The organism is Coxiella endosymbiont of Ornithodoros amblus, assembly GCF_019425495.1.
GTDB lineage: Bacteria > Pseudomonadota > Gammaproteobacteria > Coxiellales > Coxiellaceae > Coxiella.
Map to the genome: position 1 here is coordinate 1 of NZ_VFIV01000099.1, position 53062 is coordinate 53062.

Here is a 53062-nt window from a genome sequence, read left to right on the forward strand (position 1 = left end):
TTTAATATCTTTCATCACCTGCTCTTTATTTAAAATAGAAATTCTGTGTTGGCGCATTATAACGCCCCCTTTAAAGAGCGCACTTTTCATTGGGTTGTTTGTTGAAAATCTATACATAATCGTATCCGAATTAAACTTTAGACTTGCTCTATCGCTAATTAGTATGATATACATCTAAAAATAACTAAGTAGTGTAGTAGTGCACAATTTGGCCATGGTGGGACACAAAAATGTGAGGTGACTTGTGACAGGATTATTACTTCACCCGAAATTCTAAGAGGAAAAAGAACTATGATGTCCAAGCTGATCATTTCTGCGTTGGGTCTATGCATTTCTGGCGCGTTAAGCACGACTCTAGCTAGTACCCCTACTACCACGAACCAACAAATCACCAAACGTATCGATTACCTTCAGGCTCAAATTAATAAGTTGCGTACTCAACAGAAGAAAGAGCGACAGAAGAAATCCTATAAATACCGCTTGTCGCCCTTAAGCATTGGTCCTTACTTGCACAAAACACCCGCTTTTGATGGCTCTGATTTAGTTATTAACATTCCTAGCGTCCGTGAAGATGTTCGTTTGCTTTTATTACAGCACCAATTGGAAAAAGAATGTCGCGCATTAGGGGTGCCGCCCCTTCCAAAAATGCCCCGCGTCGTTTTTAGCGGAAAGTTAGAAGGCCAAACTTCATATGGAAGTACTTACGCAGGTTCAAGAAATGCCAATATTAATTTTAGTGGTGCTGAGTTTGATACTTATGTCCAAGCCAATCCTTGGGTATCAGGTTATATGGCTCTCGATTATGATCCCGATGAGCTTTTAAATGGTTCCCGTGTTTTTATGAATCGGGCTTTCATCATGATTGGAAATTTAAGCCAATTTCCATTTTATCTCAGCGTCGGCCAAGTGTATGTTCCTTTTGGTCGCTATAGCAGTATGATGATCACTATACCAATGACTCAAGCGCTTGGTCGAACACGTGCCCGGGCGATAACGTTAGGCTATCAACAAACCGGCAACAATGCGTTACACGCGGAGTTGTATGGTTATCAAAGCCTCACAAATAATTTTTACCACAGTAATCACAATAATCAATGGGGAACTGATGTCGGGTATGAGTTTAGTAATGGCGATCGCGTTAGTGGTGAAATAGGCGCTAGCTTTATCTCTAACTTAGCAGATTCGCAAGGAATGCAGGCAATGGCATTTTTAGACGATGAAACATTACGACACAGAGTACCGGCGATGGGTGTTTATGGATCATTAGCTATCAAACCAGTGGTATTTATTGTAGAATACGTTAATGCTCTAAAGATATTTGATATCCATGATGTCAATTTTGCAAACCGAGGTGCTCGTCCATCCGCCTTTCATGCTGAAGCAAATTACATGTTTAAAACCGGCCCAAAGCCCAGCTCTATCGGCATTGCTTACGGTCACACTACCCAAGCATTAGCCGTAGCTCTACCGCAGGATCGTTACAGTGTTTTCTACAATGTTAATATTTGGAAGGATACTAACTTTGCATTGGAATATCGTCACGACGTGAATTATACGCGCAATGCGATTTCCACAATAACCAATCCAACCACAGACAAGATTGTTGCTGGTTTGGGTAAAAGCGAAAACGTGGTAACGGCACAGTTCGATCTTTATTTTTAAAAAAAGCCTACTGCTATCCCTCGGCCCCGTCGTCATCTTGCACCTCGTCCGCGGGATTCAGGTGATAATCGCACAAAGCCTAAATCCCAAATCCGATAACCCAGGCTCTTCCCCCGCCTTTCAAATTTGGTCATCAGGCGATGCTCATTCTGAAACAAAAACTTCCCTGGTCCCGCTTTATTTTTCAAACTATCGAAGTGACTCAACACATTTATCATTTGCAAAGCGTAATTTTCCCAATCAGTTGCTAAATACAATCCCCCACCCGGCTTTAATTTTTTCACCATCAAAGCCACAAAATCAGCTTGAATCAAACGCCGTTTATGATGACGCTTTTTGGGCCAAGGGTCAGGAAAGAAAATATGAATGCCAGCTAATGAATCCTCTGGGATACTGTATTTTAATACCGAAACAGCGTCTTCCTGGAAAATACGAAGGTTGCTAAGACTCTCTTTTTCCAGACCCAACAAAAGCGAAGCAATGCCGGGACGGTAAATCTCAACGCCCAAATAATTAAGATTTGAATGCGATTTCGCCATTGCAAGTAACGACGACCCATTACCAAAACCAATTTCTAAGATGACATTGAAAGAATTTCTAAAAATTTCTTCAAAAACAATTTTCTTTTCAGTAAATATTATCCCATACTTCATCCATAAAGTTTCTAACGCTCGTTTTTGTGAGGTTGTTAATCGCCCTTCCCTGCATACAAAACTTCTGATTGATCGCTTTTTAATCAACTTCTCATTCATTCTAACTAGATTCTCCACTCTGAATTAGGTAGTATTCTATGAATTTTTGCGGGTGTAGTTCAATGGTAGAACATAAGCTTCCCAAGCTTAGAACGTGGGTTCGGCTCCCATCACCCGCTTAATCGATTGACTGAAGGGCCCTTTTATGCGTTCTTTTATCAAGATTCTAGTCACTGTGGTTGCAGCCTTATTTCTGGTATCCGCTATCTCAGTTATAGCCTTGACCAAGCTTCTAAACTCCAAGGACTATAAAGACCGTATTGACTACTATGTATATAACCCCAAACGGGTCGCCATTTCATTTAATGTTGAAAGGCAACGTTGGATGGTCTTTCATCCCCTGGTTAGGTGTTGACTTTAAGCAAGTTGAATTGAGCAATCCCGTCGATTTTCAAGGCGAAAATTTAGCGAATATTGGAGAAATTAAAATTAAAGTACACTTCTGGCCTCTCTTAATCGGCCGCGTTGAATTTGATAAAATTACTCTGGATAAAGCCACGATTAACTTGATTAAACATAAAAGCGGGAAAAGATGATGCCTCCGGTTACCGAATTAAAAATCGCTGGTATTAATATTAGTAATACAACCATTAACTTAATTGATCAAAAATCATCCTCGATAACTTCTTTAAAAGGAATAAATTTAACAACTGGCCATATTGGAAATGCTGTTAATTTCCCTGTGTCAATGCAATTTACTTTAGCTTCAAATCAATCCAAAAACACATTCAATGCTATTCTTACTGGTACTGGTGATGCTAATTTAAATTTTCAGCAGTCTAATTACAGTCTCTCTAACATAAAGTTTAATGGTACTCTCCTGCGACCCAGCTTACTACCAGTGCCTGTCAATATTGTTACCAACTTAGCCGTGAATCTCAATCAACAAAATATCTCTATCTCTCCGCTCAATTCAAAATTAGCGAATATGCAGTTAAATGGAAAAACAGAAATTAATCAACTACAAACGACTCCTAGGCTATCTATTAAATTAGGAACCGTAAACACCGATTTAAAACAACTGCTTACCGCGTTGCGAGGAAAGTCTCCTTTAGCAGGTCAACTCTCTTTTGATACGGTATTAATTACTTCAGGTAACTCTAAAGAAGAGTTTTTAAGTCATTTAAATGGAAGCGGTAAATTTGCCGTTCAGAATGAGACTATTTTGGGTATTAATATTAATGGGTTCCTTGCACAAGCCAACACGTTGTTAACTCATCGATCAGCGCCTCAATTAAAAATTCTAAGCCAGCTGACTTTTCAAATTTGACAGGAACTTATATGGTTAAAAATGGGATTCTAAATAACAACGATCTCAAAATGAATGCGGCCCCAATTACCGCGAAGGGGCTTGGCACGATAAATTTGATGGACAACCGTATCAATTACACGCTAACCGCAGCGTACACAAAATTGGGCGCCCCTACTTCAGTTCGAAGTGCCTATTCTCATCCATGGGACGGTTAATTCGCCGACTATTCGGCCCGATTTTTCAGACCTGGCTAGTAAAATATTAACTAATGAACTTGAGAAAAAAGTAAAGCAATACACCGGCGGAATTAAAAAATTGAATTTAAAAAATTACTTTCTCTAATTAGAATGGATCCTAAACAATTTGCACAAGAGGTGTTACGCTGGTTTGACCGCTATGGCCGTCATGACCTTCCTTGGCAAAAAAAACTGACCCCCTATTGCGTATGGGTGTCTGAAATCATGTTGCAGCAAACGCAGGTTTCAACAGTCATCCTTTATTTTGAGCGGTTTATTAAACGATTTCCCACCGTAGAAGCTCTTGCGTTAGCCCCGCTTGATGAAGTTCTCGCCCATTGGTCAGGCTTGGGCTATTATGCCCGTGCGCACAACTTGCATCGCACGGCTCAAATTATTCATATGGCTTATCATGGCCGCTTTCCTTCAACCCTAGAAACCTTATCAGGCCTACCAGGCATTGGCCGCTCAACTGCCGGCGCTGTTTTATCCTTAGGAATGCATCAGTACGCTGTTATTTTAGATGGTAACGTCAAGCGAATTCTTGCACGTTACAATGCTCTTGATATTCCAATTAATCAACAGATTGGAATTAATATCTTATGGAACTTAGCTGAAAAATATACCCCACAAAACCGCTGTTGGGATTACAATCAAGCCATGATGGATATCGGTGCAATGATTTGTACACGAACGAAGCCCAAGTGTTCGTTGTGTCCGTTAAAATCGAGTTGCAAAGCTCATCGTCTCTCACAACAAATGAATTTTCCTATTAAAAAAGCTAAAACTGCACGGGCGCAAAAAGCGGCTTATTTATTATTGCTTCGAAGCTCCCGGGGAGAAATTTTACTTGAAAAGCGCCCCCCCACCGGCATTTGGGGGGGGTTATGGAGCTTTCCGGAGTGCTCCATTGAAGAGGATATTGAAAAATGGTGCCAAACCAAACTCGGTTTTGAAGCCGTTATCTGCGAACGATGGAATTCTATTTTCCATCAGTTCAGCCACTTCGAATTCGAAATCAAACCTGTTTTATTACAAATTAAAATAAGACAGCCTCGAGTGATGGAATGTCCTCCCCAGATTTGGTATAAAGAACATTCAGCGCTACCGGGCGGTATTGCCGCTCCAGTAGCCCGTCTATTGAAACAATTAACCCAACGACTGCTTGTGTTATGACTCGACGTATTATTTGTCAAAAATTAGGTAAAGAAGCCGATGCTCTTAACTATTCCCCCTACCCCGGCGAACTGGGTGAGCGCATTTATAACCATATTTCTGAACAGGCCTGGCAAGCCTGGTTGTCACACCAAACTATGCTTATTAACGAGTATCGCCTAAGCCTCATTGACCCTAAAGCCCGTCAATTCCTCGAACAGGAAATGATAAACTTCCTTTTTGGCACCGGAAGCGAAAAGCCAGCCGGCTACACCTCTGAAAAGGAATAATCTACATCAGATTGATAAGTCTCTGCGCCACTGTCTTTTTGGCGCACGCGAAAGTGGTGCTGACAGCAAAATTGCTCATCTACTAATGAGGCACAGCGATTTGGGCTCATTTTGAAAAGCAACTGATTGCAGGTCTCCTGATCTTTGAAGATACCGCCCTTCGGACAATTTGGAGCTTGTACCAGCGGCACGCAAGAAATGTTATCAAAATTTAAACAATAAGTCTCTCTTGCCAATACTCCATCATAAGGCATACACAAACACCATTGATATTCTCATCTTCATCAGGAGCGCACAAAGGAAGTATTTTCCCTGGTCGTAGCTGAGGATCATCATAAAAAAAATAGAGAAAAAAGAAACAAAGACCTCAAAGTTTATTTTGAAGGAGTTTAGCGAGTAAATAGGAAGAACCAATACCATAGTTATGTCTCTATTTACTGGGAACAGAAAAATATACCAAAATATTCTTATCTTTTAGTTTAAGTTCAAGGAGGATTATTATGAATTCATCTTTAACCAAAGATCCACAAAAGGCAAAAGAATTTTTTGAGAAAAAATGACTTTTACCACGAGGCCTGTAGAAAGCTCCAGGATGCTTAATAAAGAATGCAAAGATTCAAAGTACTGGATGTCCACGCCCCCCCGGAGGAGGACTATAAAAAGGGCCACGTCCCCAGCGCTATTAATTTACCCTGGTAACGAATGGGAAAAAGCCGCTGAAAAATTAGACAAAGAAAAAACGAATATTATTGTATTATGATTATGCTATTCATAAGTCTAGCACCTCGCTGCCAAAGCCGCGGCAAGGTTTGCTGAACCAAAGCTTCCCTGTCATGAAAATGGAAGGCGGATTCAAAACCTGGACCGAGCACAAACTTGAAACCGAGAAATGATATTGACTTAACCCCCCAACTTCAAGCACTATAAGCCCCCTGGGCGGCCAGATAGCTCAGTCGGTAGAGCAGAGGACTGAAAATCCTCGTGTCGGCAGTTCGATTCTGCCTCTGGCCACCATGAAATTAATACGTTATAAAAAATATCGATGGGTGTTAATTTTTTGAGGATCTGCAAAGGGCGCGCTTGGATTGCAAAATCACTTACGCTATCCAACACCGTAATACTTAATTTTTCATCCAATTATTGTAGTTTGAACTCAACGACGTTGGACTCAACCAGTTACCATCAACTTCTATTAGCAATTATATTTTTTAGTTTTAAACAGAAGGCAGTTGTATGAATCTTCTGTTTCTCAACACAGTATCTTACAATTGGTTATAGAAGCTCCCTACTTGGGGTATTGAATAGATAAAATAACTCATGTTGTGGCTCGTATTTTGCTATATCCAGAATTGCCTCCATGTCCATGTAATTAAGTTATTAGAAGGAGATAGCATACGAAAAAGTTTGAAAATAGATAATATTATTAAGGATAGCGATAGATGAAAAACAAAGTTGACATACTCTCTTTAATTAAAGGGATAAACTTCTTTTTGTCATTGCCAGAAACTGAAGTAGCAACTCTGGCCAAGTGTGTTAAGGAGATCACTTTACAAGCAAGCGAGACTTTAATTCTATCAAGATGAGGAGTCCCTCTATGTTTCTCAAGCATTCGATAACAATGAGAATTTACCGTTTTTTCCGTAATATGTAATTGTTTTCCAATCGCTTCGGCGTTTATTCCTTTGGCCAATAATAGCACAACACCTCCATTTGTCGATTGCTTAACTGGTCAAAGGGCGATTTATCCGTCCTCGTCTTACTCAACGCTAACCGGCTGGCTATTGCAGAACCAATATAGCGTTGGCCGCTGTGCACCGCACGAATGGCTCGCTAATTTCTTCGCAGAATCACTGCTTTTTGTGATAAAACTGCGAACACCGAGTTCCAATAAGCGCATGGCTAACAACTCCCCATTCATGGCTGCCAGCACAAGATTTTTACTTCTGGATCACGCCGAAAAAGCTTGCGAACCAGCTCAAGTCCGTTCGTATCTGGTAACTGAAAATCAAGAACCACGACGTCAGGTTCTTTTTCTCGGTGCAATGCCAGCCCTTCTCTACCAGTGCCTGCTTCACCCACGATACGAATTCCTTTGATTTGCTCCAATATTAAACACACACCGCGGCGAATCAACACATAATTTCAATTAAAAGGACACTTATTAAGCGTTATTTCCTCATCCTTAGCTCACTCACTCCAATTCTACTCCACTTAACCAGGAAGTTGCAATCAAAATTGTGGTGGGTCAATTTGCACAGACGTTTTCTAATTACCTATAAAATCAGGATTTTACAAGGTCAATTAACCTTTAAAACGCACGTTTAGATTAAATTTTACTTCTATTCTGGACGTCCCTATAACGAAAAGCCTCAAAAATTTTCCGGGCCAGCGCTTGGGTTTTATCATTTATCAAGCAATCGCCATGTTATTGGAAACCAGTTAGAGCAATTAACTAAATCTTTATTACCGATTGGCGTTTATAATTTGACTTGTAACAGAGCGTAATGTAGGTTCTGGGGCAATAAACCTTATCACCGCGCGCCTCTTCCCAAGCGCCGCGGATTATAAAATATCTGTTCCCCAACATACATAACATTTCCCGTTGGATCTTCCAGCATCATAACTGCACGTGCTCATCTGCTTAGAAACTAAGATAACCATGCTGTCCAAAAATCTTTAATAGCTATATGCATCTTCATCTATCACTTCGTCGACGAGAAAAATTGGATAAATACGTGCATAATGGTGACTAAGGATTTCTAATATGTGTAGTAAAGCCTTACCTTTATCCCAATCTATATGGGGAACCAATTCAAAAACTTTCTTTCCCTGATTCTTTTTTAATTTCGGGTGCAGCAATGATGAGCACATCTTCAGCTTTTACTAAACTATAATGGATTGATTAAGAATAAGGTTTTATGCTCAATAATGATACCCTGGATATTTTACAGTAATTGGTGTAATAAATTATTGGTGTAATAAATTATACGCATTCGATATGGTTTCTTTATATTTTGTAGTGATGATAATAGTGCTTTTAGAAAGCGGATTAAAAATTTCAAAACCCTTATTCTCCGCACAGAATAAGAATTCTAATCCAATTAATTTCTGTAAACACGACCATCTTTTTGCAGGCAGATTGTTCAGAAATGCAGGGTACACATTCCAATGCATTCGACAGAGAATTCAGCATTTTTCAACTCATTGATTAACGGTAATAGCGTCAAAATCATCGAGCACCCAATCAGAACCCATTTATTTTAATGGCTCGCACACACCCCGTTGACGAGCCATACCAACAACTCTGCCAAAAATAACCCCACGCGCTCATCCTTGCACATCAGAAAGTGCGTCTTCAAATATCACACAGTTTAAAGGTACTATTTGCAACCGAGCCGCGGCTTCTAAAAATATATCTGGATGAGATTTTCCATTCAATCCGAATTTCTGAAGCACATTGTCTATCGATACGAGCAGCAAATAAATCGTTAAGCTGAGCACGTTTCCCAAGCCATAAATCATATTTTTATCATGCTTATCTTCAGCGGTTCCTAGAGGAAGCTCCACTCCCAAAGAATTTAAAAAGCTTTTAATTCCTTTAAAGAATTACGCTGTTTATTTTCAACAACGTCCCTAGCGCCGAACTTAAACTAGGCAATTTCAAACGCTGATCCAATGCTTGTCTTGCTTTTTCATCTAATACATCGAACTCGTGCGGCGTAAGCAATTGCTTTTTTTCTGCTGCCAATTCAAAAGTGAATTAAAAGCTTTTTATCCTTGTATCAACCGTCAACCTACCGACATGCTGCAAGATACTGTTTCAAAAGCTCAAACCCAATCCAACGATTAGCATCGGTAATCAAAATCCTTTTCATTACAGTCTTCCTACAACTTCAGCGACGTGACCGTCTACCTTAACTTTAGGCCAAATAGCCGAAATCACCCCTTCTTCATCAATAATAAAAGTCGTGCGTTCAATACCTTTGTACTTCTTTCCAAATCGATTTTTATCAACCACCACACCGTATTGTTCGCAAACAGTATTATCTTTATCGGATAGCAGCGTAAATGGCAAATTATATTTCTGTTTGAATGTTTGATGAGCTTTAACGCTGTCTTTTGAAATACCTAAAACAACAGCTCCGGTCTTCGATAATTGGGACCAGAGATCGCGAAACCCACACGCTTCTTTGGTACACCCTGGCGTATCGTCTTTAGGATAAAAATACAAAATAACCTTTTTTCCTTTTAAATCATCCAGCGAGAGTATTTCGCTTTCATCTGTAGGCAGTGTAAAAATAGGTGCCTTCTGACCAACTTCAATGGACATAGTGTTTCTCCTGATTAGGAATTGAGAGAATGTAGAATCAAATTTACAATAGTGGATGAAGATATATCAAGCAAGGATTTTATTATGTCTTAGATCATTTCTTATGATATTATGGCTTCCAATCCTTCTAAAACAAAAGAAGTGCAACCAGAAATGATTGAATAATTACAAAAAGGAAAAGTCATTTATTTTCCAAAGTTAATTTTTCTGATTAATCTCGATCAAGGGGTTTTTTCAAACCCGAACTATTTGGCAAAAGGACAAAAAACCCTCTAAAGCCCAAAGTTTTAAAGAACTCAATCCACAAAAACAAAATTTTTGCCATTAAAAGAAATAATTAAAGATTTCTCAACAGGGGCAACCCAATTAATAACCACGCTCTTTTCTTATTATTACAGTAAATTCCGAATAGGACGGGCCAGCTTTTGCTCCACCGAAATTACAGGAAGAGGAACCTCTGAACCTCTTACCGCAAGAATGACACGCTATTACAGGTTGGTACTTTTCCTTGCCCATGCAAGAAGAACGCATGTTACGCTTATTTTGCAATATTAATCCCCATAATCAGCCAAGACAGTGATACCTTAGCAAATCCTTCGACCAAATTATCAAACAATCGGCCCACACTTTATTAAATTTATTGGGCATTACCAAAACTAAACGCAGCTTTTACAATCATTGCATTCTTAAAATTCAGAATACCATGAAAAGCGATTAAGAACACCAGAAAAAGGCTATACAAGAAAAAATAGCTTTCCTCACCAATACCACCCGAGTAGTTTTCATCGACCTTGTTTCCCACGCGGCGTTATCGGGTCAACATTTACTCGAACAAACATTTTATATTCCACCCACCGCCTAATTTTTCCTGAATATTCCCCACTAAAAAATTAGAAACTCTCTTAAGACACAATTTCTTAAAGTGAAAATTTAAAATAAATTAAGTAAAGCACGGCCCTCGAAGTCGTGGCGCTTTTATGCGGACATGCTGTGAATCTGTCCTTGGATGCTTGGGCAACACATCGAGCAATTTATCAAAGTTGTTGTTTCTTCTCAAGAGCGGCAGAGTGTTTAGTTTCTATGGCAGCATTTACTTCACTCCGACACGAAATCACTATCGTGATTACCCTTAAATTATTTGTGCTTGCTTTATAACTTTGGTATTTTCGTTTTTCTGATCCCGTATCCAAGCAGTTAACCTCGCGCCTCATGCAGCAACATGTTTTAAATTATCCCAACAACAAGGAGTAGTCATTCATGGCCGGTTATGAAACGATTCTTTATATACCGCTGGCAATTTGTTATTACTCCATGTATCACTTTATCTTTGTTCTCTTAACTCTTAGTTATCAGCTTTTTTATATAGGAATCATGGAAACCATCTACATCATGACAGATCAAGAAATTTGGAGGAAAATGACGAAATATTAGGGCATTTTATTCGGTATTAACTTTGCCATGGGCGTCTCCACCGGCATCATCATGGAATTTCAATTCGGCATCAATTGGACTCATTTTTCACAATACGTAGGTGTTTTTGGGTCTCTCGTTAATCTAGAAGTTCTAATGGGGGTTTTTCATGGAAACCATATTTGTGGGGTTATTTTTTGGGTGGGAGCGTTTAACCTAAAGTCGGCCATTTAATCGTCACGGGGTTGGTCGCTATTGGTTCCAGCTTCTCGAAATTCTAGATCTTAGTCGCAAAGGCTTGTGAATGGAAATCAGCAGTTTCAAAGCGCTTCTTTTTAATCCCGTCGCCCAAGCGAAATTCGTTCTTCATATAATCAATATAGGGTACGTGAATAGGGTACGTGATGGGAGCAATATTTATTCTGGTAATCAGCGCTTTTTACTTATTGCGCAACCCTAATATCGAATTTTATAAACGCTCGATGACAACGTCTATGTCGCTAACAAAATGCAAAAAATGAGAATTGCTGCGATTGACGGGATGTGGGAAGCTGAGTCTGCCCCGCTTCCTTTAACCTCTTTGGTATTCTCATTCAAAGAAAACACATTACTCGTGAATTCCCTACATCTTAGGACTGATGACCACCCATTCTTTTCATCAAGCATTTCCATGCATTAACGAGCTTGTTCAACAAAATAAAGTCCGCATACGTAACGGCATAAAAGCTTATTCCGCATTAACCACTTTAGAAAAAACCCTAACAATGTTGTGGAACAGCGCGTTTTTGAAAAATATAAAGATGGGTTGGGATATAGTTTATTACTTACAATGACTTATCAATGACCCAACAAAAGCAACCCCGGCCGAAATTGATAAAACAGCGTTATCTGCCAACGTTGCTATTTTATTTTAGGCGTTCCGCATCATGGTAAACGTAGGTAGGATTCTTTTTTATTATTTTATTTGCTATCGGATTTTATTTCTCCACCGTTCGACAGTTCGACAGAAAATGCTTCCTTCACCTTTTGTTACTCAGCTTACTGTTACCCTAGATCACCGCGAAGCTGAGCTGCTTTTTTGCTGAAAATGGAAGGCAGCCCTGGGTAGTTGAAGGCATGTTACTAACTTTCCTCGGCAGCTCTACCTTAACTGCTGGCAATTTGATTACCTCTCTGGCTGAATTTGCTTTTTTATTTTACACCGCATTAGCCGTGGTAAAAATTTACTTAATGCTCAAGTACATCAATCAGACCTCGATAAAAAAGCGGAATCTACAACATGATTGAATACGCTACCTTACGTATCATTTGTTTGAGGATTACCGGTTTTCTGATAAGCGACTTTGCAATCATGGATGGATTCGATCTTGGCACTGCCAGTCTATTACCTTTTTTAGGACGAACCAATACTGAACGTCGGATTATTCTCAATATCACAGGACCCGTCTGGGAGGGCAACCAAGTTTGATTTATTTTAGGCAGCGGGGTTTTATTAGCCCCGCGCCCTTTTCTGTACGCCGTTGCTTTTTCCAGTTTTTATTTCGCCGTACCACTTATTTACTGACGCTTATTTTGCCGACCAATAGGTTTTAAATACGGAAGCAAAATTCAAAATAATGTAATCCAAGGGGTATCTTTTTATTTCACGACCGAATTACGGTCAATTTATACGGGTACTTTCGGAGGGGGCATTGCTTAATCCTTTCGCGCTTCTCTGTGGCTTATTAGCCCTCGCGATGATGATGCAAAAAGCTGCTTTCTTAGCATCAAAACGAAAAAAGAATTACAGCACCGTGCATTGATTACGGCGTGGATCATGGCGCTTTTAGTTGTTCTTTGATTTGCTATCAGCAGTGTGTAGGTTATCTATGGAGTTAAAGGTTATGTAGTCACTTCGGGAATTAACCCTGCAGAATTTTTAAATTCATTAATGAAAGTGCTCGAAGTACAAAAAGGAGCGCGACTCACTAACTTTATTAACTATCCTATTTCATGGTTGGCACCTTTGTTAGAATTTTCTGGCACATTTTTCGTGTTTGTTTTTATACGCCACTTCCCAAAGTTATACTTTGTAGGCAGCAGCCTCAGTATTTTTGGCATTATTAGCATTGTTGGATTAGCAATATTTCCGTCCTTGCTTCCCTCTTCCAGTCATCCTCAATCTAGTTTATTGGTCTAGGACACATCTGCCAGCCAATTATCGCTCCAAGTTATTCTAAATATTAATTTTTACGCCGATTATTTTATACAACCGTTGTCTATCGCATATTATTTGACAAAGTAACCGCCGCCACGTATATTGAAAGCAATAAAGACGCTTAACGCATTATGCTTTGAATTAGAGTACTATAAAGACAAAAGCTAGGGCCTGCTTATAGTTCACTATGCTGGCTAGAATTCATCGATTTTCGAGCAGCGCAGCGTACATAGAAGTTCGTGAGCAGCGGAGCGCAGGAAATCGATGAATTCTAGCCAGCATAGTGAACTATAAGCAGGCCCTAATATTTTTTTAATATATTTAGAGGTTTTTTGGCGGCGATGCCAATTAACAAGATATCGGTGAGCCAATGTTTACTGTGAATGATTAACATATTTTCGGCCTTATAATGTTTGGTAGACACCGTGTATTAAACGACCCCGTTTCGACGACTGCTTTATCAACAATCATTATCTTGCCATACACGTATTCCATTGCGGATTAAGTACCTCGCCGAAGAATAATATTTTCCTGCAAACTGACTTTTATCTAAAATCACCAACACTTTAACTCCACGTTTCTTTGCTCAAACTCATGCATTCGCAATAGGATCGGAGCTAAATGAATAATCTTGTACATAAATACTTTGCCTCACCTGACTAATCATTTTCACAATTTTCCCAGTGCAATTTTGATACGCCGTGAAACAAACCTCGTAATAACTTCCCCCTTGCAAAACTGAAGCCTGTGCACGCGCTACAAAAACAAAAAATAAACAATTAGGGAACAGACATTTTTTTCATGACATTCCTTAAAGGTAAATTAATTCTTCCAACTTTATCTTTTTTATACTAAAATTAAATTGCTCTCACAAATAAAAATGATTATCATTCTTGTTAAGCAATTGTCAGGAGTTGGTTGTCTTATGGATAATATGAATAAAAAAATTTCTCTTTTTCTCAGCTTATCCATGGCGCTCACATCCAGTTTGACCTTCTATAGCGCAGCAGCCGAGGAAACATTGGATGTAAAATTTTTAATACTAGCAATAGTCGTATTATTTTCAGAGTTTTTGAAATAAAAGACCACCTAGAGCATACTCATGATCACCACGATCCAGCCCATGAACCTCTTTTACCCTCACCAGGAATCGATTCACCTAACAATTACAGTTCAACAAATCACTCACAAACAACTAATGCCTTGTTAAACCGAACCTCCACAACGTTAACTTTATATCCACGATTTTCCTGTGGGGCCGCTATGCGCTCATACCGGTCTCTCACACGATAAGAAATATTTGGAGTCAGGAGGCAGTCAAAAAATTTACGGTAAGAGTTACCCATACAGATGAACGCAAAGGCTTTATCCAAAACAAAGCCGTATTATTTTTTACTTTTCTTGGTTTAAGCGGGACACATCTTCCTGAAAGTTTCTACTTTCAAATAAAACTAAAGGGTGGAAAGAAATTTTAAGTATTTTAGGACTTTCAATCCCTCGAGCCGTTGCTCATCTCGATCACGTCCGTATACTCCCTCAAACGCTTAAAGAAGTCTGGTAAAAAATAAAAAAGGAAAATTAGCCTTACTATGCTTCGCCGCTTCTGGTGCGGGCTTAATCCATGCCTCCCCAGCGTTATTAAGCACTTTTTACTATTATAAGCACTTTATTACTATTAGGATAAAACAGAATTAGCATAGAAACGCTGAACCGGTGCAGGAGAGTTCTTACAACATGGCGGACAACACGCCTTAGAATTTTTCACGCCAAAGGCAATTGACAATCAAAATGTTAATGCAGAAAATGAAGATGTAGAGCCTGCTGTTACCCCTAATGTTAGTGACGCCAGTTAGATACGTTTAATTTATTCCCTCTCTCGTCTGGTGAGAGAGAGTCAAAAATTCCAAGATATTCTTTATAATTTCAGGCCCTTCATAAATCAAACCCGTGTAAAGCTGAACCAAGCGGGCTCCCGCGTTTATTAGAGTCTGTGCATTTTCACCTGAAAAAATACCCCCGACAGCAACGATGGGAATCTCATCGCCAAGAAAAGAATGCAACAGTTTAACCACCTGCAAAGTCATTGGAAAAAGCGGCTTACCACTAAGCCCCCCCTCTTCATTTGCATTCGGTAATTTTTCAACACCTTGGTGAGAGTTTGAAGTATTTGTGGCCACAATGCCCTCTATTCGATGCTGTAATGCTAGCGTGGCAATCGTTTGAATTTCTTCAGGAGTTAAATCCGGCGCGATCTTTAAAAGGAGCGGCATACGTTTATAATATTGATCTTCCAAGCGACGTTGATCCTCTTTCAATCGAGTCAACAAATTAGCCAGATAACGTTCGGATTGCAATTGACGTAATTTTGGTGTGTTAGGAGAAGATATATTTATTGTAACATAATCAACATAACTATATAATTTTTCAAAACAATTTTGATAGTCTTCATGTGCTTTCTCCAAAGGCGTTGTCAAATTTTTACTGATATTAACGCCGACAATTCCTTTAACTTTTCTCCTTTTTAATTGCTCCACTAAATAATCCACTCCCAAGTTATTAAAACCCATTCGGTTAATTAGAGCTCGGGCTTGAGGTAAACGAAAGATTCGCGGTTTAGAATTACCCGCTTGTGGCTTGGGTGTAACAGCTCCAACCTCAATAAAACCAAAGCCTAATCCTAATAGCTCATCCATGTATTCGCCATTTTTATCCAACCCGGCAGCCAATCCCACTGGATTTGGAAATTCAATCCCAAATACAACGATTGGCTTTCGAGGAAAACGTTTCAAACGTCGATTAATCAACCGATAGCAATAAAACCATTTCAAATAATTTAAGGTGAGTGCATGCACCATTTCTGGTTCTAATTTAAATAACCAAGGACGCAAATACCGATAAATCATAAAATGCACTCTCTCAGCCATAACCATAACATGGCGTTATTCCTTCTTTGTAATTTATAGTGGACCGCGTTACTTCAATTCCATAATTTTTCTCTTGTAAAGTAAAGATAAGCGGTCCTAATGTGTCCGATACCTTGCCCTACTCATCCAACAACGGAAAAATGCGTACCTCAATCGCTAATTGCGGTGAGTCCGTTTCATTCCAAAATACCGAGTCTGCACACAAAACTAACTAAAACTGAAAATCAGCAAAAGGCAAATGCGGTAAATGAGCGACTTGATAAGGATTTTCAATTCGCCCTTGCGAATAATCCGTCACAAAAATTTGGACATACTGATTCAAAAGGGTCAGAATGTCTTCTAATGTTTTTCCCCTTGCGTATGAATACGATTCGCGTAGTGATTAGAGTTGCATCGTTAAACGTTGGATGACATTATCCACATGTCCATCGGCTCTAAATCGTAATGCGGATCAGCGCTAATAACCTTATCGTGTCCTGCTTTCAGCATTAAAGCTCGATACACTAGCAGGGTAATCTAAAATTTTACGATCAAAAACTCTATAATCTGTTAAATCGAACATCGCCTGATAATCTTCAAAGCTATGAACCAAGCTTGATATTAAGGGAATCTTAGTCGTTGTTATCATTGTTATCTTCCATGCTCAATGGTTAAAATAAACATCTTTTAAATAATTAATTCTCTTTCAAAAGAGAGGATTGTAACTAAGGGTAATCATAACATGATTCACGGCCCCTCCTTCCAGTTTGAAGAAACCATTGAGATGTTGCGCAAAGCTGTACAACAATTTGCCAGCGAAGAAATTGCCCCCCGCGCTGTCCTCATCGATACCAACAATCAATTTCCTCGTGATCTATGGCCAAAACTAGGAGATTTAGGGGTTCTTGGTATTACTGTAAATGAAGAATACGGTGGTTCCCAAATGGGATACCTTGCTCACGTCATCGCTATGGAAGAAATCAGCCGCACTTCCGGTTCTGTAGGTTTAAGTTACGGGGCTCACTCTAACTTATGTGTTAACCAAATTAACCGCTTCGGCACTGAGAGCCAAAAAAAACGCTATTTGCCTAAACTTATCAATGGCGAACACGTCGGCGCCTTAGCGATGAGTGAAACCGAGGCCGGGTCGGATGTGGTGGGTATGCGGCTTCGCGCCGAACAAAAAGGCGATGTATTCATTTTGAATGGCACAAAAATGTGGATAACCAATGGCCTCGAAGCTGATGTTGTCATCGTCTATGCAAAAAGCGATCCCGGAGCGGGTTCCCGCGGTATTACTGCTTTTTTAATTGAAAAAGAGTTCCCCGGTTATCGAACCGCTCAAAAGCTTCATAAATTGGGTATGCGAGGATCAGGTACCTGCGAGCTGGTATTCGATCATTGCAAAGTACCTAAAGAAAATGTTTTAGGAGAATTAAATAAAGGTATTTCCGTACTCATGAGCGGCCTAGATTACGAACGTTTAGTTTTAGGGGGCGGACCACTGGGATTAATGCAGGCTTGTCTTGATACGGTTTTACCTTACGTTCATGAGCGAAAACAATTTAAAAAACCAATCGGCGAATTTCAATTAATTCAAGCGAAAATAGCTGATATATACACCGCTCTTAACGCAAGCCGCGCGTATTTATACGCCATCGCAAAAAGCGCCGATGCGGGGAAAATTCATTCCAAAGACGCTGCCAGCGCTCTCATGTTTGCTTCGGAAAATGCGACTCAAGTTGCCCTTCAGGCGATTCAATGCCTCGGTGGCAATGGATACATTACAGAATTCCTTGTTGAACGCTTTTTACGAGACGCTAAATTATACGAAATCGGCGCCGGTACTTCGGAAATTCGTCGAATCGTTGTTGGGCGGGAATTATTTCGAGAAGGAAAACATTAATGGAGGAAAACCCCATTGTTATTGCAAGTGCAGCACGAACGCTCATGGGTCATTACGGCGGTTATTTTAAAGAGATGTCGGCACCAGAATTAGGGACCGCAGTTATTAAAGCGGTAGTTGAGCATGCTGCCTTACAAGCCGCGGAAATTGATGAAGTTATCATGGGCTGCGTTTTACACGCCGGCCAAGGTCAGCCTCCGGCGAGACAAGCCGCACTCAAAGCGGTTTTTCCCGTGAGCACCCCTTGCATTGCCATCAATAAAATGTGTGGTTCAGGAATGAAGGCGATTATGCTAGCACGCGATGAAATACTCGCCAGCTCCTACCCACATATTATCGCGGCCGGAACAGAAAATATGTCTCGTGCGCCCTATTTAGTGATGAAAGCGTGGTTCGGTTACCGTTTGAGACACGATCAAATTTACGATTATTATGATGCTTGATGAATTGGAAGATGCGTACGACAAGGGAAAAGCGATGGGGATCTTTGCCGAAAAATGCGTGGATAAATATCAAATTACTCGTGAAGCATTAGATAAATTTACAATTGAATCATTGATTCGTGCTAAAAAAGCTAACGAAAATGGCAGCTTCACTCCAGAAATAGTGCCGATAACAATCAGTCATCAACGAGAAACCTTGACTGCGGATCATGATAAAAATGCCATGAAAGCCAATCCAGAAAAAATTTCTCGATTAAAACCTGTTCTTAAAACCGATGGCGCTGTAACCGCTGCTAACTCCAGTTCCATTTCCGATGGCACCGCTGTCGTTACATTAATGCGTCTATCAGAAGCAAAAAAATTAAATATTCAGCCACTGGTAAAAATCATCGAGCATTTTACTTACGCAGAAAATCCTAGTTGGTTGACCAGTGCTTCGATCGGCTCTATTCCCAGATTATTAAAAAAATTCTTGGAAAAAAGAATCGCTTTCTGCTATCAGTATGTCCGCAGTGAAAGAAATCGGCCTTGCCAATAATAGGGTCAACATCCACAGCGGCGGCGAAACAACAGGGATTCCTGTTCAGAGGACAGAACTGAGGACAAAAGTATGCCAAAAATTGTTTCCAAAATAAAAACGGTTAGCGAAGAATTTGAAGCTAACAAAGCTGCCATGATATCTCAAATAAATGCGCTGGAAAATTTGCTCGCTAAAATCAAAAACGGCGGGCCTGAAAAATACCGACAGCGTCAACGTGAACAAGGTAAATTATTGGCACGCGAACGGATCGATCATCTACTCGATCCTGGTTCTCCCTTTTTGGAGCTATCCTCGCTCGCCGGGTATCAGCTTTATAAAGACGAAGCCCCCGCCGGCGGTGTCGTCACCGGTATCGGACAAATCACCGGTCAAGAATGCCTGATTGTGGCTAATGACGCGACCGTTAAAGGAGGCACTTATTATCCTATCAGCGTAAAAAAACATTTACGCGCTCAACACATTGCTGAAGAAAATCATTTGCCCTGCGTTTATTTAGTTGACTCCGGCGGCGCTTATTTGCCAAAGCAAGATGAAGTGTTTCCTGACCGAGATCATTTTGGCCGGATTTTTTATAATCAAGCGCGATTGTCCGCTAAAAATATCCCTCAAATTGCACTTGTCATGGGGTCTTGTACCGCTGGTGGCGCCTACGTCCCTGCGATGGCTGACGAAGCCGTCATGGTTAAAAACCAAGCGACTATTTTTCTTGGTGGCCCTCCCTTAGTCAAAGCAGCTATCGGTGAAACCGTGACCGCCGAAGAGTTGGGCGGCGCCGATGTTCACTGCCAGCATTCTGGGGTCGCTGATTATTTTGCTGAAAATGATGAGCACGCTCTAAAAATAGCACGACAGATCGTCAGCCATTTAAATCGGAAAAAATACTTTTCTCTCTCAATCCAACCCGTGGAAGAACCCGCTTACGATCCTGAAGAAATATTGGGCATTATCAACGCTGATCTGCGCAAACCTTACGATGTCCGCGAAATTATTGCACGCTTAGTTGATGGTTCTCGGTTTGAAGAATTTAAAGCGTTATATGGCACTACACTGGTTTGTGGTTTCGCACATATTCACGGTTATCCTGTGGGGATTATTGCTAATAATGGCATTTTATTTTCAGAATCAGCCCTAAAAGGCACTCATTTTATTGAATTATGTAGTCAACGCAAGATTCCCCTCGTTTTTCTTCAAAATGTTACAGGCTTTATGATTGGTAAAAAATATGAAAATACCGGCATTACCAAACACGGTGCAAAAATGGTTAATGCGGTGGCTTGCAGCGAGGTACCAAAGTTTACAGTTATTATTGGTAACAGTTACGGCGCTGGCAATTATGCTATGTGCGGTCGCGGTTATGGTCCGCGATTCTTATTTATGTGGCCAAACGCGCGAATTGCCGTGATGGGAGGGGAACAAGCAGCAAATGTACTCGCTCAAGTGAAGCGAGATCAAATAGAGCGCCAGGGTGAAAAATGGGCTACGCACGAAGAAAAGCAATTCAGAGATAATATTCGCACAAACTACGAAGCCCAAGCGCATCCCTATTATTCCAGTGCTCGCTTATGGGACGATGGCGTTATTGATCCGTTGGATACTCGGCGTGTATTGGGATTATGTATTTCTGCAAGTTTAAATGCGCCCATTTCTAAAACGCATTTTGGGGTTTTTCGTATGTAACTGAAGAGAGGATGAATGAATGACTCAATTTGATTTTATTCAGAAAGATACCAAAAGCAGTGTATCTACGCTCACTTTGAATCGTCCTGATAAACACAATACTTTTAACGAGCAAGTGATTTTCGAATTAAAATGTGCTTTGCAGCAAGCCGACGAAGAAGAAAGTAGCCGGGTTATAATAATTAAAGCCGAGGGTTCCAATTTCTGTGCGGGCGCTGATTTAAATTGGATAAAGCGCATGGCTGAATTCACGCGTGAAGAAAATGAAGCCGATGCGCTCGCCTTCGCCGACTTGTTACAGCTATTAAGTCGCTTATCCAAACCAACAATTGCTTTAATTCAAGGTTGTGTCATGGGCGGCGGTATAGGATTGGTTGCTTGTTGCGATATTACCATTGCAGTTAAAGACTCACAATTTTGCTTTTCTGAAGTTAAATTAGGTTTAGTTCCCGCCACTATTGCTCCTTATGTTATTCGTTCTATCGGATATAGCTCCGCCCGCCGATATTTTTTAACGGCTGAAGTATTTAACGCAGTTGCGGCAAAAAAAATAGGTCTTATTCATCAAGTCATCGATGAAAAAACTGAATTACTTTCAATCGGGCATCGTATGGCTCAATTAATTATAAAAAATGGTCCGCACGCTTTGTGTGTAGCTAAACAATTACTCAACGATTTATGTCCAATCACAGAAAATATTGTCTCACAAACGGCTGTACTGCTGACTGACATTCTCACTTCCTCAGAAGCCCGCGAAGGTATTCAAAAATTTTTGAAAGGAAAAATTTAAAATGTTTCGAAAGTTAATCATCGCTAATCGGGGGGAAATCACTTGTCGGATTATTAAAACCGCTAAAAAATGGAATATTAGAACTGTTGCACTTTATTCCACAATCGATAAAAGCGCATTGCACGTCCGCTTAGCCGATGAAAGTTATTTAATCGGTCCCCCGCCGGCAGCAAAAAGTTATTTAAACCGAGAAAAAATAATCAATATTGCAATGCAAACAAACGCGGATGCGATCCATCCTGGTTACGGATTTTTAGCGGAAGATGAAAAATTCGCGGCCCTTTGCCACCAAAAAGGACTTACGTTTATCGGCCCACCTCCTGCTGTTATTGCTGCGATGGGAGATAAACGAGAGGCAAAATGTTTAATGAAAAAAGCAAGCGTTCCCGTTGTACCTGGCTATCAAGAAAAACAACAAGACCTTAAAACGCTAACCGAACAGGCTAAAAAAATAGGTTTTCCTCTTCTTATCAAAGCCTCCGCTGGCGGTGGCGGAAAAGGAATGCGCTTAGTAACGATTGCCAACGAACTCGAACAAGCTTTGCAATCGGCTAAGCGTGAGGCTAAATCCAGTTTTGATGACGATTCAGTTTTTCTTGAAAAGTACATCAATCCGGCTCGGCATATAGAAGTGCAAATTTTTATCGATCAAAAGGGAAACGGCGCGTATTTGTTTGACCGTGATTGTTCAATTCAACGGCGTCACCAAAAAATTATTGAGGAAGCCCCCGCACCGAGCTTAAGTGACCTGACTCGAAAAAAAATGGGTGAAACGGCTCTGAAAGCTGCTAAAGCTGTTAATTACGTCGGAGCAGGAACGGTCGAATTTCTCGTTGATAAAATGGAAAATTTTTATTTCATGGAAATGAATACTCGTTTACAAGTTGAACATCCCGTCACCGAAATGATTACCGGATTAGATTTAGTCGAATGGCAACTAAAGATTGCTCAAGGCGAAATACTTCCCCTTTCACAAAAACAAATTAAAGCCAAAGGTCATGCTTTTGAAGCTCGACTTTATTCTGAAGACCCCGCCAATAATTTCTCTCCCTCCAGCGGTAAAATTGTTTTTTTCTCTTCACCGAAAGAAAATAAAAATGTGCGATTGGATACAGGCGTTGTTCAAGGCGATACGATCAGTCCTTACTATGATCCCCTGATGGCGAAACTGATTGTCCATGATGAGAATCGCTCCACCGCTCTGAAAAGGCTAAAAACCTCACTGGAAAATACCTTTATTGTTGGAGTTAATACTAATATTTCTTTTTTACATCAAATTTGTACAAATCGTGATTTTAAAAAAGCTAATATCTACACAACCCTAATCGAGGAAACATCATTAAATAAACTTGAAAAAATAATTCCAAACGAAGTTTTATTTTTTTCAGCTTTAGCTGAATTACAACAGCAAAAAAAACAAGCCAAAGAATTTGCCGCTCAATCCGACGATCTATTTTCACCGTGGTTTGCTCGCGATGGTTGGCGGTTATCCATATGTCCATCCCAAACTTTACGCTTTTGGGATACAGAAAAAACATTTGATATTAAAATAACTCCTTCTCTCGAGGGCTGCAATCTGCTGCTAAATAATGAAGAAATTTCTCTTTCTCAATTTCAACAAACCGATCATTTAGTTGAATTTACTTACAACAATCAAAATTACAAAGCGTTCGTTATTAATGATCCAGATAACTGGCATATTTTTTATAAAGGAAATCATTTCACCATTGCTCGCTACAATCCTAAAACACACTCTACCGATAGCTCAACAATTGAAAACCAATTCATTGCTTCTATACCTGGAACCGTGATTGAAATTTTCGTAACAGCGAAACAAAACGTTAAAAAAGGCGACCACCTTCTTATTTTAGAGACGATGAAAATGGAACACACAATAACTGCACCGAAGGATGGCGTTGTAAAATCTGTATTTTGCCGCCCTGGTGACATAGTGAGCGAAGGCACTGAATTATTAAGTTTTTTTTAATAATAAAATGTTAGACTGAACACCTATTATCGTATTTTTTTGGAGCTGTACTTCTTTCAGAAATTACCAGCAGTCCAGGAAAAATATAGCGACAAAGCTAATTAAAAAACCACCGTTATCGACGTTTGTTCAGTAAAGCGTTATCCGGTAGAAATAATAGAGCCCCATTTACCCCCTTGGACACCCCTTATTTTGTCCTGACTCACTCGAAAAAGCGCAATTAAAATGATAATGCCCCTTCTCGCGATACGCACGATTACTATGAATTCTAGAAAAATTATTTTTCTTCTAAAAAATAAAAATCTTAAAAATGACACCTGATCAACACGACCGCTTTATCTCTAGATCGCAAAGCATTACTCATTTTATCGGCCAAACGTTAGAGGTAATGGTTTCTAAATCGACCGAAATGGATGCTATTGATATTACAAAAATTTATTACCCGTTATGGAACAAACTTGAAATGAAAAATGGTTTATTCTTGAGGTTAAAACAATTCAACCTTTATTCACCTCAAACGATCGCTGAATTTATCGAAAAAAGTATCTACTTGCAACAAGCGAAGAAACGCTATAGAAATTTTATTCTCAAGGTAAACGCTATGATTTTAACCTATGCTAAAATACTAATTAACGATTGGCAGAACTTACACGATAAGATTGTTGAAAATGCCACTTAAATATACAAAGAGAGAAAAAAGTTAACGAAACGGTGTATATGTTGATTTCTGATCAGCAACTGGAAGATGCATTGGAAGGCCTTCTCAAAGGCTTTTTTCGACAAAAATTAACCGCCTATGCCCACTATTTTAAAAATGCGTCTACTATTAGTAATTACGAAAGATGAAATTTTAAAGAAAAATCCGCGTGAGAGCGTTCCACCTAAAGCCATTTTAGAAAAAATTACCTCTGCTGAATTAAATAAAATATAACAAAAACTCAACGAACTTACCAAATCCCATTATCAGCAATGGTAAGAGAAACACCAAAGTTGGAATAAACTTCTCATTATGGCGCTGACCGCCAACGGCGTCACACTTTCTGAAATTGAAATCAAAGAATTACAAAGATAAAGAACCCCTATCAGAATTAAAAAAAAATCGATTTATCGACTTTAATATTCCTTTCCCTTCAAAAAAATCCATGAATTTTGAACACTATTTACGTACTAAAGTTCACTTAGCCACTCACAATTCACAAAGAAGAAACGGAACTAATCAAAGCACAACAGGACCAAACACAAGAACCATTAAAACCTCTTCCTTCTAAGATAGAAACAAGTGGTAAAGGCTAAAAAAACTTAAAGCCTATCATCCTTCGCGCAGGCGCGCCTGCGCGAAGGATTAAAATTGAAATGGCTGTCGTGACTTGTAGGTAAATGATGATATGCCCCTCTCGTTAGTTAAGAGGGCGAAGGGGCTTCCCGCTGCCGCTGAGCCTCGTACAAACAAATCCCACAAGCTACAGAAACATTTAAATTTTCAACACTCCCACACAGCGGAATTTGCGCTAGAAAATCACACTGCTCTTTTGTCAATCGACGCAGCCCCGCGCCTTCACTACCTAACACAATAGCAATATCTCCAGTCAAATCAATTTCTTGAATTAGAGTTTCTGCCTCGACCGCCGTTCCTACAATCCAAACGCCTTCTTTTTGTAACCAATCGATGGTACGCGATAAATTAGTCACGCGAATAAAGGGTGTCATTTCGGCCGCTCCACAAGCCACTTTACGAACTACCAGCGTCATACCAACGGCACGATCTTTAGGCGCAATAACAGCTCGAACACCGAATGCGTTGGCACTGCGAAGACAGGCCCCTAAATTATGGGGATCTTTAACACCATCAAGGATTAATAACAAAGCTGGCGTTTCGTGCTTTTTTAATAAACTTAAAAGAGCACTTTCATCTAAATTTTCCACTTCTTCGCACTCAGCAACAATGCCTTGGTGTTTGTCATTACTTAATGTATTTAATTCAGTCCGAGAAAGAGGAATAACTTTCACGCCTAGACCCTTGGCTTTCTCTACTAACGACTTCAAACGCTGATCGTCTCGATTTTCTTGCACGTACAGCTTAACAATCCGTTGAGTCGCTACATCTAGTACAGCGCTTACCGCATGAATTCCATAAACTGATTTAATTTTGCTCATAATTTTGCCGTTACTCTTTGTTTGTGTTGAAACTATCCAATTAATCCATTGCAACTCATTTAAATTTAGCTGGGGTCTGTTTACAATTGTACTATGCTCGCCATAATTCATCGATTTCCTGTTTTCGCTGCTCACGTACTTCTATGCACGCTGCGGTGCAGTCCATGAATTCTGGCTCAGCTTAGCGAATTGTAAACAGACCCTAAAAAATATTAATAAATAAAAAATGGATCCTATCATGAAAAAAATTCTATTATCTGCCGCATTAATTATTTTTTTATCAGGATGTGCTTCTCATATCAAAGATGGACCGCCGCACTTTTATGTGAATGTCGATAAAATTTCCAATCCAAAACCCCGACCTTTACCGCGAAGTAAATATGGAAACCCCTTGTCTTATACCGTCAACGGCAAACATTATCACGTTTTAAAAACAGCCCATGGATACCAACGACGCGGCATTGCTTCTTGGTACGGCACTAAATTCGATGGTCAATTAATGTCCACCCGTGAACCTTACAATATGCTAGCGATGACTGGCGCAAGTCCGGTTTTACCCATTCCCTGTTTCGTGCGCGTTACTAATCTAAGGAATGGCCGATCGGTGGTCGTAAAAATCAACGATCGTGGTCCTTTTGTCCCGCACCGTATTTTAGATTTGTCCTACACCGCTGCTAAGAAACTCGGCTATGTTAATCGAGGAACGGCCCTCGTTGAAGTTAAAGCCATTGATTTTACTCATCCATATTCGCCCAAAAAATCAGTAACGTTTGCAAAAGCGAGGTTACGATCGCACTTATTCATACAACTCGGTGCTTTTCGCGAACGCACACACGCTGAAAATTTAAAAAGAGAACTGCGTGCTTACATTAAAAAACCCATTTTTGTTCTAAGAAGTATTTACAACCGATTACCTCTCTATCGCGTCCAAATTGGACCTTTATCCAATACAAATGAATCGAATTATTTACATGACGAGCTTAAAAAGTTAGGCTTTGGAGAAATTATCACAATGAAAGAGTGATCAATGACAACAATAGCTAAAACAAAAACTTGGCAGACGGTTCTGGGCGAAGAAAAACAAGAACCCTATTTTCAAGAGATCCTTGATTTCCTCAAAAAAAAACGTAAAGCAGGAAAAATTATTTACCCGCCGCAAAAAGATATTTTTAATGCGTTGAAATTAACCCCTTATGAAGCAGTTAAAGTCGTTATTTTGGGTCAAGACCCCTACCACGCCCCAAACCAGGCTCACGGATTAGCTTTTTCCGTTCGTCCAGGCGTCCCAGCCCCGCCTTCGTTACAAAATATTTTTAAAGAACTGCACGAAGACCTGGATGTTACAATCCCGTCCCACGGTTTCCTAGAAAAATGGGCCAAACAAGGCGTGTTGCTGCTTAACGCCGCTTTGACCGTCGAAGCTGGCAAACCCCAATCCAACGCTAACATTGGGTGGCACCGTTTTACTGACAAAGTGATCGAAAGTTTAAATGATCACCCCGAGGGTATTGTATTTTTGCTCTGGGGGTCCTGTGCCAAAAAAAAATCTCAATTGATCAATAACATGCATCACCGAATATTAAAAGCCCCCCATCCTTCACCACTTTCCGCCGCCCGCGGTTTCCTCGGTTGTCGACATTTTTCAAAAGCGAACCAATTATTGCACGAGATGGGGAGAATGGAAATTGATTGGTCGTTAGATTGACTTTCCAGATAAAGGTTTTTCTTCGTCCAACGACTAAAAAGCAACAAGCATCGAAAATTTTAGCCAGCTTTCCGTTCTTCAGTACAGAATAATCTTTTGATATTGCTTTTAAAAATTCAACACTCGTCAACTCTCGTTTTTTAACCCCTTTCAGCCGGTTAGCAGCTGCTATTTTTCTTTTATGAAATAGTTCCTAAATTAAGAAAAAGGCGTTGAGTAAATGACATCTTGCATTTCGTTGGATTCCATTCTTTTTATATACCTATACCTCTCTAAATAATATATCTACTATAAAAGAAAGCCAAGGAGGATTCGAACCTCCTTTGAAAGAGTGGATAGAAAGATACCGTAATAGCGTTTTTAAATACCACTGAATCTATTAATTGAATATTATCAACGTTACGGTATAAATTAGCGAGTTTATTAAATATAGATCGAATTAATTTTGAGCTTCCTCTCTCTGGCATTCTGAAGGTAATAACGCTAAATTGTCCGTTTCAAAGTATTTAAAGAGAATTTCATTCCTTTCTTATAATCCAAATAAAATTTCATTCAATACAGGTTGAAAAAATACATAAAAATACATAATTAATAAGTAAAAGTAATAAGCTCATTATCAAAACTTAAATTCTACCGGCTACAAGCACATCGAAAAAGACATCTAAAAATTTCTGCTTAACCTCTTACAAATATAAAGATTAGACAATTTCATCAGGGACACTTCTTTTACAAGTTCTTCCCTCACAATAGTTATTAACTCAGGGGGAAAAAGAAGGGTCCGTGAAAGACCTCATACTATCACTTATTCAACTATTAAAACTTAACGTGCATTACTCAATGTCCTCTGTAAGTTTACTCACTAACGTGACCATCAGAGGACAAAGGATGACTGTTTAAACGGCGGTAAATAATTTTTAATTTATGGATTAAACGTTCTTTATTAAATTAAGCAAAAGTAGAACTTTTACCAATATGCTTATCAAAACACTCCTCCGTTCCAGGTCCGCATATCTGGATTAAGCAGGCCAAACCAGTCTTCAAGAGCCTACCCTAACTGTGATAAGTCAATGTTCGGCGGGAAAGTAGACGCGAAAGTTTTTTCAATGAGTGCTGAGGCAAAGTGATAACACATAAAAACTTCAATACTGTAACTGTATGCTAAAGTTTAGCTCTTTAATCTTAAAAAAGCTAATTAGTAGTAGGGTGGAATTTGACATTTCTAACCCCCAAGGCTAGAGTTTCTACGCCATGCCGAGGTGGTGGAATTGGTAGACACGCAAGTTTCAGGTACTTGTGGGGGAAGCCCGTGGAGGTTCGAGTCCTCTCCTCGGCAGATTAAGATTCCAATTTTAAGCACATTACATGTTCAAGATCTTACAATACCCTGATCCCCGCTTAAAAGCCACTGCGCAACGCGTTGAAAAATTTGACGATGCCTTACAGAAAATGATCGATGAGATGTTTGAAACGCATTATAAAGCGACTAATTGCGCCGCGTTGGCGGCTACCCAGTTGGATATGGAAAATCCAAAGCACATTACAGTCATAGACTTTTCTCCCAATAGGGATCAGCCTTTGTGCTTGGTGAACGCTGAGATTATTGAACGCAGTGGGGAGCATACGGAGCAAGAAGGGTGTATGTCTGTCGGTGGGGGGACGTTTGAAAAGGTCACCCGGGCGGCGAAAATTAAGGTGCGGGCGCGGGATCGTCATGGCCAGCCGCTGGAATTTGAAACGACTGGGTTTATGGCAAAGTGCATCCAGCATGAATTGGATCATTTGAATGGTATTATTTTTCTTGATCGATTATCGGCGCTCAAGCGAGGGCGCATTGATAAGCGGCTTGAGAAGCTGCGTAGGCAAGGAAAGGTCTAAGAATAACCCCCTTTTCCTAGCCCTCTCCCCGAATGGCATACCATTTTCTACCAGTTACAGCCATTTCAATTTAGGCTTTGTCATTCACGCAGGGGGAATCTAGCGCGCCTTCAAGGCGGCTGCGCACGGGGCCCCCACGCGCCGTGCGCTGGGTCCCCGCGCCTGCGCGTGGGGGGCCGACAGGTTTTACGTTTTTTCGCCTTGTAAAATTACTCAGATATGTTTTAATGACACCGCAGAAAATACCTAATTCTGAATTCAAAAATATGTCATCCCACTAAATAAAGGTAGGAATCTAGAAGTGAATACTTTCCGCTGACTTACTACGGGATGACGACGTACAGTGGAGATAGACACTATGTTATCGCTGTCTCGCGGCATATTCGAATTACACATGATTATTTTTTATATTTTCATCGCTGTGAGTATTCTTACCTTTGGAGCAATGATCTCTATTCTCTATAAATTTCGCAAATCTAGACGTGCCGTTCCTGCCAATTTTCATGAACGTATCAGCGTTGAAATTTTCTGGACCGTTATTCCTTTTATCATACTTGTCATTATGGTGTTTCCAGCAACCATGATACTTTACCAAAAACATAACAACGTCACTCAGGTGAAGAAATGAGAACGCGAACTGAAATCGTATCGACAACACAGACAAGCGCAACCTGGTGGGATTATTTTCAGCTCTGCAAACCCCGCATTGTTTTATTAATGTTATTAACGGCCATTGTCGGGATGTGTTTAGCCAGCCCAGGCATTGTATCGTGGCGCGTTTTTTTATTTGGTAACTTAGGAATTGTGCTTGCCGCTTCTTCTGCCGCAGCAATTAACCACTTGCTCGAACATCACCTCGATAAATTAATGCGACGAACTTATCGGCGCCCCATTGTGCAAGGGAAAATCAACCGAAAAAACGCCGCTATTTTCGCAGCCATCCTTTGTATTTTATCGATGATTATTTTAATCGGTTTTGTAAATCTACTGACCGCCTTACTCACTTTTATTACCTTGATCGGTTACGCTGGCTTTTATACACTTTATTTAAAACATGCCACTCCGCAAAATATCGTCATCGGCGGTTTAGCAGGCGCCGCGCCGCCACTTTTAGGATGGGTAGCCGTAACTGGTCACATCGATCCACCTGCTTTAATTTTATTACTTATCATTTTTCTGTGGACACCCCCCCATTTTTGGGCGCTGGCTATTCACCAGATTGATGATTACGCTAAAGTCAATATTCCCATGTTGCCAAATACGCATGGGATCACTTATACCAAAATTAATATCCTACTCTATACGCTATTATTAACAGCGATTAGTTTTTTACCTTTTGTGATCATGACATCTGGATGGATTTATTTTTTAAGCGTCTGTCTATTAAATTTAGGCTTTGTTTATTTGGCTATTCTTTTGTTGACTAGCGAGCGCAAGGAAATACCTATACGGACATTCCAATACAGTATTTGGTATTTGATGTTTCTATTTACTGCGCTGCTTGTCGATCATTATGTGTATCTAATGGTAACCATTTAATTAAAGAGGAAATTTGATAAAACGTTTTCTAATTATTTTGTTGGCTTTTTTATTTCTCATTGGCTGTTCGCCAGACCATTAGCGAAAATCGCTATCGCCAAGTAGCCCGTATAAAGCGAAGCGGAATACGGGAACCCCTATCTATTCTTTTGCAGTAATGACTTTGTGAAAAACCGCCTGGCGAATGATTGTATGCTTACGATCAGGGCCAGTGGAAATAATGGTGATCGGGACTTCCAAGAGTTCTTCGAGTCGTGAAATATAATTGCGCGCTTCTTTTGGCATTTTTCTGTAATAGGTTAGGCCGTAAGTAGCTGTTTTCCAACCCGACATTTCTTCATATACAGGTTCGCACGATTCTAATAACGATTGATCGAAAAACGGTTCATTCACTACCTTTCCATCACAACGATAGGCCGTGCATAAGTAGATCTTAGCAAATTCATCTAATACGTCAAGTTTAGTTAATACAATGCCCGTTAAACTATTTATTTGAATCGTTCGACGCATGCTAATTACGTCGAACCATCCGCACCGGCGGGGACGACCTGTTACTGAACCGAATTCATTACCACGCTTCGCCATTTCTTTCCCTTCCTCATTGGTTAATTCGGTAGGAAATGGCCCTGCGCCAACACGAGTGACATAAGCCTTCGTAATACCCAGCACACGATCGAAATACAATGGCCCAAAGCCGCTACCTGTCGCGGCACTGCCTGCAGTGGTATTTGAAGAAGTCACATAAGGGTACGTACCCAAATCAATATCTAACAAGGAACCCTGCGCCCCTTCAAAAATAATATGTTTATTTTGCCTTCGCAGATTACCCAAAAGTGCTGAAACATCACCGATCATCGGTTTTATTTTTTCACGAAATTCCATTAATTGATTATAAATACTCTGATAATCCAGTGGCGTTTGATGATAATAATGTTCTAATTGAACATTATGATAAGTCATAGCTTTTTTAATTTTTTCCAATAACTGACCGGGATGCAATAAATCCATCGCGCGAATGCCTCGTCGCGCTACTTTATCTTCATAAGCAGGACCAATACCTCGACCCGTCGTGCCAATCGCTTTGCTGCCTAACTCAGCTTCACGCGCTTTATCCAGCGCCACATGATAAGGCAATAATAAATTACAAGCCGAGCTAATTCTCAGCCGCTCTGTCACAGGTATTCCTTTTGCGTTTAGCTCTTCAATTTCTTCCATTAACGCAGGGGGAGACAAAACAACCCCATTACCAATCAAACATAAAACGCCTTCTCTCAAAATCCCAGAAGGAATTAAACGCAATATAGTTTTTTTACCATCGATAATTAACGTATGACCTGCATTGTGTCCCCCTTGAAAACGCACGACTGCAGCCACATCTGCAGTCAGCATATCAACAATTTTGCCTTTACCTTCATCACCCCATTGTGTTCCTAAAATAACGACGTTCATTTACTACTCCTTCTTCACTTAAATAAAGACCTTAAAGTCTTGTTAGCCCGCGGCTCGAGCGCGGGAGCTTGAAGGGCGTTGCGCGCGTCTTTTGGCTATCTTCACGGCAAACCAAAAGTCGAGCATGATATTCAAAGAGACGTTGATAATCTTTTCATTGAATTCAAGCACCAATTGCAGTGACCTTCAGGATCAATTTTTTCGGTTTTAATGACACCCATTTTACATAACGTCGAACGTAATTTACTTTTTTTGCTTCGAGTGTCACGTAACAAGCCAGAATGGCGTCCGTCAATAATTCGACAATTGCTTAATTCAACAAATTGATTCCTTCTCCAGTCAAGGCCGATAGCCACCACACCCGACGGAATTTTCCTTTTTCATCATAATTCACTCGTGGTTTTCTCGATTAACGTGGGTTTGCTTCTAACTTGGTTTTCCTCGGCCCACATAAACCAATCCTACCCCGTTGTCGCTCTAAGTGGCCCCACCCTCGTACCAGTCGAGTGCTGAGGTGTTTTAATTGAGCCAGTTCGACTTGTAATTTACCTTCAAAAGTATGCGCACGTTGAGCAAAAATATCGATAATTAATCCTATTCGATCTAAAACGCAGTATTGAAATAATTTTCCAAATTACGCTCTTGGGAGAGAGATAATTCATGGTTAAATAAAATTAAATCTGCATTGAAATCATAAACCGTTTGCTGAATTCCTTCTGCCTTCCTTCTTCCTGCAAAATATTTAAATTCCGGTTGATTTCTTTTTCTTTTCACTATAGTTAAACATCACCCCCTGATGAATGCGTTCGCCGCCTTTCATGCCGGTCAATGAAATAACGACGTATTTGCCTCAATGATTTCTCTCTGACTCTGACTGAAGTCGTCCCTGGTCTAATAGAAATACATGGTCCATCTTGTCAGAAAATTCACGATTATGCGTCACAATAATAAAACTAATATTTAACGAACGATTTAATTGTAAGGTTAAATCAGCTACCTGTTCTGCTGTTTTTTGATCGAGGTTACCGGTTGGCTCATCTGCCAAAACACAAGATGGCTCAGTTACTAAAGCACGCGCTAAAGCGATGCGCTGCTTTTCTCCACCAGATAACTCACCAACACGATGTTTTTTGCGATGACTTAAGCCAACCTTTTCAAGGTAGGCCGATGCTTTTTGTCTTGCCTGTTTAGGTTTGATCCCGCTGCGCACTAATAAGGGTATACATACATTTTCTAATGCGTTAAATTCTGGCAACAAATAATGGAATTGATAAACAAACCCCAAATGTTGATTACGTAATAACCCTTTTTCTCGTTCAGATAGTTGATTGATATCTTTTCCATTCACCCATATTTTTCCACTGGAAGGCTTATCCAACCCACCCAATAATTGTAAAAAAGTCGATTTGCCAGCACCAGAGGCGCCGATGATAGCAATACGTTCGCCTGGAGCTACGGAAAATTCAACTTCATGCAATACCGGCACACGCAATTTTGCTTCGACATAGGTTTTACTTAATTTTTCGCAATGAATGACTGGCTCACTATTCATATCTCAATGCCTCCGCCGGCTCGGTTCGAAAAGCGATAAACGCCGGATAAATTGTTGCAATCAAACTTAAGGTGAATGTAATAAAGGAAACATTGAGAACATCAACCCATTGTAAACGCGATGGTAGAAAGTTCACAAAGTAAATCGAACTCTTTAAAAACTGCACATGAAAAATTTGTTGAATACCATTGACAATCGCAGTTGCATTTAACGCCAAAATAACGCCGGCAATAATCCCAATCAGCGTCCCAATAATTCCCACAACAGCGCCTTGGATAACAAATATAGACATAATCGTACGAGGAGTAGCGCCCAACGTGCGTAAAATTGCTATATCTGCACGCTTGGCATTAACGACCATCACCAACGTAGATACCAAATTAAAAATAGCCACGCCGACAATCAATAATAAAATGACAAACATAATCGTTTTTTCCATGGCAATAGCTCTAAAAAAAGAACCAAATTGTTCTGTCCAATTCGTTACGAGAAACTCTCCGGGCAGTAGTTTTTTCAACTGCTGAGTGACCGATTGTGCCTGATAAAGATTTTTTATTTTAACATGTAGCCCACTTGTACCTTTCGAAAACAACCTAAAACCATCTTGCATATTGATATAAGCAATCCCGACATCAAAGTCAAAACCGCTTTTAGTACTGAAAATGCCGCTAATAGTGAAACGGCGAAATTGAGGGAAAATCCCCAGAGGGGTTGTCGTTGTTTGCGGGGTGAACAGACTAACTTTATCACCAATGGAAAGCCCCAATTGATCCGCCAGTTTGCGTCCGAGAATGATGTTATAGCTCCCGGAATTCAAACTGCTTAACCTTCCCCCCACTAATTTCTCCTCAAGTTGGGATACTTTTTTCTCTTGCGAGGGCAGCACGCCCAAGACAGTAGCTCCACTAACGATTCCTTTGTTACTTAGTGAAGCCATCCCCGTGACAAACGGGGCTGATGCGACTATCTCGGAATTGGAAGCGATGGTTTTCTGTAATTCAGGCCAGATTTTTTCGATATTTTGTCCTGTCATGACCGTTACTTGGGGCGCAAGGGCAAAGAAATGCGTTCGAATCTGATAATCAAAGCCATTCATCACCGACAAGACCGTAATTAACACGGCCACCCCCAACGCGATCCCCAATATCGATACCAGAGATATGAAGGAAATAAAGTGGTTACGGCATTTTGCTCGCGTATAACGCAAACCCACATACAGAGCCAAAGATCTTATCATAAGGGGTCAACTATACTAAAAAAACGCTTTATAGTGTACCATTTAGCGCTGTAGAAAAATAGAAGTAACCCGTATAAAGCGAAGCGAAATAGGGGTTATTTTACAAAGATCTGGTTTCCAAACCATGAAAAATTTTCAAAATCATCTCGCTCAAATCGTAGGGCTTCTCAATGACAGGCACTTCCATCCCGGAACCACCATCGGCCAGGCACTGAATATCAGCCGAACGGCGGTGTGGAAAACCGTTCAAAAACTTAAAAAATATGAGATTCCCATCACCACCGATAAAAGCAAGGGGTATTGTTTAAAGCAGCCCTTGCTGTTACTCGACCCAAAAAAAATTAAAAATGGAGTTCAAGCAGAACCGGTTCGGATTGATTTATTCGAGCAAATTAATTCTACCAACGAATATTTAAAAGGGGTGAAACGCCCTCAACAACTAAACATTTGTTTGACTGAAATGCAAACTCAAGGTAAAGGCCGTTTCCAACGCGCCTGGCACTCGCCTTTTGGGAAAAATATTTATTTATCCTTAAAATATCCATTCAATAAAGATGTCAGCGAGCTCACCGCTTTAAGTCTAGTTTGCGGGTTAGCCGTTTGTAATGCCATTGAAAAAAGCTGCCCATTGACAAAACCCGTTTTCGTTAAATGGCCAAACGATATAATTTGTGAGGATAAAAAATTAGCCGGTATTCTAATTGAAATTGAAGCGGAAAAACATGGCTTTTATTCAGCAATTATTGGAATTGGTCTTAATGTAAACATGGAAAAAAAACAGGATAAAATCGATCAACCCTGGACTTCCATTAAAAATTTAACTGCCACCGACCAAGATCGAAATCAGCTTTGTGCTGCATTAATTAGTGAATTGGTTAGCTGCATTGATTGTTTTGAAAATAAAGGTTTTAACGAATTTTTACCCTCATGGAAAACCAAAGACTATTTAATTACTAGGCAAATTCAATTAAAATCCGGCCGCCAAGAGCTCCAAGGCAAAAGCTTAGGAATTAACTCAAGGGGTTATTTAACCGTCCAACTCTCAGATGGTTCTCAACGAATATTCTCTTCTGGTGACACGACTTTACTAAAATAATTCAACAACGGCTGAATAAAAAGTTTTCCAGTAGCAGAACCACCATAAGGAATCACTCCTAAGCAAGGAGCTTTTATTCTCTTTCTTAATGTTTGAATATTTTCAGCCATAGCAAGGACATCCGGCTCGATGCAATTAGCGACCCAGCCAACCAATGGTATTTTTTCCCACAGCATGGCCTTCACCGTTAAAAAAGCATGATTTAAACAACCTAATTTAATGCCAATAACTAAAACGACAGGTATTTTAAGTAATTTTACTAGGTCTGATAGGAATTCCTCTTCATTTAATGGAACAAACCATCCACCTACCCCCTCCACAATAAACACATCGGCGGGGAGGTTAAAAATTTGATTAATAATTCTTGCTAGATTGTTTTTTGATAAAATATGATTATTTAATTTCGCGGCGATATGTGGCGCGACGGGGGATTCTAACGAAATCAGATTAACGTGCTCGTAAGTCGTTTTAATGGATGCAGCTTTTTGCAACGCAAGTGCATCATCATTGTAAAGCTTATTGTTGATCCTACAGCAACCTGAAGCAATAGGCTTGATACCAAAAGTTGAAAAACTCTTGTTATTAAATTGATGTAGCAACAAAGTACTAACGTATGTTTTTCCTACCCCTGTATCGGTTCCTGTAATAAAGAACTTCATTGTATTATCTTTTTCGCAATAAAAAATCCAATGTGATAAGTGAGTTTCGTATTGGTATTATACTTTTCTATTGGCATCGGTGACAAACCTTTTTTTCTTTTTGGGTAAAGCAAACAGTTCGCACCAATGGATTTAATTGATCGAATAGCATCTAATATCGATTCAAATGAATCAGTAAAAATTTTTTCATCGGTAGCAAGCAGTTCAAAACCTACATCCTTTAATAAGTGAACAATTGATTGCACGGTTAAAAAGGGATTTCGACAGTCATTCCTTAATTCACAGAAAGTCCCTATCAATGGGACTGAAAAAGCAAGCACACCAAGCGCCTTTAACTGCGAAAATAATATAAAAAAAGTCTGTTTTAGATCCAAAGCCCATTGAAACCCCATATTACAAAAGATAAGATCTAATGAATTGTAAAAGAACACATTATTTTCAAAATCTGCTAATATAAACTCAACGTTAGATTCTTTTAACTTACTTTTAGCTTGCATCAAAAGCTTCTCACAAAAGTCAATTGCATAAAGATTTTTATAAGGAAAAGAATTGGCAACAGCTTTAGTACTGATACCCGTTCCACAAGCAAAATCTGCAATAATTTTTGTTTGAATACGCATCTCTTTCAATAGTGTCAGTAATTGCTTGCAAATTTTTTGTTGAATCAAAGCATAATCATCGTAAGTGTCAAACGCTTTATTGAACGAACGCTGAATACGCTTTTTTAACGAATTAATCATCATTAACGAACCGCATTAGTCGATCATAAAACTCCCGAGCATGAGTCAGAAAAGGAAGATGTCCTGCTTTAGGGAGTGAATAAATTTTAGATTGTTTATTTAAACTGGAAAGCGCTTTTGAATCCACTTTATAAATTGCATCCTTTTCTCCGAATAGATGGAATAAAGGAATTTTAAGACGGCTATATTCTGCACGAAGATCTATTTCAAATAAAATTGAAAGATAATTTCTCAAACAATTTTTATCTCTTTTAAAATCAACGGCATTTCTGATTAATTGATTTCTAAAAGCTGAGTTTTTATTTGGATAATTAACCAAAAATAAAAAACAATTAAACAAATTATTAAAATTTTTTTTAGCTAAAATAAGAAATCGATCGGCATACTTTTTATCAATTCCAGGCCAATTAGCGTCAGCGACAAAGCGTGGTGAACTTGAAATTAAAGCAAGTTTTTTTACTTTTCCCGGAAATTGGGAAGCTAATTTAATTCCGATTAATCCACCCAATGACCACCCTAAAATAATTGATTCATCGGGAATTTGAGACAATAAACAATTTACCACAGATTCAAGCGTCAATTCTGTCAACCAGGGTAAATCAATTAAAGTAATTTTTCTTTCAAGATATGTATTTTCTTTTAATAAAGAAGCATGAACCCCCCAACCAGAAATAAAAACAATCGGTTCCCTTAACATAACAACGAAGCTAGTCGATCAAGCAGTTGCATGATTTCAGTTTCTGTATGAAAAAAACTAAGAGAAATCCGAATTCTCGCACTACCCGCAGGTACGGTCGGCGGTCGTATGCAGGAGACAAAAAAACCAAAATCAATCAGTTTCTCTTGAATAATTTGCGTTTTTTGATTATCACAAATTTGTAAGCATTTAATTGGCGTCGGGCCATCCGATATTAATTTTAGACCATTCTTTTTAGAATACTGGATAAACGTTTGAGAAAGTGCGGTGAGCTTCTCACGACGCCAAGTCTCTTTTTGAATAATTTCAAGCGATTCCGAAACCGCTAATGCTAGCGCTGGCGGTAAAGCAGTAGTATTACGATAGCTTCGTGAAAATTGCAATACCGCCTCAACAAGGTCACTACGACCCGAAACAAGAGCACCAGCACAACCAAACGCTTTTCCCAAAGGAGTTATTAAACAAGGGAGCTCCGTTTGAGTCAAATTCCAATATTCAGAAATTCCACCACCATTTTTACCTAAAACACCAATCCCATGAGCATCATCAACAATAAGCAAAATATCCTGGCCTGAAATCAAATCAATTATTGAAGGCAACGGTGTGATATCGCCTTCCATACTAAAAATACCTTCCGTCACTAAAAAATGAGCTTTTTTGAAAGATATTAAAAATTTAAGTCGCTCGAAATTTTGATGTGGATAACGATAATGTTTTGCTCTTGAAAGTTGTATCGCATCCAATAACGAGGCATGGCACAATTTATCAGAAAGAATAATTTGCTTTCGATCAGCCAATGAAGTTATCACCCCTAAATTTGCTAAATATCCTGAATTAAAAAATATAGCGCAATCTCGATTCAAAAATGCAGCAAATTTTTCTTCTAGCATTTTTTGGGGCTTAAAATAACCTGAAATCAAAGCTGAAGAACCGCTACCCGCCCCATATTGTTGAACGCCGCGAATAAAAGCCGCCTTCACACCTGGATGATTCGCTAATCCTAAATAATCGTTGCTACAGAAATTGATACAATCTCTGCCATTTATATTGACCCACGCTTCTTTACGTTCTGCAACGACAATTCGCTTACGTAAAAGAGCAGATTGGGCATAGCATTGAATCTTATTTTTAATATCAGTAGCAAGCATGTTCTTCAGTTAAAATGGGTACTTTTAATCCTAACTTTTTTAACAAATTGACATCGCGATTTTGACAGGGGTTTTTAGAAGTCAATAGCTTATCACCATAAAAAATGGAATTCGCCCCAGCCATAAAACACCAAGCTTGCAACTCATCGCTCATTGCTTCACGCCCAGCGGATAATCGTATTACCGAAGTAGGAAAAAGAAGACGAGTGGTCGCTATCGTTTTTATAAACTCAAAAGGATCAATCGCTTTTGTATTTTCCAATGGAGTTCCTTTAATTGGAATTAATTGATTGATTGGTATACTATTTGGTGGCTCTGGCAATTGATAAAGTTCTAATAACAGTTGAATCCGATCTTCTCGAGATTCACCCATTCCTAAAATTCCGCCACAGCAAACATTAATGCCTGCATTTCTGACGTTTTTCAGCGTTTCAATCCGATCTTGATACGTGCGTGTGGTAATGATTTTTTTATAAAATTTAGGCGAAGTGTCTAGATTATGATTATAAAAATCGAGACCAGCTTCTTTTAATTGGAGCGCTTGCTCCTGATCTAACATTCCCAAGGTTACGCATGTTTCCAACCCCAGTGCTTTGACCGATTTGATCATTTCAAACACTTTAGATAATTCGCGCTTCGGTGGACTTCGCCACGCAGCCCCCATACAAAAACGCCGGGCGCCATTTTCCTTTGCTACTTTAGCTTGCTCTAAAACAGCTTCAAGTTTAATTAATTTTTCCCTTTCAACATCAGTTTTATAATGACCGCTTTGAGGACAATAAGCGCAATTTTCAGGGCACGTTCCTGTTTTAATACTGGAAAGCGTACACAGTTCCATATCCCGCACATCAAAACGCGATCGGTGTGTTTCATAAGCTTTGTAAAGCAATTCAAAAAAAGGTAATTCAAATAATTTAGCAACGGATGCTTGATTCCAATTACTTCCCTTCACTTCTCCTTCTCCCAAAATTAATAAAATACAAAAACAATTCTGCTTGATTAACCACAGCAATTGAGCTCACATCATTTCTCATCAATCACAGCCATTTCAATTTTAGGTCTTGTGATCAAAGTTTGACCCCGTTATCCCCGCCTGAACGGGGATAACGGGCTTTAAGTTTTTTAATCTTTACCAGTTATAGTAATAATTGGTTGCTTTTTAACCATCAATCATAGAAATAATCACCCAATTTGCACTAAAAAAAGTTTATGTTACTCTTTTCAATGAGTCAACTTAAAAATTCAAAAAGGTTAACCAAATGTTAGAAAACGATATACAGCGGTTAGACAGTCAACATGTTTGGCACCCCTGCTCCCAAATGAAAGACTACGAGCAATTTAAGCCACTTATTATTAAAAAAGCCTATGGTAGCTATATTGAACTCAGTAATGGCCAAAAGATAATTGATGCGATCTCCAGTTGGTGGTGTAAATCATTAGGCCATAACCACCCTAAATTAAAAGAAACTTTAAAACAGCAATTAGAAAAGTTTGAACATATTATTTTTGCTAATACCACTAACGAAATTATTGTAGCGCTCTCGCAACAATTGGCCACTCTTTTACCTGGTTTAAATAAAGTATTTTACGCAGGCGATGGCTCTTGTGCAGTCGAAATTGCAATGAAAATGAGTTTACATTCAAGAATCATTCAAGGCCATAAAAAGCGAAAGAAATTTATTGCTTTAAAAAATAGCTATCATGGTGAAACTGTCGGTGCTTTAAGTGTCAGTGACATTGGACTTTATCGAGCGCCTTATTCAACGATGCTATTTAAACCTTATTTTATCGAATCAATTCCTTATGTGCTGAATACGCAAGCCCAAGAATGGAACGACTGTTCAGTACACTGGGAGGAGATTGAACGTTTTCTCAAACCCCACGCAGAAACAGCAACCGCTATTTTGGTAGAACCGATTATCCAAGGTGCCGGCGGCATGAAAATTTATAGTCAGGATTTTCTAGCACGATTGTTTCAGTGGGCTAAAAATAATCACATTTATTTTATTGCCGATGAAATTATGACAGGCATAGGCCGCACGGGAAAAATGCTCGCGTGCGAACATGCTGGAATTATTCCCGATTTTATCTGTCTTTCAAAAGGGTTAACCTCTGGTTTCTTGCCTTTCAGCGCTGTGCTAACCTCAGACGAAATCTATCAGCTTTTCTATGACGATTATCAAACAGGAAAAGCTTTTTTGCATTCCCATACTTATTCTGGAAATACATTAGCCGCCGCTGTGGCACTAGCTACATTAAAAGTTTTTTCTGAAGAAAAAATATGTGCACGAGCTCATAAATTAGGCAAGTTCATGTTAAAAAAGATGACTCAAGTTGCACAAGAAACAGGCCAATTAGAAAATGTAAGGGGTATTGGCGCTATTGTTGCTGCTGATTTAATTCCGAAAGCAGGTCGCCCCCGTTTAGGATATGAAGTGTATCAAGAGGCTATAAAACAAGGGGTATTACTACGCCCAATCGGGAATACGATCTATTGGCTGCCGCCGCTTAATATTGATTTTGATCTCATTGAAGTATTACAAAAGGTAACGAAAAATACTATAAAAATTCTATGCTCTACCACGCGCAGCGCTGTTTGTTCTTGAATCAATTTGAAAAACCTATAAAAATTCCTTTAAGCTTTGCTTTCTTCCAATCAAAATAAATATTCTATCATTAAAGTTTTGAATAAATATGCTACTGATTTTTTAGGATGCGGATCCAGCGGCGTGCACGTTATTGAGTATCGAACTTGATATATCTTCTTAATGGGTAGACAATTTTCTATAGTGGCGTTAATCGTTAGCATTACCGGCTCATTACTTGTGCGAATATTATTTATTTTTATTCTAGAGATATTGAGTGGAAATATTCAACTATGACGCTCTACATCGGACTCAGCTTCTAACGATAACATTGGTCAAAAATATTTTGAGATTGATTAGAATAGTTGAATCCGTGATATAAACTGGTCTTTTATTTATTATGATTTTTTCCAAAAATTAATCAAAGAGAGCTTTTCTAATAAAAAAGACCGTCCACTACGCAATTTGCCAGATTGTGTTTATGCTACAGAGTGATCTTTTATTTCAGATAATAATTTACTTAAAATGGCTAACAAACATATTTCTTTTCTTTTATAAAAAACAAATATGCAATTTTAATAAAAAATTACATGAAATTCATTCTCAGTTTCCGGTCTATTATTTAGAATTCAAAAAAATCAGCTCTTAATTAAAAAATTCACATACTAATTAATTAATTAATTCAAATACATGAGCTACTAGACTGGAAACTCAGCACTACCTTAATTTAAATACCGAAATTATTGATAGCTATGAATATAAATTCTATATCTAACTATTATAGCTATCTACAAGATCTGGCCACAAAAGAATACTATTTCTTTTTTGATTATTTTGACAGTCTCACCTTAGCATTAATGTCCGTACTATCCATTAAGGAGGATTCTGACAATTAATTAGTTAAAAAATATTTTTTAACTATACGCTCATCGCTTTCAAAAAAATAAAAATAATTGGCTACCGACCAATAAAAACATATTTTTACTTATTAATGAAATTTTCATTTACTGACTCTTATCAGAATTTAAACTTTCTATAATTTTCAATCTAGTTGGTGGACATTATTATATTTAACAATCGACAATCGCTATTAAATCATTTTTCAAAATTTTTTTAAAAAACACCGATAAATTACGTTACATTAGTCTTATTTGAGTCATATTTAAAAATATTGAGAAAAGAAAAAGAAACTCAGATCCATCCTAATATAGTTAAATTTTTTAACGCGGGTTACATTAAAAAAAACAAAAAATAATAGCGGCTGAGACATTAAAAAAGAATTAGATAATTCAGTTAATTTAATTTAATTATCAAATATGCTTAAGGAGAACTATCCTAAATTAAACAACGGTAAGCTAAATAGATTATTTGAAGATTTTTGTATGATAAAAAAAACACTATTCATGTATCGCTCTAACCGCTTTAACTCCTTTCAATCGGGCGACTCTTATCAAAGAGTTTCAATATTGCCAAGTATTGTCAAGTACCCCATCAGTTTGCCAGAACAATAGTAGTTGAGTCGAGATTAAGAGTAAGCTAACATGGGCAGCGTGCCCTGGTATGTTGATATGTAAACTTGATGGCTGGGTGGCAGAGTGGTCATGCAGCGGCCTGCAAAGCCGCGTACGCCGGTTCGAGTCCGGCCTCAGCCTGTAATCTGTATTATAAATACCAGATTTATTTATTGCCACACTCATTCTGAGCCTGGGTGGCGGAATTGGTAGACGCAAGGGACTTAAAATCCCTCGGGCGATAGCCCGTGCCGGTTCGAGTCCGGCCCCGGGCACCAGATTTCCACTTTTAAATTAATAAGTTAAAAGGTATCTGTAAAGTAGTTGAACTGATCAATTTTAAAAGATAGAAATATAATAGAAAACCTCCCATTTTAATGGGTGACCCTATCTATATATTCGAATAAAATTGGAGAACGCGGACGTTAGCAACTTGAAACTAACGAGCGTCCCTTCTTCGATATTTCCAATCTATCTGCTCCTGTGTTAGCTATTCTATGCGCAATAAAATTTTTAGGTGCCAGAATTTTTATCTTTTGAATGCCGTATTTATGCGAGGCAAATTAACAGAAAATCTTTTAAACGAGTATAAAAAAGAGAATAAAGATACCAGTAATCATTACTCTATAAAATATCGATGCTGCTCCTACTCCAGCTAATCGCAGGGGAGATACAATGGATGAAACAAAAACACTTGATGAGGAAGAATTGACCTACTTCAGTCGTTTTGCAGATTAGTCAATGAAGATAAGGAAATTTTTCCTCGAAACGCAGCGGATTCACCTTACTTTATTAACAGCTTAAATTTGCCATAGCAGAAGGATCTCGCTAAAGATTTTCCTGCCTATTATGAAATTCACCGCTGGTGTTTTTAGTCTGAAGCTAATTTTCCTAAAAACTCTGATTGTATAAAAAATTTCGAATACATACCAACGGACGCCTTTGGAGAAGGAGTAGTTCCATTTATTTATTTAAAATACAAAGTAAAATTTACAATTATTAGCCGCAATATGCGGCCCCAGTTAATCATAGATTTATATTCTTTGGACTTTTATAAAGACAGCCAAAGAATCAAAAAAGAATAGAAAACAAAAATAATGCAGGAGGCAAGAACACCTTTGCAAGGAATGATAGAGATTAAAATAATTAAGTCGACAAAAAAGGTTAATTTTTTAGTAGTTTTATGACTTTTTTTTAGTATGATTCTGGAGGGCTGGAGTCATTACTGCTGACATTCAAAGTGAAATAAAAATGCAAAGCCAAATTTTAATCGTAGAGGGGATGATCACGTGTGCTTTTATCACTCTATTTTTATGTATGGAAGATCACGCAAGAAGGCGAGAAAAGTTTAGCACTTTTAATTAAAATCGTTTGAACATTCTTATTCGGAACAATATAAAGCAATTCTAGTGGTTTTAAAGATTGTGAATTCAGATAATCCTTTATGGACTCTCTTGCAAGTGAGAAGTGCATTGAGGCGGTCAATTCCAGATTCTCCATTAGACCATCACAAGTACCTTCAGAACCCCCACAGCATCAGCAAGGCGCTGATCTGGGTGAGTAACCCGTATTTCGCTTCGCTTCATACGGGTTACTTGGAATTTCTGTTTTACAATGCCCTTGATTTTACATTGGCAGAATTTCTGTTTCAGAAAAGAAAAGATTGATTGCGCATTTTCCATTTGATTCGAGAATTCGAACGTCTTTTATACAATCTAAATTTTTACAATGTAACGAATCCAAGTCGAATTTCTGAAAGGTTCATTTTTAATTGGTAAGCTTTGCTTGGTAGGCTTTAAAAAGAAAGCTTGATTATTTTCTTCCTTGGGGACAGCATTATTTTTACAATTATTAAACAAATTTGTTGATTGGTAGCACGAGTAATATTTTCAGCCATTTAACTAATAGAATAGAGAAAAGAGACTGTTTTCACGGACTCACTGGCATTAAGTGTTTCTTTGTCGCTCGCATCGAAAAATTCATCAGAAGATCCATCTAAACAGTCTGTGTCTTCGATTTCTCGTATTTCCATTGCGGGATTAACTTATTTTCTAATCCACTTGAAATTTTTTCTTGATGCTCCTTGAAAGCACTGTCAATATAATCAATTTCATTCTCTTTAATCGACCTTCTAATTTCTTCAACTTTTATTCCCTTTAACTTCAAATAAATCATCGTAATTGTAGAAAAAGTAGCTGAAGAGGTAGCAGGCAGATACTGATTTAGAAATACTGATGCTATGGTTTAAAGTTCCGAATTCTTTACGACCGACACTTCCAAAAGTTTTACTAAATTATTTATCAGAAGCCGGTTTTTCAGCTTAATAAGCACTTCAAAATTTTCTAATTGACTTTGAATGATCTAAGTTGATAAAAATAGAATTTCGAAATAAGAGAGGATATTATTATTAAATAAAAAACTCCTGAATCGCTAATTTAACTGACTCCAACGTCGGCTCTTTTGTGTTTATTTTTTCTACAAACTTAAGAATTTCTTTTTCATAATCTGGGTTTAAAATTTCTGCTGAGGACAGTTCTTTTAATTTTTTAAATTTATTTATTTCATCATCTGCTCATCTGCTTTTTTTAATTAATGAGCCTAACTCTTCCTAAAGTTGATAATTATCATCTATATAAACAAAGTTTCAAGTATAGTATTAAGATGTCTGTTTTCTCAGGCACTTTATTTTCCTCATGTTTTTGAAAAATTAAGATTTAGTTATTCAATTTAGTATATAATCCCTACATTATAAAAAATTAAATTTACCTTAATAATTTGATAGAATATTTTCTAGTAAGAAATTGAATTAATGTTATTTATTCAATATTTTTAAAATTAACTTAAATTAAAGCACGCCATCCCGCGGAAGTGGAAATGACCAGAGATATTAATTTTTATTTGTGAAAGAAGCTTGGACTACCTGGTCGCGAATGTAGGTAGGTTCGCTTTTTTCGGGGGCTACAACTTTGCCTTTTAAATATTTTTGATTAGCAATGAGGGCCAAAGAGGCAGCGTCAGGATAAATATCTGCATCCATTTTTGACGTGGATTTTTTAAGAAAGGATTGATAAATGCTCCAGGCATTTCCTGCTATTAACCAATCTTTATCAGGCCAATCAATGTCAGTAGGGTTACTCACTTGGTCCAAAATAATTGGCTGCATAATGCCGTATCTATCCACTTGATAGCCTCCCCAATAGATTGAATTCATTCGGGCATCCCAACCTGCTAATATGTATTCGCTTTGAATTTTTTGCTGGTAGGAACCAATTTCAAAAAATATTTTAAATGACAGGTTGGTTCCTCATCGACTAAAAATGATGAGAGGGCTTTGCGTGGTTCCAACGTTTTTTGGGGAGAGTGCGTGTCTGTCTTCAGCTAAATTATAGATATAATAATCGTAGTTGTTCCAAAGTTGCTTTGCCAAGCTATTCTACCACTTTGGTGTGGCCTGCTAAGTAAAACGATTTTATGAGGTAATTTTTTTCAATATTTTCAATTAAATAGCGTTTCATTAAACCATTATGACTCAAATGTCGGAATGGTCAAAGCTGGCTCGTTGACTCTTCTGCCGATATCAACCAAGATAAACGCCACTTCTTTACTGTAAGGAAAATAGGTATGTGCGGCATCGTAGGAGCCGTTGCAGAACGCCCTGTAGCGGATATTTTGTTAGAAGGTTTAAATCGTTTGGAATATCGCGGCTATGATTCAGCCGGGATGGCGTTGCTGTACCCGAAAACCCATCAAATTCAATGCGTTCGGGTTAAGGGCAAAGTGGCTGCATTGGTTGATTCTGTCAAAAAAAAACCGTTACTCGGTAAAATCGGTATTGCGCACACGCGCTGGGCAACGCACGGTGAACCTTCGCAAAAAAACGCACATCCACACTGTTCTGAAAAAACCATCGCCGTTGTCCATAACGGTATCATCGAAAATCACGATTCTCTACGGCGAAAATTAACGAAAGCAGGCTACAAGTTTAAGTCGGAAACAGATACCGAAGTCATCGCTCATTTGATTCATTATCATTTACAATCTACCCTTGAGTTGTTAACAGCCATTCAGCAAGCCACAAAATTGCTTAAAGGTGGTTACGCACTGGGCATTATCAGCACGCGCGAGCCAGAAACCTTATATGCTGTTCGATGCGGTAGTTCTTTGGTTATTGGATTAGGAATTGGTGAAAATTTCATTGCCTCGGATCAACTTGCTTTGTTGCCTGTCACGCAACGGTTTATTTATTTGGAAGAAGGCGACATTGTCAAAATTAGTTTAAAAAGCGTGGCTATTTATGATAAAAACAAAAAAGCGGTAAAACGCACGGCTCACGCTACGAAAATCGATTACAACGCAACGTGTAAAGGTAAATATCGTCATTACATGCAAAAAGAAATTTTTGAGCAACCGCAAGCCGTGCTGGATACGATTAATAATCATTTCACTAAAGCGCAATTGACAGTACAACGGTTTGGCTCACAAGCCGCATCGATTTTTAAAAAAATTCAACGCGTCCAACTCGTTGCGTGCGGAACCAGCTATCACGCTGCTTTAGTAGGTCGTTATTGGTTGGAAGCTTTAGCAGGAATTCCTTGTCAAGCAGAAGTAGCGAGCGAAAATCGCTATCGCCAAGGAATCGTTGAGCCAAATACCTTGTTCGTTGCACTCTCACAATCTGGAGAAACGGCTGATACATTAGCCGCCCTACGACAAGCCAAAAAAGCTGGATATGCAGCTACGCTTGGCATTTGCAATGTGCCACAAAGCTCATTAGCGCGTGAGGCAGATCTGATTTTTTTAACTCGGGCTGGCGCTGAAATTGGTGTCGCCGCCACTAAAACATTTACGACACAATTAGTTGCTCTATTATTATTAACTTTTTTATTCCACCAAAATAATCAAAAATTAATTCGCAAATCTACTTCTATTTTACCACAATTAAAACAACTTCCTGCGCTGTTACAAAAAATGCTGGAGCTCGACCGTCAAATTAAGCAATTGTCCAAACGATTTAATGATAAAGAGCACGCACTATTTTTAGGACGGGGTCCGATGTTTCCGATCGCACTGGAGGGCGCGTTAAAACTCAAAGAAATTTCTTATATGCACGCCGAAGCTTATCCTGCTGGTGAATTAAAACACGGACCATTAGCCTTGGTGGATAAAGGCATGCCTGTTATTGTCGTCGCACCAAACGACCATTTCATTGAGAAATTAGCGTCTAATATCCAAGAAGTCCATGCGCGCGGCGGTGAATTATATGCTTTCGTTGATCATCGCATTAATTGGCAACAAAAAAATGGTACCACGCTGATAAAAATACCGCCCACTCCGGATTTTGCTGCGCCTATTGCATACACGATTCCGCTGCAATTATTAGCCTATCACGTCGCAGTGTTAAAAGGGACAGATATTGATCAGCCGCGTAATCTGGCAAAGTCGGTGACGGTAGAGTAGACCTAACCCCTAAACGCTGGCTCAGGCAGTCCCTTAGTTCCAACATTAATAGCAAATATCGCTCCAGCGGGGGGTGGCAGTAGTTCGGTTTCAGCAATTCCTTGTGAACAGGATGTCACGTATAATCGGTCCAGCTTTGGGCCACCAAAAATACAACTCGTAGGACGTTTGATTGGCATGTCGATGACTTTATCCTCTTTCCCATTCGGTGCATAGCGGAAAATTTTTCCGCTGTTCCACTGAGCTTCCCACACATAACCTTCAATATCCACTGTTAAGCCATCTGGTTCAATTGAGCTTTTTTCTAATTGCACGAAAATTTGGCGGTTGGAAACCGTGCCTTTTTGCAAATTAAAATCGTATTTATAAATACAGTATTTTAACCCATCCGTGTAATAAAAAATTTTATTGTTGGGACTCCAGCCTAAACCATTTGAAATGGTAATGCCTTCTTCAATTTTTATGAGTGCCCCATCGGGGTCTAAACGGTATAAACTGCCTTTTGGATTTTCAGTATCGATATTCGCAACACCAACCCAAAATCGACCATGCCAATCGCATTTACCATCATTCATGCGCAATGAATTGCTCCAGGGTTCAATGGCCACCAATTGCGTCATCTTTCCCGAAGGAATCTGAACAGAAAAAAACAGCGTTCCCCATGGTAATTATCACGCCTCCCGATTCACGCGGTACTACGGCGCCGATAAAGTCTGGCATTTTCCATTGCTGATAATCACCCGTCACCGGATTTAATCGATGTAACGACGGCTTTGCAATATCAATCCAATATAAAACATTTTCTCATACGGATGCCGCATCGGCCCTTCACCTAAAGCATTTTGGCCTTGCCAGATTATCTCAATATTCATGGATAACTCCTTCTATTTTCTCAAAGCGTAACACAAAAAAAATACGGATTCGAATAACCACGTGATCGATGAGAAAGTGAAGATCCTCTCCTCCTTCAGTGGGGAGATGGTTGGAAGAGGGATTTTAAGTTGTGAGGAAATTTGAGTTGAAACTTATTCCTTAAATTAGATTATCAGAACTTTAAATAAGGCCTAAAAACATTATCAAAAAAGAAAAATAATTTATTTTAATCAATAAATACATACTTTTACATTAGCACACCCGTTCACATTTAATTGTATTTATTTAAGATGTCAGTATTCTTATAATAACGATTGAAATGAACAAATTGAAGTTATCACGACTATTAAAGGAATGCACATTGGTATCCGTCACTGTGTTTTTAATAGTAGAGGACGATTCAATCATTCAAAAATAAAAGTTGTGACGAACTCTTAAAATTACTTGAAAATACAGATATAACCCTGGATATTTTGGATATCAACGAAATCATCAAAGAATTTGCTAGGCATGATAATGAATTAAGTAAAGAAGTGTATAGGAAAGCATGTCGAGCCAAGAAAGCAAAAACTCAAATATTTACCGCGATGATTCCCACTTCTAATGCTAAAAATAATTTTAATTTTTCAAAAAAGGTGTTAACCGACTTTTTTTAAAACTTACACTTTCAAAAAGGAACAACATAAAAATATTATTATCGAGTGGATTAACTCTTGATTTTAAAATTTAGCTGAGAAAAACACGCAAAGCCTCCTAAAAAAGTTGAAATAAAATCTTTTCTTGATAAAAATAATCATGATTTTAAAGAAATCATAAATGCGGTGTTGTTTTTATTTAGAAAAATAACTTTAATACAGTATCGCCAATCAGGTAAATAATGCGATAAATTTATTCGAATCAATACACCAGCAGGGTAGGAGTTTTGATATTTTTTTCTATATCACCTTATTCGATACGCTAAGAAAATAAAACGAATAAATACTGATAATGGTTAATGAGGAGCCTAGGTATTAATTATACATACATGAAAGTCTAAATTTTTTTCAAGAATGTTTAAATTTAGTTAACAAAAGTTTTTATAAATTTCAATATTCAGAGTTAAATGAAATACCTATACTTGATGGAAAAATCACTCAAGAAAATTAAAGGTAATCGAATCCAAACTTTACAATAGTCGACTGGAAATAGCGATTACACTTAACGAATTTTGATATACCACTATTCCGTTTTAAACGAATAACTATACCCACCCCCATGTTTATTTATTAATGCTTCTCTACATGGAGAAATAATATTATATCGAGGTTCATGACTATAATCAGTTCCTATAAATAACCCGATCCAAAACCGAAAAGGAATTGATATGATTTTTAAAACAGCTATTGATCATCAACAAGCAACCTCTTCTACAGTGCATAAAATACTTCGAATAATCATAAACCTCGCCAAGCATAACATCGAATTCTCTGGAATCCTATTTGATTATGGATACAAAGTGATCGAAATAATTTATAATTTGAATTTAATTACCACGCAATTAGTGTCTATTTTTTCAATTAGTATGGACACACAAGAAATACGCTAAGGCCGAAAATTTTATCCGAAATAAAATCGGAAATGATGAATTTTTTCAACTTCTAATAGAAAAGATTGCTGCTCAAAAAATTACTGAGGAAGATAATGGTTTTCATAAAAAATTTAGAAAAATATAGTATCTTTAATACCAGGTCAATCAGACGAACTTTTTACTTCTATTTTTCATTTTATTTGAAAATATCAAGGAGATAAATAAAATCTCTCTCAGATTTCTAATTTTCAAGTTGACTGCTGTTGGTGTTAACAAATATTAATTAGAAATACATCTATTTGAAAAATTAAAAACAAGTTCTAATGAAAAAAAGTGGTTGTACATGATAGAAGGCACTATTATTTTCAATCAACTTAATGATGTTAAATATTTAATAGATTAATTAAGCTGTCCTGAGAATTGGGGAATGACGAAAGCTGTCTTGACTCGTTTGTTTCTAAATCTCTACTTAGTTTCTTACCTTTACTATTTTAATCTAATCCATTCTCCAGGGAATTTTCAATTCGCTCCAACCATTGTATATCGTTACAACTTTTTCCCATTCTAATACTCCATCTTTCTTTAAAAAATATGAAAAGTAGAACCCTTTCTTTAATCTGACTAATACTCAATTTCACTACGGTTAATCGTATTCATTAAAATAGCGATCATTGTCATTCCAATTACCACTAAAATTGGAGGGACATTGACGCCATAGCTTGCTAAATAAGTGGTTAAGAAAAAAATAGTGGTGATAATAGATTTTAACCTAAAAAATTTCACAAAACGGTCGACTAAATAAACGCAATCAATACTAAAGTCAATACCCATGTCTACCAATAAGAGTGAGATTTTTAAAGAGGTGAACCTATAACGGTGTAATGCGAACATTGAAATAAAGGAAAAGAAATTACTCCACCCATAAATAATTACAATCAAAACAATAGATAATTTCCAAATTTTTTATGTTTGAACACCAACATAAAAGTATCAAAAGCGTTTTTCAACTTTATATTAATTTTTTTCTTCACTGAAATGTTTCAGCAAACAGTCATCCTAATAAAAACGCGTTAATCAATGAAATCAACGAAACAAAATAAAGCGGCGTTGAAAACCAAAACCAGCTCACAAACCGACTATCCAATAAAACACCTCCAATAATGGGGCCGATGATAAAGCCAAACGAAATTAACAAGAGTATCAAGCTAATATTACGTGCTTTGTACACTTCCGAGCTTACATCCACAATGACCGCTTCTGCAGCGGGCTGGCTTCCCGCCGTAAATCCCGCGATTACTCAACCAAGAATCAAGAACGTCAGGCTATAAATGCCGACAGCAAAAGCTGATAATAAATAATCCAAAAACGAGCCAATTAAACAAAGCAACAGCGCATTTTTTCGGCCAAGGGTATTGGAAAGATCGCCCAGAATAGCAGCGCCGAAAAACCAACAGGTCATGAAAATACCTACTGTCAGGCCATACAGAAAATCCCACGTCACTAGCGTTGTCACTGCCGCCAGAAAAAGAATGCTTATCAATGATAATGGCGTTCTCTATTGCCATGGATCAACTATGTTTGAATTGCTGTGAGCAAGTTTGAAAACCGGCTAATAAATAGTAATTTTATACACCTTATTCACAGTTTCACGAGCGATACCGCAACTAGCGATTTTTTTCTGTTCAAA

The 53062-nt window shown here is 38.6% G+C and carries 34 protein-coding genes, 5 tRNA genes and 19 pseudogenes; 33 read left to right on the plus strand and 25 right to left on the minus strand.

Translation table 11 applies throughout. The features are described from left to right. Positions 1 to 291 precede the first annotated feature (291 nt). Positions 292 to 1662, plus strand: coding sequence for an LbtU family siderophore porin (locus FIV31_RS07565; protein ID WP_482766157.1), 1371 nt, complete (start codon positions 292 to 294; stop codon positions 1660 to 1662). A gap of 32 nt (positions 1663 to 1694) precedes the next feature. Here the strand turns inward: FIV31_RS07565 and trmB are convergent, their stop codons facing one another. Further along, positions 1695 to 2414, minus strand: a complete 720-nt coding sequence (gene trmB, locus FIV31_RS07570; protein ID WP_280124349.1) for a tRNA (guanosine(46)-N7)-methyltransferase TrmB — start codon at positions 2412 to 2414, stop codon at positions 1695 to 1697. A gap of 48 nt (positions 2415 to 2462) precedes the next feature. Here trmB and FIV31_RS07575 point away from each other — a divergent pair. The 6 genes and pseudogenes from FIV31_RS07575 to FIV31_RS07600 all read left to right on the plus strand — a co-directional run bounded on the left by FIV31_RS07575 (position 2463) and on the right by FIV31_RS07600 (position 6361). Continuing rightward, positions 2463 to 2533, plus strand: a tRNA-Gly gene (locus tag FIV31_RS07575). Between the two features lie 26 nt (positions 2534 to 2559). Continuing rightward, positions 2560 to 4008 (plus strand): annotated as a pseudogene (locus tag FIV31_RS07580) (AsmA family protein). A 5-nt stretch (positions 4009 to 4013) separates the two neighbouring features. Next, positions 4014 to 5078, plus strand: a complete 1065-nt coding sequence (gene mutY / locus FIV31_RS07585) for an A/G-specific adenine glycosylase (protein ID WP_280124350.1) — start codon at positions 4014 to 4016, stop codon at positions 5076 to 5078. After that, the gene (locus FIV31_RS07590) at positions 5075 to 5347 is read left to right on the plus strand and encodes an oxidative damage protection protein (protein WP_005768500.1); all 273 of its coding nucleotides are present in this window, start codon (positions 5075 to 5077) and stop codon (positions 5345 to 5347) included. Before mutY ends, FIV31_RS07590 begins: the two co-directional genes overlap by 4 nt. Before the next feature lie 500 nt (positions 5348 to 5847). Continuing rightward, positions 5848 to 6240, plus strand: a pseudogene (locus FIV31_RS07595) (rhodanese-like domain-containing protein). A 45-nt stretch (positions 6241 to 6285) separates the two neighbouring features. After that, positions 6286 to 6361 (plus strand) — tRNA-Phe (locus FIV31_RS07600). Positions 6362 to 6943: 582 nt separating this feature from the next. Here FIV31_RS07600 and FIV31_RS07605 read toward each other — a convergent pair. The 4 genes and pseudogenes from FIV31_RS07605 to bcp all read right to left on the minus strand — a co-directional run. Further along, positions 6944 to 7509 (minus strand): annotated as a pseudogene (locus FIV31_RS07605) (response regulator); the annotation flags it as partial. A gap of 1165 nt (positions 7510 to 8674) precedes the next feature. Beyond that, positions 8675 to 8920 carry an HAD family hydrolase gene (locus tag FIV31_RS07610; protein ID WP_280124351.1) on the minus strand — a complete coding sequence of 82 codons (246 nt, stop codon included), beginning with the start codon at positions 8918 to 8920 and terminating at the stop codon, positions 8675 to 8677. 25 nt (positions 8921 to 8945) lie between these two features. Beyond that, positions 8946 to 9095 (minus strand): hypothetical protein, encoded by a 150-nt coding sequence (locus FIV31_RS07615; RefSeq protein WP_280124352.1) that lies wholly within the window; start codon positions 9093 to 9095, stop codon positions 8946 to 8948. 126 nt (positions 9096 to 9221) lie between these two features. After that, positions 9222 to 9677 (minus strand): thioredoxin-dependent thiol peroxidase, encoded by a 456-nt coding sequence (gene bcp / locus FIV31_RS07620; protein WP_280124353.1) that lies wholly within the window; start codon positions 9675 to 9677, stop codon positions 9222 to 9224. Positions 9678 to 9788: 111 nt separating this feature from the next. Here bcp and FIV31_RS07625 point away from each other — a divergent pair. The 5 genes and pseudogenes from FIV31_RS07625 (at position 9789) to cydB (ending at position 13409) form a co-directional block, all read left to right on the plus strand. Then, a pseudogene (locus FIV31_RS07625) lies at positions 9789 to 10603 on the plus strand (Kdo hydroxylase family protein). 154 nt (positions 10604 to 10757) lie between these two features. Then, a pseudogene (gene cydP, locus FIV31_RS07630) lies at positions 10758 to 10928 on the plus strand (cytochrome oxidase putative small subunit CydP). A gap of 195 nt (positions 10929 to 11123) precedes the next feature. After that, entirely contained in the window at positions 11124 to 11321 is a 198-nt protein-coding gene (locus FIV31_RS08835; RefSeq protein ID WP_482766167.1) for a cytochrome ubiquinol oxidase subunit I, read from the plus strand. 831 nt (positions 11322 to 12152) lie between these two features. Then, complete coding sequence (locus tag FIV31_RS08745) at positions 12153 to 12374, plus strand: cytochrome ubiquinol oxidase subunit I (RefSeq protein ID WP_425278287.1); 222 nt, start codon at positions 12153 to 12155, stop codon at positions 12372 to 12374. Then, positions 12367 to 13409: pseudogene (gene cydB / locus FIV31_RS07640) on the plus strand (cytochrome d ubiquinol oxidase subunit II). The gene FIV31_RS08745 and the pseudogene cydB overlap by 8 nt, the downstream one beginning before the upstream one ends. Positions 13410 to 13592: 183 nt before the next feature. Here the strand turns inward: cydB and FIV31_RS07645 are convergent. Beyond that, a pseudogene (locus FIV31_RS07645) lies at positions 13593 to 14074 on the minus strand (phospholipase D-like domain-containing protein); the annotation flags it as partial. A 144-nt stretch (positions 14075 to 14218) separates the two neighbouring features. On the opposite strand from FIV31_RS07645, the pseudogene FIV31_RS07650 reads away from it, so the two are divergent. Continuing rightward, a pseudogene (locus FIV31_RS07650) lies at positions 14219 to 15137 on the plus strand (hypothetical protein). 6 nt (positions 15138 to 15143) lie between these two features. Here the strand turns inward: FIV31_RS07650 and FIV31_RS07655 are convergent. Both FIV31_RS07655 and FIV31_RS07660 read right to left on the minus strand, forming a co-directional pair. Beyond that, positions 15144 to 16187, minus strand: a complete 1044-nt coding sequence (locus FIV31_RS07655; protein WP_280124378.1) for a quinone-dependent dihydroorotate dehydrogenase — start codon at positions 16185 to 16187, stop codon at positions 15144 to 15146. Then, positions 16184 to 16836 (minus strand): annotated as a pseudogene (locus tag FIV31_RS07660) (hypothetical protein). The gene FIV31_RS07655 and the pseudogene FIV31_RS07660 overlap by 4 nt, the downstream one beginning before the upstream one ends. A gap of 93 nt (positions 16837 to 16929) precedes the next feature. On the opposite strand from FIV31_RS07660, the gene FIV31_RS07665 reads away from it, so the two are divergent. The 7 genes and pseudogenes from FIV31_RS07665 (at position 16930) to FIV31_RS07695 (ending at position 24824) form a co-directional block, all read left to right on the plus strand. Further along, positions 16930 to 18093 carry an isovaleryl-CoA dehydrogenase gene (locus FIV31_RS07665; protein ID WP_280124354.1) on the plus strand — a complete coding sequence of 388 codons (1164 nt, stop codon included), beginning with the start codon at positions 16930 to 16932 and terminating at the stop codon, positions 18091 to 18093. Continuing rightward, a pseudogene (locus FIV31_RS07670) lies at positions 18093 to 19147 on the plus strand (acetyl-CoA C-acyltransferase); the annotation flags it as partial. The gene FIV31_RS07665 and the pseudogene FIV31_RS07670, both read left to right, overlap by 1 nt. After that, entirely contained in the window at positions 19147 to 20754 is a 1608-nt protein-coding gene (locus FIV31_RS07675) for a carboxyl transferase domain-containing protein (RefSeq protein WP_280124355.1), read from the plus strand. The pseudogene FIV31_RS07670 and the gene FIV31_RS07675, both read left to right, overlap by 1 nt. Before the next feature lie 19 nt (positions 20755 to 20773). After that, a complete protein-coding gene (locus tag FIV31_RS07680) occupies positions 20774 to 21544 on the plus strand; it encodes an enoyl-CoA hydratase-related protein (protein ID WP_280124356.1) in 771 nt (256 codons plus the stop codon). A gap of 1 nt (position 21545) precedes the next feature. Further along, positions 21546 to 23531, plus strand: a complete 1986-nt coding sequence (locus FIV31_RS07685; protein WP_280124357.1) for an acetyl/propionyl/methylcrotonyl-CoA carboxylase subunit alpha — start codon at positions 21546 to 21548, stop codon at positions 23529 to 23531. A gap of 105 nt (positions 23532 to 23636) precedes the next feature. Next, a pseudogene (locus FIV31_RS07690) lies at positions 23637 to 24090 on the plus strand (Rossmann-fold NAD(P)-binding domain-containing protein); the annotation flags it as partial. Positions 24091 to 24132: 42 nt separating this feature from the next. Further along, a pseudogene (locus FIV31_RS07695) lies at positions 24133 to 24824 on the plus strand (hypothetical protein). A gap of 108 nt (positions 24825 to 24932) precedes the next feature. Here the strand turns inward: FIV31_RS07695 and rlmB are convergent. Next, positions 24933 to 25744 (minus strand): annotated as a pseudogene (gene rlmB / locus FIV31_RS07700) (23S rRNA (guanosine(2251)-2'-O)-methyltransferase RlmB). 167 nt (positions 25745 to 25911) lie between these two features. Here rlmB and FIV31_RS07705 point away from each other — a divergent pair. The 6 genes from FIV31_RS07705 (at position 25912) to cyoE (ending at position 30804) form a co-directional block, all read left to right on the plus strand. Next, positions 25912 to 26709: a septal ring lytic transglycosylase RlpA family protein gene (locus FIV31_RS07705; RefSeq protein WP_280124359.1), complete on the plus strand. Its 798-nt coding sequence runs from the start codon at positions 25912 to 25914 to the stop codon at positions 26707 to 26709. Positions 26710 to 26712: 3 nt separating this feature from the next. Next, the gene (gene ung / locus FIV31_RS07710) at positions 26713 to 27390 is read left to right on the plus strand and encodes a uracil-DNA glycosylase (protein WP_280124360.1); all 678 of its coding nucleotides are present in this window, start codon (positions 26713 to 26715) and stop codon (positions 27388 to 27390) included. A 1250-nt stretch (positions 27391 to 28640) separates the two neighbouring features. Next, positions 28641 to 28723 (plus strand) — tRNA-Leu (locus tag FIV31_RS07715). 29 nt (positions 28724 to 28752) lie between these two features. Further along, positions 28753 to 29265 carry a peptide deformylase gene (gene def / locus FIV31_RS07720; protein WP_280124361.1) on the plus strand — a complete coding sequence of 171 codons (513 nt, stop codon included), beginning with the start codon at positions 28753 to 28755 and terminating at the stop codon, positions 29263 to 29265. 358 nt (positions 29266 to 29623) lie between these two features. Then, positions 29624 to 29893 (plus strand): cytochrome c oxidase subunit II transmembrane domain-containing protein, encoded by a 270-nt coding sequence (locus FIV31_RS07725; protein ID WP_280124362.1) that lies wholly within the window; start codon positions 29624 to 29626, stop codon positions 29891 to 29893. After that, positions 29890 to 30804, plus strand: coding sequence for a heme o synthase (gene cyoE / locus FIV31_RS07730; RefSeq protein ID WP_280124363.1), 915 nt, complete (start codon positions 29890 to 29892; stop codon positions 30802 to 30804). The genes FIV31_RS07725 and cyoE overlap by 4 nt, the downstream gene beginning before the upstream one ends. 141 nt (positions 30805 to 30945) lie before the next feature. On the opposite strand, the gene FIV31_RS07740 is transcribed toward cyoE, so the two are convergent. From FIV31_RS07740 to FIV31_RS07755, 4 genes and pseudogenes are all read right to left on the minus strand, one after another. Beyond that, positions 30946 to 32253 carry an adenylosuccinate synthase gene (locus tag FIV31_RS07740; RefSeq protein WP_280124364.1) on the minus strand — a complete coding sequence of 436 codons (1308 nt, stop codon included), beginning with the start codon at positions 32251 to 32253 and terminating at the stop codon, positions 30946 to 30948. Between the two features lie 412 nt (positions 32254 to 32665). After that, a pseudogene (locus tag FIV31_RS07745) lies at positions 32666 to 33006 on the minus strand (HflX-like GTP-binding protein); the annotation flags it as partial. 97 nt (positions 33007 to 33103) lie between these two features. Beyond that, positions 33104 to 33805, minus strand: coding sequence for an ABC transporter ATP-binding protein (locus FIV31_RS07750; RefSeq protein ID WP_280124365.1), 702 nt, complete (start codon positions 33803 to 33805; stop codon positions 33104 to 33106). Then, a complete protein-coding gene (locus FIV31_RS07755; protein ID WP_280124366.1) occupies positions 33798 to 35042 on the minus strand; it encodes a lipoprotein-releasing ABC transporter permease subunit in 1245 nt (414 codons plus the stop codon). Before FIV31_RS07755 ends, FIV31_RS07750 begins: the two co-directional genes overlap by 8 nt. A gap of 124 nt (positions 35043 to 35166) precedes the next feature. Between FIV31_RS07755 and FIV31_RS07760 the strand changes: the two genes are divergently transcribed. After that, positions 35167 to 36138 carry a biotin--[acetyl-CoA-carboxylase] ligase gene (locus FIV31_RS07760; RefSeq protein ID WP_280124367.1) on the plus strand — a complete coding sequence of 324 codons (972 nt, stop codon included), beginning with the start codon at positions 35167 to 35169 and terminating at the stop codon, positions 36136 to 36138. On the opposite strand, the gene bioD is transcribed toward FIV31_RS07760, so the two are convergent. The 5 genes from bioD to bioB are packed head-to-tail and all read right to left on the minus strand — an operon-like array spanning position 36096 to position 40334. Next, a complete protein-coding gene (gene bioD / locus FIV31_RS07765) occupies positions 36096 to 36797 on the minus strand; it encodes a dethiobiotin synthase (RefSeq protein WP_280124368.1) in 702 nt (233 codons plus the stop codon). The two genes, FIV31_RS07760 and bioD, sit on opposite strands and share 43 nt — an antisense overlap. Continuing rightward, the gene (bioC, locus tag FIV31_RS07770; protein ID WP_280124369.1) at positions 36794 to 37540 is read right to left on the minus strand and encodes a malonyl-ACP O-methyltransferase BioC; all 747 of its coding nucleotides are present in this window, start codon (positions 37538 to 37540) and stop codon (positions 36794 to 36796) included. The genes bioD and bioC overlap by 4 nt, the downstream gene beginning before the upstream one ends. Further along, entirely contained in the window at positions 37530 to 38234 is a 705-nt protein-coding gene (locus FIV31_RS07775; RefSeq protein WP_280124370.1) for an alpha/beta fold hydrolase, read from the minus strand. The genes bioC and FIV31_RS07775 overlap by 11 nt, the downstream gene beginning before the upstream one ends. Continuing rightward, positions 38228 to 39382 carry an aminotransferase class I/II-fold pyridoxal phosphate-dependent enzyme gene (locus FIV31_RS07780; RefSeq protein WP_280124371.1) on the minus strand — a complete coding sequence of 385 codons (1155 nt, stop codon included), beginning with the start codon at positions 39380 to 39382 and terminating at the stop codon, positions 38228 to 38230. The genes FIV31_RS07775 and FIV31_RS07780 overlap by 7 nt, the downstream gene beginning before the upstream one ends. Then, complete coding sequence (gene bioB / locus FIV31_RS07785; protein WP_280124379.1) at positions 39369 to 40334, minus strand: biotin synthase BioB; 966 nt, start codon at positions 40332 to 40334, stop codon at positions 39369 to 39371. Before bioB ends, FIV31_RS07780 begins: the two co-directional genes overlap by 14 nt. A 307-nt stretch (positions 40335 to 40641) precedes the next feature. Here bioB and bioA point away from each other — a divergent pair, with 307 nt between their 5' ends. The 4 genes and pseudogenes from bioA (at position 40642) to FIV31_RS07805 (ending at position 43756) form a co-directional block, all read left to right on the plus strand. Then, positions 40642 to 41988 (plus strand): adenosylmethionine--8-amino-7-oxononanoate transaminase, encoded by a 1347-nt coding sequence (gene bioA, locus FIV31_RS07790; RefSeq protein ID WP_280124372.1) that lies wholly within the window; start codon positions 40642 to 40644, stop codon positions 41986 to 41988. A gap of 78 nt (positions 41989 to 42066) precedes the next feature. Then, a pseudogene (locus tag FIV31_RS08750) lies at positions 42067 to 42261 on the plus strand (hypothetical protein); the annotation flags it as partial. Between the two features lie 1287 nt (positions 42262 to 43548). Beyond that, a tRNA-Cys gene (locus FIV31_RS07800) sits at positions 43549 to 43619 on the plus strand. 50 nt (positions 43620 to 43669) lie between these two features. Next, positions 43670 to 43756: transfer RNA gene (locus FIV31_RS07805), tRNA-Leu, on the plus strand. A 1437-nt stretch (positions 43757 to 45193) separates the two neighbouring features. On the opposite strand, the pseudogene FIV31_RS07810 reads toward FIV31_RS07805, so the two are convergent. The 3 pseudogenes from FIV31_RS07810 to FIV31_RS07820 form a co-directional block, all read right to left on the minus strand. Continuing rightward, positions 45194 to 46047: pseudogene (locus tag FIV31_RS07810) on the minus strand (Dot/Icm T4SS effector protein CbEPF1); the annotation flags it as partial. A gap of 318 nt (positions 46048 to 46365) precedes the next feature. Beyond that, a pseudogene (locus FIV31_RS07815) lies at positions 46366 to 46734 on the minus strand (tRNA threonylcarbamoyladenosine biosynthesis protein TsaB); the annotation flags it as partial. A gap of 70 nt (positions 46735 to 46804) precedes the next feature. After that, positions 46805 to 47063, minus strand: a pseudogene (locus FIV31_RS07820) (ATP-binding protein); the annotation flags it as partial. A 36-nt stretch (positions 47064 to 47099) separates the two neighbouring features. Here FIV31_RS07820 and glmS point away from each other — a divergent pair. Next, positions 47100 to 48935 carry a glutamine--fructose-6-phosphate transaminase (isomerizing) gene (gene glmS, locus FIV31_RS07825; protein ID WP_280124373.1) on the plus strand — a complete coding sequence of 612 codons (1836 nt, stop codon included), beginning with the start codon at positions 47100 to 47102 and terminating at the stop codon, positions 48933 to 48935. 2 nt (positions 48936 to 48937) lie between these two features. Here the strand turns inward: glmS and FIV31_RS07830 are convergent. Beyond that, positions 48938 to 49807, minus strand: a pseudogene (locus FIV31_RS07830) (SMP-30/gluconolactonase/LRE family protein). Positions 49808 to 51171: 1364 nt separating this feature from the next. Between FIV31_RS07830 and FIV31_RS07835 the strand changes: the two are divergent. Next, positions 51172 to 51393 (plus strand): hypothetical protein, encoded by a 222-nt coding sequence (locus FIV31_RS07835; RefSeq protein WP_280124374.1) that lies wholly within the window; start codon positions 51172 to 51174, stop codon positions 51391 to 51393. A 603-nt stretch (positions 51394 to 51996) separates the two neighbouring features. Here the strand turns inward: FIV31_RS07835 and FIV31_RS07840 are convergent. The 3 genes from FIV31_RS07840 to FIV31_RS07850 all read right to left on the minus strand — a co-directional run bounded on the left by FIV31_RS07840 (position 51997) and on the right by FIV31_RS07850 (position 52915). Then, on the minus strand, positions 51997 to 52206 hold the full coding sequence (locus FIV31_RS07840) for a hypothetical protein (RefSeq protein ID WP_280124375.1): 210 nt from the start codon (positions 52204 to 52206) through the stop codon (positions 51997 to 51999). Positions 52207 to 52426: 220 nt separating this feature from the next. Continuing rightward, entirely contained in the window at positions 52427 to 52669 is a 243-nt protein-coding gene (locus FIV31_RS07845; protein ID WP_341873977.1) for a hypothetical protein, read from the minus strand. Positions 52670 to 52672: 3 nt separating this feature from the next. Further along, on the minus strand, positions 52673 to 52915 hold the full coding sequence (locus FIV31_RS07850) for an MFS transporter (protein ID WP_280124377.1): 243 nt from the start codon (positions 52913 to 52915) through the stop codon (positions 52673 to 52675). Positions 52916 to 53062 lie beyond the last annotated feature (147 nt).

Bases quoted from the DNA above. Each gene is read 5' to 3' on its own strand.
- FIV31_RS07565 (WP_482766157.1), top strand. From the start codon at position 292: ATGATGTCCAAGCTGATCATTTCTGCGTTGGGTCTATGCATTTCTGGC.
- trmB (WP_280124349.1), bottom strand. From the start codon at position 2,414: ATGAATGAGAAGTTGATTAAAAAGCGATCAATCAGAAGTTTTGTATGC.
- mutY (WP_280124350.1), top strand. From the start codon at position 4,014: ATGGATCCTAAACAATTTGCACAAGAGGTGTTACGCTGGTTTGACCGC.
- FIV31_RS07590 (WP_005768500.1), top strand. From the start codon at position 5,075: ATGACTCGACGTATTATTTGTCAAAAATTAGGTAAAGAAGCCGATGCT.
- bcp (WP_280124353.1), bottom strand. From the start codon at position 9,677: ATGTCCATTGAAGTTGGTCAGAAGGCACCTATTTTTACACTGCCTACA.
- FIV31_RS07655 (WP_280124378.1), bottom strand. From the start codon at position 16,187: ATGATTTATCGGTATTTGCGTCCTTGGTTATTTAAATTAGAACCAGAA.
- FIV31_RS07665 (WP_280124354.1), top strand. From the start codon at position 16,930: ATGATTCACGGCCCCTCCTTCCAGTTTGAAGAAACCATTGAGATGTTG.
- FIV31_RS07675 (WP_280124355.1), top strand. From the start codon at position 19,147: ATGCCAAAAATTGTTTCCAAAATAAAAACGGTTAGCGAAGAATTTGAA.
- FIV31_RS07680 (WP_280124356.1), top strand. From the start codon at position 20,774: ATGACTCAATTTGATTTTATTCAGAAAGATACCAAAAGCAGTGTATCT.
- FIV31_RS07685 (WP_280124357.1), top strand. From the start codon at position 21,546: ATGTTTCGAAAGTTAATCATCGCTAATCGGGGGGAAATCACTTGTCGG.
- FIV31_RS07705 (WP_280124359.1), top strand. From the start codon at position 25,912: ATGGATCCTATCATGAAAAAAATTCTATTATCTGCCGCATTAATTATT.
- ung (WP_280124360.1), top strand. From the start codon at position 26,713: ATGACAACAATAGCTAAAACAAAAACTTGGCAGACGGTTCTGGGCGAA.
- def (WP_280124361.1), top strand. From the start codon at position 28,753: ATGTTCAAGATCTTACAATACCCTGATCCCCGCTTAAAAGCCACTGCG.
- FIV31_RS07725 (WP_280124362.1), top strand. From the start codon at position 29,624: ATGTTATCGCTGTCTCGCGGCATATTCGAATTACACATGATTATTTTT.
- cyoE (WP_280124363.1), top strand. From the start codon at position 29,890: ATGAGAACGCGAACTGAAATCGTATCGACAACACAGACAAGCGCAACC.
- FIV31_RS07740 (WP_280124364.1), bottom strand. From the start codon at position 32,253: ATGAACGTCGTTATTTTAGGAACACAATGGGGTGATGAAGGTAAAGGC.
- FIV31_RS07750 (WP_280124365.1), bottom strand. From the start codon at position 33,805: ATGAATAGTGAGCCAGTCATTCATTGCGAAAAATTAAGTAAAACCTAT.
- FIV31_RS07755 (WP_280124366.1), bottom strand. From the start codon at position 35,042: ATGATAAGATCTTTGGCTCTGTATGTGGGTTTGCGTTATACGCGAGCA.
- FIV31_RS07760 (WP_280124367.1), top strand. From the start codon at position 35,167: ATGAAAAATTTTCAAAATCATCTCGCTCAAATCGTAGGGCTTCTCAAT.
- bioD (WP_280124368.1), bottom strand. From the start codon at position 36,797: ATGAAGTTCTTTATTACAGGAACCGATACAGGGGTAGGAAAAACATAC.
- bioC (WP_280124369.1), bottom strand. From the start codon at position 37,540: ATGATGATTAATTCGTTAAAAAAGCGTATTCAGCGTTCGTTCAATAAA.
- FIV31_RS07775 (WP_280124370.1), bottom strand. From the start codon at position 38,234: ATGTTAAGGGAACCGATTGTTTTTATTTCTGGTTGGGGGGTTCATGCT.
- FIV31_RS07780 (WP_280124371.1), bottom strand. From the start codon at position 39,382: ATGCTTGCTACTGATATTAAAAATAAGATTCAATGCTATGCCCAATCT.
- bioA (WP_280124372.1), top strand. From the start codon at position 40,642: ATGTTAGAAAACGATATACAGCGGTTAGACAGTCAACATGTTTGGCAC.
- glmS (WP_280124373.1), top strand. From the start codon at position 47,100: ATGTGCGGCATCGTAGGAGCCGTTGCAGAACGCCCTGTAGCGGATATT.
- FIV31_RS07835 (WP_280124374.1), top strand. From the start codon at position 51,172: ATGATTTTTAAAACAGCTATTGATCATCAACAAGCAACCTCTTCTACA.
- FIV31_RS07840 (WP_280124375.1), bottom strand. From the start codon at position 52,206: ATGGGTATTGACTTTAGTATTGATTGCGTTTATTTAGTCGACCGTTTT.